Source organism: Paraburkholderia sp. GAS42 (assembly GCF_050436565.1).
Classification (GTDB): Bacteria; Pseudomonadota; Gammaproteobacteria; order Burkholderiales; family Burkholderiaceae; genus Paraburkholderia.
Genome location: NZ_JBNDML010000017.1, coordinates 1 through 57,671 on the forward strand (window position 1 = coordinate 1; position 57,671 = coordinate 57,671).

At 56.8% G+C, this 57,671-nt stretch carries 47 protein-coding genes and 4 pseudogenes; 32 read left to right on the top strand and 19 right to left on the bottom strand.

Going from position 1 to position 57,671, the window contains the following annotated elements; translation table 11 throughout:
- On the bottom strand, window positions 1–521 hold a 521-nt coding region (locus P3T16_RS23430; protein ID WP_429344062.1), incomplete at its 3' end, for an IS110 family transposase.
- Window positions 522–574: 53 nt separating this feature from the next.
- On the opposite strand from P3T16_RS23430, the pseudogene P3T16_RS23435 reads away from it, so the two are divergent.
- Window positions 575–853, top strand: a pseudogene (locus P3T16_RS23435) (HU family DNA-binding protein); the annotation flags it as partial.
- Between the two features lie 162 nt (window positions 854–1,015).
- Here P3T16_RS23435 and P3T16_RS23440 read toward each other — a convergent pair.
- From P3T16_RS23440 to P3T16_RS23450, 3 genes and pseudogenes are all read right to left on the bottom strand, one after another.
- Window positions 1,016–1,480: pseudogene (locus tag P3T16_RS23440) on the bottom strand (heterodisulfide reductase-related iron-sulfur binding cluster); the annotation flags it as partial.
- A 670-nt stretch (window positions 1,481–2,150) separates the two neighbouring features.
- A complete protein-coding gene (locus P3T16_RS23445) occupies window positions 2,151–3,758 on the bottom strand; it encodes a hypothetical protein (protein WP_429344063.1) in 1,608 nt (535 codons plus the stop codon).
- Between the two features lie 158 nt (window positions 3,759–3,916).
- The gene (locus tag P3T16_RS23450; RefSeq protein ID WP_429344064.1) at window positions 3,917–4,117 is read right to left on the bottom strand and encodes a hypothetical protein; all 201 of its coding nucleotides are present in this window, start codon (window positions 4,115–4,117) and stop codon (window positions 3,917–3,919) included.
- A gap of 49 nt (window positions 4,118–4,166) precedes the next feature.
- On the opposite strand from P3T16_RS23450, the gene P3T16_RS23455 reads away from it, so the two are divergent.
- Genes P3T16_RS23455 through P3T16_RS23465 form a run of 3 tightly spaced genes read left to right on the top strand, consistent with a single transcriptional unit; the run spans window position 4,167 to window position 7,346 of the window.
- Window positions 4,167–4,763, top strand: coding sequence for an IS607 family transposase (locus P3T16_RS23455; RefSeq protein ID WP_429344065.1), 597 nt, complete (start codon window positions 4,167–4,169; stop codon window positions 4,761–4,763).
- On the top strand, window positions 4,763–6,376 hold the full coding sequence (locus P3T16_RS23460) for an IS200/IS605 family accessory protein TnpB-related protein (protein ID WP_429344066.1): 1,614 nt from the start codon (window positions 4,763–4,765) through the stop codon (window positions 6,374–6,376). The genes P3T16_RS23455 and P3T16_RS23460 overlap by 1 nt, the downstream gene beginning before the upstream one ends.
- Window positions 6,354–7,346 (top strand): porin, encoded by a 993-nt coding sequence (locus P3T16_RS23465; protein ID WP_429344067.1) that lies wholly within the window; start codon window positions 6,354–6,356, stop codon window positions 7,344–7,346. Before P3T16_RS23460 ends, P3T16_RS23465 begins: the two co-directional genes overlap by 23 nt.
- A gap of 196 nt (window positions 7,347–7,542) precedes the next feature.
- Here the strand turns inward: P3T16_RS23465 and P3T16_RS23470 are convergent, their stop codons facing one another.
- Both P3T16_RS23470 and dcm read right to left on the bottom strand, forming a co-directional pair.
- Entirely contained in the window at window positions 7,543–8,109 is a 567-nt protein-coding gene (locus P3T16_RS23470) for a hypothetical protein (protein ID WP_429344068.1), read from the bottom strand.
- 25 nt (window positions 8,110–8,134) lie between these two features.
- Entirely contained in the window at window positions 8,135–9,499 is a 1,365-nt protein-coding gene (gene dcm / locus P3T16_RS23475) for a DNA (cytosine-5-)-methyltransferase (RefSeq protein ID WP_429344069.1), read from the bottom strand.
- A gap of 415 nt (window positions 9,500–9,914) precedes the next feature.
- Here dcm and P3T16_RS23480 point away from each other — a divergent pair, with 415 nt between their 5' ends.
- Window positions 9,915–10,484, top strand: a complete 570-nt coding sequence (locus P3T16_RS23480) for a hypothetical protein (protein WP_429344070.1) — start codon at window positions 9,915–9,917, stop codon at window positions 10,482–10,484.
- A gap of 122 nt (window positions 10,485–10,606) precedes the next feature.
- Window positions 10,607–11,254, top strand: a complete 648-nt coding sequence (locus P3T16_RS23485; RefSeq protein WP_429344071.1) for a hypothetical protein — start codon at window positions 10,607–10,609, stop codon at window positions 11,252–11,254.
- 199 nt (window positions 11,255–11,453) lie between these two features.
- Here the strand turns inward: P3T16_RS23485 and P3T16_RS23490 are convergent, their stop codons facing one another.
- Window positions 11,454–12,950, bottom strand: coding sequence for an IS5 family transposase (locus P3T16_RS23490; RefSeq protein ID WP_429344209.1), 1,497 nt, complete (start codon window positions 12,948–12,950; stop codon window positions 11,454–11,456).
- A 1,172-nt stretch (window positions 12,951–14,122) separates the two neighbouring features.
- Here P3T16_RS23490 and P3T16_RS23495 point away from each other — a divergent pair.
- Window positions 14,123–15,223 (top strand): RNA-guided endonuclease InsQ/TnpB family protein, encoded by a 1,101-nt coding sequence (locus P3T16_RS23495; protein WP_429344072.1) that lies wholly within the window; start codon window positions 14,123–14,125, stop codon window positions 15,221–15,223.
- Entirely contained in the window at window positions 15,105–15,515 is a 411-nt protein-coding gene (locus P3T16_RS23500) for a helix-turn-helix domain-containing protein (RefSeq protein WP_429344073.1), read from the top strand. Before P3T16_RS23495 ends, P3T16_RS23500 begins: the two co-directional genes overlap by 119 nt.
- Before the next feature lie 151 nt (window positions 15,516–15,666).
- On the opposite strand, the gene P3T16_RS23505 is transcribed toward P3T16_RS23500, so the two are convergent.
- Window positions 15,667–16,209 carry a hypothetical protein gene (locus P3T16_RS23505; protein ID WP_429344074.1) on the bottom strand — a complete coding sequence of 181 codons (543 nt, stop codon included), beginning with the start codon at window positions 16,207–16,209 and terminating at the stop codon, window positions 15,667–15,669.
- Window positions 16,210–16,758: 549 nt separating this feature from the next.
- Here P3T16_RS23505 and P3T16_RS23510 point away from each other — a divergent pair.
- The 3 genes from P3T16_RS23510 to P3T16_RS23520 all read left to right on the top strand — a co-directional run bounded on the left by P3T16_RS23510 (window position 16,759) and on the right by P3T16_RS23520 (window position 20,145).
- Entirely contained in the window at window positions 16,759–17,916 is a 1,158-nt protein-coding gene (locus P3T16_RS23510; RefSeq protein WP_429344075.1) for a hypothetical protein, read from the top strand.
- A gap of 365 nt (window positions 17,917–18,281) precedes the next feature.
- Complete coding sequence (locus tag P3T16_RS23515) at window positions 18,282–19,400, top strand: FAD-binding oxidoreductase (RefSeq protein ID WP_429344076.1); 1,119 nt, start codon at window positions 18,282–18,284, stop codon at window positions 19,398–19,400.
- A gap of 46 nt (window positions 19,401–19,446) precedes the next feature.
- Window positions 19,447–20,145: a M24 family metallopeptidase gene (locus P3T16_RS23520; protein ID WP_429344077.1), complete on the top strand. Its 699-nt coding sequence runs from the start codon at window positions 19,447–19,449 to the stop codon at window positions 20,143–20,145.
- Window positions 20,146–20,214: 69 nt separating this feature from the next.
- Here the strand turns inward: P3T16_RS23520 and P3T16_RS23525 are convergent, their stop codons facing one another.
- The gene (locus P3T16_RS23525) at window positions 20,215–21,699 is read right to left on the bottom strand and encodes a PLP-dependent aminotransferase family protein (protein ID WP_429344078.1); all 1,485 of its coding nucleotides are present in this window, start codon (window positions 21,697–21,699) and stop codon (window positions 20,215–20,217) included.
- 135 nt (window positions 21,700–21,834) lie between these two features.
- Between P3T16_RS23525 and P3T16_RS23530 the strand changes: the two genes are divergently transcribed.
- The 11 genes from P3T16_RS23530 to P3T16_RS23580 all read left to right on the top strand — a co-directional run bounded on the left by P3T16_RS23530 (window position 21,835) and on the right by P3T16_RS23580 (window position 33,143).
- The gene (locus P3T16_RS23530) at window positions 21,835–23,259 is read left to right on the top strand and encodes an APC family permease (RefSeq protein ID WP_429344079.1); all 1,425 of its coding nucleotides are present in this window, start codon (window positions 21,835–21,837) and stop codon (window positions 23,257–23,259) included.
- A gap of 3 nt (window positions 23,260–23,262) precedes the next feature.
- On the top strand, window positions 23,263–23,958 hold the full coding sequence (locus tag P3T16_RS23535) for a glutamine amidotransferase (protein ID WP_429344080.1): 696 nt from the start codon (window positions 23,263–23,265) through the stop codon (window positions 23,956–23,958).
- A 414-nt stretch (window positions 23,959–24,372) separates the two neighbouring features.
- Complete coding sequence (locus P3T16_RS23540; protein WP_429344081.1) at window positions 24,373–24,594, top strand: hypothetical protein; 222 nt, start codon at window positions 24,373–24,375, stop codon at window positions 24,592–24,594.
- Between the two features lie 34 nt (window positions 24,595–24,628).
- Window positions 24,629–25,462, top strand: coding sequence for an RNA-guided endonuclease InsQ/TnpB family protein (locus tag P3T16_RS23545; protein ID WP_429344082.1), 834 nt, complete (start codon window positions 24,629–24,631; stop codon window positions 25,460–25,462).
- 276 nt (window positions 25,463–25,738) lie between these two features.
- Complete coding sequence (locus P3T16_RS23550) at window positions 25,739–26,509, top strand: IclR family transcriptional regulator (RefSeq protein ID WP_429344083.1); 771 nt, start codon at window positions 25,739–25,741, stop codon at window positions 26,507–26,509.
- A 162-nt stretch (window positions 26,510–26,671) separates the two neighbouring features.
- Window positions 26,672–27,823 (top strand): CaiB/BaiF CoA transferase family protein, encoded by a 1,152-nt coding sequence (locus P3T16_RS23555; RefSeq protein WP_429344084.1) that lies wholly within the window; start codon window positions 26,672–26,674, stop codon window positions 27,821–27,823.
- Window positions 27,823–28,536 carry an enoyl-CoA hydratase/isomerase family protein gene (locus P3T16_RS23560; RefSeq protein ID WP_429344085.1) on the top strand — a complete coding sequence of 238 codons (714 nt, stop codon included), beginning with the start codon at window positions 27,823–27,825 and terminating at the stop codon, window positions 28,534–28,536. Before P3T16_RS23555 ends, P3T16_RS23560 begins: the two co-directional genes overlap by 1 nt.
- Before the next feature lie 60 nt (window positions 28,537–28,596).
- Window positions 28,597–29,421, top strand: a complete 825-nt coding sequence (locus P3T16_RS23565) for a CoA transferase subunit A (protein WP_429344086.1) — start codon at window positions 28,597–28,599, stop codon at window positions 29,419–29,421.
- A 1-nt stretch (window position 29,422) separates the two neighbouring features.
- Window positions 29,423–30,157, top strand: a complete 735-nt coding sequence (locus P3T16_RS23570; protein ID WP_429344087.1) for a CoA-transferase subunit beta — start codon at window positions 29,423–29,425, stop codon at window positions 30,155–30,157.
- 18 nt (window positions 30,158–30,175) lie between these two features.
- Window positions 30,176–31,675 (top strand): class I adenylate-forming enzyme family protein, encoded by a 1,500-nt coding sequence (locus tag P3T16_RS23575; protein WP_429344088.1) that lies wholly within the window; start codon window positions 30,176–30,178, stop codon window positions 31,673–31,675.
- A 148-nt stretch (window positions 31,676–31,823) separates the two neighbouring features.
- The gene (locus P3T16_RS23580) at window positions 31,824–33,143 is read left to right on the top strand and encodes an MFS transporter (protein WP_429344089.1); all 1,320 of its coding nucleotides are present in this window, start codon (window positions 31,824–31,826) and stop codon (window positions 33,141–33,143) included.
- 62 nt (window positions 33,144–33,205) lie between these two features.
- Here the strand turns inward: P3T16_RS23580 and P3T16_RS23585 are convergent, their stop codons facing one another.
- Complete coding sequence (locus P3T16_RS23585; protein ID WP_429344090.1) at window positions 33,206–34,096, bottom strand: LysR family transcriptional regulator; 891 nt, start codon at window positions 34,094–34,096, stop codon at window positions 33,206–33,208.
- Between the two features lie 149 nt (window positions 34,097–34,245).
- Here P3T16_RS23585 and P3T16_RS23590 point away from each other — a divergent pair, with 149 nt between their 5' ends.
- Window positions 34,246–35,253 (top strand): TauD/TfdA family dioxygenase, encoded by a 1,008-nt coding sequence (locus P3T16_RS23590; RefSeq protein ID WP_429344091.1) that lies wholly within the window; start codon window positions 34,246–34,248, stop codon window positions 35,251–35,253.
- 246 nt (window positions 35,254–35,499) lie between these two features.
- Complete coding sequence (locus P3T16_RS23595; RefSeq protein ID WP_429344092.1) at window positions 35,500–37,062, top strand: methyl-accepting chemotaxis protein; 1,563 nt, start codon at window positions 35,500–35,502, stop codon at window positions 37,060–37,062.
- Between the two features lie 6 nt (window positions 37,063–37,068).
- On the opposite strand, the gene P3T16_RS23600 is transcribed toward P3T16_RS23595, so the two are convergent.
- Together P3T16_RS23600 and P3T16_RS23605 are read right to left on the bottom strand one after the other, a co-directional pair.
- A complete protein-coding gene (locus tag P3T16_RS23600; protein ID WP_429344093.1) occupies window positions 37,069–37,665 on the bottom strand; it encodes an IS607 family transposase in 597 nt (198 codons plus the stop codon).
- A gap of 1,585 nt (window positions 37,666–39,250) precedes the next feature.
- Window positions 39,251–39,922, bottom strand: a complete 672-nt coding sequence (locus P3T16_RS23605) for a DUF3331 domain-containing protein (protein ID WP_429344094.1) — start codon at window positions 39,920–39,922, stop codon at window positions 39,251–39,253.
- 557 nt (window positions 39,923–40,479) lie between these two features.
- On the opposite strand from P3T16_RS23605, the gene P3T16_RS23610 reads away from it, so the two are divergent.
- The 5 genes and pseudogenes from P3T16_RS23610 to P3T16_RS23630 all read left to right on the top strand — a co-directional run.
- Window positions 40,480–40,926, top strand: coding sequence for an Rrf2 family transcriptional regulator (locus P3T16_RS23610; protein WP_429344095.1), 447 nt, complete (start codon window positions 40,480–40,482; stop codon window positions 40,924–40,926).
- Window positions 40,927–41,756: 830 nt separating this feature from the next.
- Entirely contained in the window at window positions 41,757–42,764 is a 1,008-nt protein-coding gene (locus tag P3T16_RS23615; protein WP_429344096.1) for a LysR family transcriptional regulator, read from the top strand.
- A 66-nt stretch (window positions 42,765–42,830) separates the two neighbouring features.
- Entirely contained in the window at window positions 42,831–43,109 is a 279-nt protein-coding gene (locus P3T16_RS23620) for an alpha-ketoglutarate-dependent dioxygenase AlkB (protein WP_429344097.1), read from the top strand.
- 804 nt (window positions 43,110–43,913) lie between these two features.
- Window positions 43,914–44,222, top strand: coding sequence for a superinfection immunity protein (locus P3T16_RS23625; protein WP_429344098.1), 309 nt, complete (start codon window positions 43,914–43,916; stop codon window positions 44,220–44,222).
- A gap of 147 nt (window positions 44,223–44,369) precedes the next feature.
- A pseudogene (locus P3T16_RS23630) lies at window positions 44,370–44,774 on the top strand (RNA-guided endonuclease InsQ/TnpB family protein); the annotation flags it as partial.
- Window positions 44,775–44,788: 14 nt separating this feature from the next.
- Here the strand turns inward: P3T16_RS23630 and P3T16_RS23635 are convergent.
- Both P3T16_RS23635 and P3T16_RS23640 read right to left on the bottom strand, forming a co-directional pair.
- Complete coding sequence (locus tag P3T16_RS23635) at window positions 44,789–45,112, bottom strand: 4Fe-4S dicluster domain-containing protein (protein ID WP_429344099.1); 324 nt, start codon at window positions 45,110–45,112, stop codon at window positions 44,789–44,791.
- 105 nt (window positions 45,113–45,217) lie between these two features.
- The gene (locus P3T16_RS23640) at window positions 45,218–46,555 is read right to left on the bottom strand and encodes an MFS transporter (RefSeq protein WP_429344100.1); all 1,338 of its coding nucleotides are present in this window, start codon (window positions 46,553–46,555) and stop codon (window positions 45,218–45,220) included.
- A 188-nt stretch (window positions 46,556–46,743) separates the two neighbouring features.
- On the opposite strand from P3T16_RS23640, the gene P3T16_RS23645 reads away from it, so the two are divergent.
- The 3 genes from P3T16_RS23645 to P3T16_RS23655 all read left to right on the top strand — a co-directional run bounded on the left by P3T16_RS23645 (window position 46,744) and on the right by P3T16_RS23655 (window position 48,764).
- Entirely contained in the window at window positions 46,744–47,163 is a 420-nt protein-coding gene (locus P3T16_RS23645; RefSeq protein WP_429344101.1) for a cupin domain-containing protein, read from the top strand.
- A gap of 139 nt (window positions 47,164–47,302) precedes the next feature.
- Window positions 47,303–47,980 (top strand): helix-turn-helix domain-containing protein, encoded by a 678-nt coding sequence (locus tag P3T16_RS23650; protein WP_429344102.1) that lies wholly within the window; start codon window positions 47,303–47,305, stop codon window positions 47,978–47,980.
- Between the two features lie 124 nt (window positions 47,981–48,104).
- Complete coding sequence (locus P3T16_RS23655) at window positions 48,105–48,764, top strand: DJ-1/PfpI family protein (protein WP_429344103.1); 660 nt, start codon at window positions 48,105–48,107, stop codon at window positions 48,762–48,764.
- A gap of 156 nt (window positions 48,765–48,920) precedes the next feature.
- Here P3T16_RS23655 and P3T16_RS23660 read toward each other — a convergent pair whose 3' ends face one another.
- The 5 genes and pseudogenes from P3T16_RS23660 to P3T16_RS23680 form a co-directional block, all read right to left on the bottom strand.
- Window positions 48,921–50,435, bottom strand: coding sequence for a sigma factor-like helix-turn-helix DNA-binding protein (locus tag P3T16_RS23660; RefSeq protein ID WP_429344215.1), 1,515 nt, complete (start codon window positions 50,433–50,435; stop codon window positions 48,921–48,923).
- Between the two features lie 75 nt (window positions 50,436–50,510).
- A pseudogene (locus tag P3T16_RS23665) lies at window positions 50,511–51,014 on the bottom strand (helix-turn-helix domain-containing protein); the annotation flags it as partial.
- A gap of 1,905 nt (window positions 51,015–52,919) precedes the next feature.
- Window positions 52,920–53,423, bottom strand: coding sequence for an SET domain-containing protein (locus P3T16_RS23670; RefSeq protein WP_429344104.1), 504 nt, complete (start codon window positions 53,421–53,423; stop codon window positions 52,920–52,922).
- Between the two features lie 224 nt (window positions 53,424–53,647).
- Window positions 53,648–55,078, bottom strand: a complete 1,431-nt coding sequence (gene lpdA / locus P3T16_RS23675; RefSeq protein ID WP_429344105.1) for a dihydrolipoyl dehydrogenase — start codon at window positions 55,076–55,078, stop codon at window positions 53,648–53,650.
- A gap of 950 nt (window positions 55,079–56,028) precedes the next feature.
- Entirely contained in the window at window positions 56,029–57,000 is a 972-nt protein-coding gene (locus P3T16_RS23680) for a LysR family transcriptional regulator (RefSeq protein WP_429344106.1), read from the bottom strand.
- Between the last annotated feature and the right edge of the window lie 671 nt (window positions 57,001–57,671).

A 57,671-nucleotide genomic window follows, 5' to 3' on the forward strand; every position in this document is an offset into this window, starting at 1 on the left:
AGACGCGGGGGTAGTGAGTGTTCCGCAAGCACGGTTGGCAGGCGCGCGATTACCGTTTTGCCGATTGGCAGACTGACGCCGAATTCGAGTAGGAAACCGTGTATCTGATTGATAGTCTTCGTGCGATCACGAATCAACGACTCGCGCACGCGATGCAGAGCTGACAGCGTTTGTTGCGATTCGCTTTTCGGCGTGACAAAGCGCATAGAAGGGCGCGACGCCGCCTCACAGATCGCCTCGGCGTCCAGAAAATCATTCTTGTTACCCTTCACGAATGGGCGCACGAAGTGGGGTGAAATAAGTTTGACCTGATGGCCAAAGGTAGTCAGCTTGCGCGCCATGTAGTGGGCGCCGGCGCAGGCTTCCATGACCACGGTACATGCATGAAACGTAGCGAAAAACTCGATAAGTTGCTTGCGATTGACCCTCTTGCGAAACACGGCCTTGCCGCGGCTGTCCGCGCCGTGAAGGTGAAACGAATGCTTGCCCAGATCGATTCCAACCAGCGTTACATCTTGCATGATGGCCTCCCAGGAAAAGAGAACACCCTACCGCACTACCCGCGCGCAGGGCGGGGGTGACCATCTCATTACTCATTGATGCAGTTGCAGCAGCAACGGGCGCAACAAAAACGTCAGCCGGTGAAACGGTCGATGCTTTCATCGCAACGGTGACGAAGGCCGTAGTTGCCGGGGACACAGTACAGCTCGTTGGTTTTGGCTCGTTCAGCCAGGGTGCGCGCGCGGCGCGGACCGGTCGTAATCCGGCAACGGGTCAAGAAATTCAGATTGCTGCAGCAAAAACGGTCAAGTTTACGGCTGGCAAGACCTTCAAGGCAGCTGTAAACGCCTGAAGGGATTATCTGGCCTCCCGCATCTCCAGCGAGTTAGCGCCATTCTTCGATGAAGTTCGTTGATTGAGGATATACGTTGACATTCCGCTGGAGGTGCTGACCTCTATGCTTGTTTTCGACCGCAGCACCGAGTTGCCAAGCATGACGAATTCTGTGACGCGTCTATCGCAACGACGCTTCTACAAGTTCTATCCAGTGGCGAACCGGCGTGCGCCCAGTGCTGTCCAGATGGGTCTGGCAACCAATGTTGGCCGTGACGATCACTTCGAGCTTGCAGCTTTCCAGCGCGTCTAACTTGTTGTCGCGAAGCTTTCGCGCAAGCTCGGGCTGTGTAATCGAATAAGTGCCGGCCGATCCGCAGCACAGGTGGGCGTCGGGTACGGCTGTTAGCTCGAAGCTGAGCCGTTGCAGGATCGATTCCACCGCGCCGCCCAGCTTCTGCGCATGCTGCAGTGTGCATGGGCGATGAAAGGCGATTTTCTGCCGGGCCTCTTCTGGCAATTTCGAGCGCAACTGGTCAAGGGGCTCGTTAGCCAGTACCTCCGCAAGGTCTCGCGCCAGTTCGCTCACACGCTGCGCTTTCGACGCATAGCGAGGGTCGTCGTGCAACAGATCCCCATAGCCTTTGGGAATGCAATATACGACGCTCAACTCACAACGGCGTCTCTGCGCGGACATCGTTGATTCGATGGGCTCGCCGATAACTAGAAGGCGCCATGACCCGGCTTGTGCTGCGCAGTTGGATTGGTGGGCTCATGCATTCAGCGTCAGGTGGCGACATTGTTGTGCTGATGTCAGCGTCGTGGTACGACGATATGCGTATATTGAAGCTAACAGTAGGGAGACCAAAATTCGGCAACCTACCGCGTTCTTCGCCGAGGAGCGTCAGTTTCAGGATGTACAAATCTGCATATGCAGACTGTCTTCGCGGGGCAAGCGGTTGTCCCTGCTGAGTGGGGCGCCGTAGTCGCCGCGACCAGAGGTACTTTTCGCACTCCGACCTGGCGAGCTAATGCTCGCGCGCAACACGTCCGTCCGCCGCAGGGACGCCGCGTCAGGCATGTGGACGAGTGCGAGCGTCTTGATCGATTTATTGCGAGCGACGAACACTCTCGGATTCGAGGTCCCGCCTCCGAGCGTTTCGGTGCGTCTGCGGACCGACTTTCCCCAGCGCGTTCAATTCTCGATGGCGAATGATGAGGTCGGGGCCAGGAGCAATTTCTAAATACGACCGAGCATCGAAACTTCAATGTACCGAAGCGCGCAGTGATGCGCGTGTCGATATATCGAATAACCTTTAAGCGATTGCGCTCGGCCAATCGGATAGCTGCGGATATGTTGTCAGGTCTTCCAGCCTCGTCATCATTGCCGGCTTGACCTGCCTCCCATCGGGCAGCGTGGAAACATAGTGTGCGGCAGCGTGCCGCCAGTCGTCTTCATTCAATGTCGCAGACGGGATGTGGCGACCCGGCACGTCGGCAATGCGTCGAAGGTCGACGAAATGATTGAATCGATACTGAACGAGGGCACAGCAGCTTTCAAAAATATATAACACAGGAATGGCCTTGCGAAATCTGAACATGAGCGGCCACAACTGCGGTTTGGGCGCCCAGAACGCATGATTGACTGTGAGGCTGACGCGACTCTGACTGCCATCACTCATTCTCGAAATAATATGGCTGAGCCCGGTATCACGAGTTAGCTCACTGAGCAGTCTCAGACGATCCTCCGGGAGCCGGACCACGATACATTGTCTTTCAGTGATGCGCGTGGCGAGCGGTTCCGGGAGCGCTGGCGCGTCAACCAGGTAGCATGTTTGCCATGACGTTACGTCACGTTTTATCCTGTCGATGACCGCATTGGTTGTCGCGGACAGGACGAGTTCGCAAGTGGTCGTTGTCCGCTCCGGGTTCAGCCTGCGACAGAACATCTCATAAACATATCGGGCTTTCAAATCCCTAGCAGTGCCATCGTGGCCGCCGGGATCAAGCATCGATGCGATGATATCGACCGCCTCATCGTCGTCTGCGGTGTGAGCTGATAAGAGGGCGCGCAACGGCTCGCTGAGTCTGCTCCATTGGCGCTCGACATTGCGCATAGTCGAAACGTAGGACGCCGCCGCTTCATAAAAGGCCGGGATAAGTCCATCCCGCTGGACGCACTCCGCGAAGTCTGGAGAGTCGGTCTGTAGCATTTCGCCAAGTATCGACGTATACACGGTTGACCAGAACCCCGGATGCCGACCGTCATCCATTGCTGCCAGCGTCTCCTCGAACCAAAGTATTGCCGAGTTGAGTGTGTCAGCACAATAGCCGCCCGCGTCTCCGCGCTCCACGACTATCCGGTATTCCTCGTAGTGGTCGAAAAGCGGTGCTCGGGTCGTGTCTTCATCGGAATGTGTGCCTTCTTTACGTAGGCTAACTGGCTCTTCATCGCCCCAGAGGATTTCATCGATGCCCTGAAGTGTCTCCTCGACTACTGGCAGAATCGCATTGAAGGCGTGGTGGAATGTCGCGCTAATTCTTGAGCCAGCTTCATTCTCCAAGGCATATAGCAGGTCGTCGAACGTGATGCGAGTTCGTAGCAGGGCCTGCTCGTCTGTGTCGCCGTTACAGTGAGTTCCGGGGACAAAGAGCGTTTGCTGCGCGCCTCTGCGGAGCGCGGCATAGTCCGTGAGTAGCGAAACAAGCTCGCGGCGCAATCCGTAGCATTCGACCTTGGCCATGACATCTGGCGATGTCTTACTCATCATCCAGAGAATCACATCAGGGACGACAAAAACCATCCCATCCGAGCTGAATAAGGACTTATCCATTTCGGCAATCAGTTCGACGGCCGTAGCGAAAGCGGTTTCCAGGAAGTCCTGGCGGCCGGAGTTGCAAGTTGTATTCAATTCGGTCGACATATTTGCGTTGAAGAGGTTGCTGTGCAAATCTGTAGACAGTTGTTTTAGCCAACGCTTTTTCGGAACACCGCCCTGGTTAAGATCCCCTGGACGGGGCGGCTGCCGCTACACCGGTTTCCTGCTGTGATAGGTTAAGCGCTTCGTCTGTCGGTCGATGTCTATTCGATTTCAGGCAAGCGAAGCGCGACCTCGTTCAGGAGCCAGTCATACTTCCGTTTAACACTCTCGTCGGTAGCGGAGGCGAGATTTTTTTGAGTTTTCTCTGGCGATTCCGCCAGGGACTTGCGAAACGGTACAAGCGCCTCGTTGCCGATCAGGGTTTGCAGCAGTAATCGTTGAGTCTGCGCAAACCTGTTCATGGCGTTTAAAAAGCCGGTCCTACACCCTGTATCTTAGTGGAGATGCAGGATGCGACTTCTATTAATTGGCGAGGCGGCAGCAGAGCTGGGCATAGCGGTGGGCACGCTGCGACGCTGGCATCGACAGGACTTGTTGACGCTCATCGGCCGCACACCCGGCGGCCATCGGCGATACCTGCGCGACACAGAGCGCGCGACCCCGGGCGCGGAGCCCACTGCTGCAGGCAAGACCGTCTGCTACGCCCGTGTCTCCTCGCACGACCAGGCCGAACAGCTGAAGACTCAGGCCGCCCGGCTTGAACACCATTGCATCGACCCAGGTTTCGCCGATATCGAGATCATCACTGATCTGGACAGCGGGCTGAACTATCGCAAGAAGGGACTCCAGCGCCTGCTGTCGGACATTCTTCGTGGGCGTGTGACGCGTCTCGTGCTGGGCACGAAGGACCAGTTACTGCGCTTCGGTAGCGAATTACTGCTCCGTATCTGCGAACTCTTCTACGTCGAAGTCGTCGTCCTCGACGCAATCCCCGATGTCGACCGTGAGCAGCAGCTCACCGAAGACCTGGTCGAAATCCTGACGGTCTTTTCCTCGCGAATGTGTGGCTTGCGTAGCCGAACGAACCTGTGGGCGCTGGCCGTCTGATGCAATCGACCACCCAGACCCGCCTGAACCTGCCATCGCAGGATGCGCAGACTCTCGATCGGATGGCTGAGCTGTACGGATCGATGAAGCGCAAACTGTACGCGCGTCTCGCCGTCCGGGGCGGCAAGGCGAAATCGCACAAGACGGCGTTCCGTCGCGAGCACGGTATCTCCGCACGCATGTTCAACGCCATGGCCATTGAGCTGCAGGGCCTAATCGACGGTACGCGCGAACTGCTCCAGGAAGAGCGCCGAAGCCTTGCGAAAGCCATCCGCCGTATCAAGGCGCAACTTGACGTCCGGCGTGAGCAGATTGCTGAAATCGATGCAGACCGGCTGCGGATGAAGCCGGCGCGTGAGGCGAAACTGCGCCGCACGGCCCATCAGAACGTTATCTCGCTGGCGCGTCGCACGTCAAAACTCGGCAGGATTGAATCGCGACTCGCGGCCAACGTGCCTGGTATCTGCTTTGGCACCCGCAAGCTCTTCGGCCATCAGCACCAGCTCGCGCTGGCAGGATTCAGAGACCGCGAAGCGTGGCTGCGGCAATGGCAGGCCAGCCGGTCACATCAGGTATTCTTGGTGGGCTCGAAGGACGAGACCGCCGGCAACCAGCTGTGTCAGTTGCAAAGAGCCGCTGACGGCACCTATGCCCTGAAGATCCGTGTGCCGGACCGGCTGGTTTCGCCGGGCGGCGACAAATATCTTGTCATCGCCGGCGTCAGCTTTGACTATGACGATGAGGCACTGAACGCGGCGTTGGACACGAATACTGCATTGACCTGGCGCCTGCATCGGGACAGTCGTGGCTGGCGGGCGTTTGTGTCGTTCAATCATTCACTAGCGGAAACGCTCACGCTGGACGCGACGCACGGGACTGTCGGACTCGACTTCAATGCTGACCACCTCGCTGTCACGGAGACCGATGCGTTCGGCAATCTGCTGTGCACGAAACGGTTTCCGTTGCTACGGGAGGACGCGAGTTCCGGCCAGCGCAACGCCGCACTCTCGGATGCCCTCACGGCGGCAGTCGAATGGGCGAAGGAGTCGCGTAAGCCTGTCGTCGCCGAGGACCTCGACTTTGCGGCGAAGAAAAAAGCGATATCACAGCTCAGCCCGAAGGGAGCACGCATGCTCTCGGGGCTGCTTTACGCAAAATACCGGCAACTGCTCGAGGCGAAGTGCTTCCGTGCGGGTGTCGAACTGATCAGAATTAACCCGGCCTATACGTCGACCATCGGTGCAGTGAAGTACGCATCGCGACGTGGCTGGAGTGTGCATGCTGCTGCGGCGGGCGTGATCGCCCGTCGCGGGCAGAAGTTGACTGAATGTCTGCCACGCCCGAACACGGTAGCCCGTGTTCCGGTGCAGGGTGATCATCACGCCCTCAAGCTACCTGTAAGGATAGCGGGAGATTCGCGTATGACCGCCTGGCGAGGCGTTCATGCAGCGTACAGAGGATTGGTGCGCGAGCGATGGCTCGCCACACGGCGCGGTTTGCCGCACCGGAGTGCGAACGGTACCATTGGTCACGGTGGTAACGCCGTGCCCCTCAGCAGGGACAACCGTTTGCCCTGCGATGACAATCTGCATGAGCAGATTTGTGCACGTTGAAATAAACGGCTTGCGCGGCACGGAAGATCTCGGCGGCGGACTGAAAGCGGTCTTCACGCTCGAAAATGGCTTCGACGCGTCGAACGGCAAGCTGCTGCAAGGCAACCGTGAGTTCGGCCGCCAAGCATTTGTCGGCCTATCGAGTGACAGGTGGGGGGCGCTCACGCTCGGCCGCCAGTATGATCCGATGACGGAGCTGATCGGCGACATCGCCGCGACGTCGATGTGGGCGTGGCTCGGCACTCACCCGGGCGACTTCGACAATCTGAACTCGACTTTTCGCGTGGATAACGCTGTGAAGTATCAGTCGCCGAAGTTCTACGGGCTGCAGGTGAACGGCATGTTCGCGCCCGGCGGCGTGGCGGGCGACTTCGCGTCGGGCCGGATTTACACGCTGGGGCTCAAATATGTGAATGGTCCGCTAACCGCCGCGCTGGCGTACGACAACATCAATAATCCGTCGGTGTCGGCACTCGACAGTACGGTTTCGCCGGGACAGGCCGGCTACGTGAGCCCGGGTCGAAGCCCGGTGTTTAACGGCTACGCGTCGGCGAACGTATGGCAGATTTTCGGTGCGGCGGTGTCGTACAAGATCGGCCAGGGCAGCATCGGCCTCGTCTATACGAACGCGCGTTTCCAGAACGTCTTGCGCACGGCGTCCACGCCGAATACGGGCAACGCCACGTTCAACAGTTACGAGATCAACGGCCGCTATTACATTACGCCGTCGCTGCTGATCGGCGCATCGTTTGACTACACGCAGGCGCGCGATGCGAAGTATCAGCAGATTGATTTCGGGCCGGACTATTCGCTCTCGAAGCGCACCGACCTGAATCTGGTCGGTGTGTGGCAGCATGCGTCAGGGGTCGACTCAACGGGGCATCCAGCGGTCGCTGCCATTAGCACACTCGGGCAATCGTCAACGCCGACGCAAGTGGCGGTCAAGCTTTCGTTGAGGCATCGTTTCTAAACAGCAGATTCGCGTGGATAGAGGCTTCAATCGTCAAGTTACGATTGAAGCCTCCAATACACCGTGGCCATTTGACATCGATTGTCTCATGCGGTGTGGTGTTGATTCAGTGGTCGCGATCCCGCTCAAAGTCCACTGTGTCGACACGGACACTGTGTACCCACTGAGCAAGTTCGGCTAGCTCTGGTGTGCGATTCTAACTCTCTGACTCGCGTCGGCTGATAGTCTGATTGTCCACGACGTGCACGATACGGTCCTTGGGGGCGCCAGTCCGTTTTTCCATCAATTCTGCATACGTTGGGTGATTCCGGGATTGCGCGGTGACATCACAAATACACAGGTCTTCGTAGAGCTCCGGCGTAACTGGAACAATCTCCAGAATTGTTGCGTCGACGAACTGGTAAATGACGAGTAGTCGGCCAAGTTTCAGGCGAGGCATTGCGTAGAAAGGATGGAAAGGTAGCGCAATGTGCTCATCACGAAGCATCAGATTGGCCTGACGTAAATCGTCAGGCCTAGTCATGACGACAGCACCATATCTGGCATCCGTCGCGGGAAATTCGGCTGCTTTTCTCCCTGGCACTGCGACAATGACGCAGCGCTCGTCCTGCAGCAGCTCTTCCGCCACCAAAGCGTGCTCCGCGAGGACGTCAAAAGAGCACGGATGTTTGACGTCCGAGACGTACTCGTTGATGAACTCCATCAATGCCTGGTCGAGTTCCGTGTCGGACAATTCTTTCTGGCTAACTTGCATTGTTTGCATTTTTTTGGCTCGGTTGGAGTATCGGCTAAGCGTTGTGAAGATTTTGTTGGTCGTTGAGGTGTGCTCTGTACAGAGCCTCGCCGATACGGCGAACGAGTGGCACGACCAGGGCGTTGCCCATAAGCATCGAGCGCGTTACATCCGTCACGCCAGGATGAGCCGTGAATCCGCGCGGAAATCCATTTAGCGCCTCGAGCTCCTCCGGTACGAGGCGTCGAAGTAGGCCCCCGGGCTCTCGGATGGCGTGTTTTGTCCGTGTCGCCGTGGTCCCGCCTTCAGACGTAATGATTGTTCTGGATGGTCGGTCTAGTGGGTCGGGGAAGGGCATCGCACCCTCCGAGTAGTTGTACTCGAACCCATTTTTCATCCGTGGAATCTTCTTTGCCGATTTGGCAGCACGCCACTTATCTTCGTCTTCCTTCTGAATATAGAAGGCTGTTGGAACGGGACCTGTTTTGCTGACAATGTCGCCGAGTGTGAGTGCTTCCCGGTGGCCGGTAAGCTCGTTGAAATCCTCAATGCGGGCGGTGTCAACGGTAAACGTCCGCACAGCTCCGCCAAGCATCAGTCCACAGTTGGCGAACCGCGACTTCCCGTTAGAGAGAGGCTGATAGTGCATCTGCTCGTCGAATGGGTCCGAGCGCAGACTCAGGGCAGTTGTCACGCCATCCAGCGGGTTTCGTGGGACACAAGGAAGCGCACTGTTGAGGACTGTGTGCGGGAACCATCCAGAGTCGTTGGCCGCAAGACCTTCGTTTTGCATTCGCTGATAAATGCCAGTGGACCTGTGATGGGCGACAATGAACGTGCGTTTGCGACGCTGGGCGTTTCCGTATTCTGCTGCGTTGATGACACGCCATTCGACTGCATAGCCGAAAGAGTGCAGGGTCGATAGAATGACCGCAAAGTCCCGGCCCCGGCATGAAGCCGGACTCGAAAGTAGCCGGTCGACGTTCTCTAGAATCAGATATTTGACAGGTTCTGCGTCCTCTATCCGCTGCTGAAGCAATTTCGCGATGGCCCACCACAGGACTCCCTTCCTGCCCGCGAGCCCCTGCGATTTTGATAGGGGCTTCGCAACAGAAAAATCCTGACACGGAAAGCCGCCGACGACGACATCCGGTAACGTTTTGCGTATCGCCTGAATCCCATCTTCCGATTCAAGGACCGAAAAAATGTCCGCATTGATGTGAGGGCCGCCGGGCCAGCGTGCTTGATAAATCTCGCTGGCGTGCTGCTTCTTTCTGGAAGGTTCGAACTGGTTGCTCAACACAATTTTAAATGGGCGGCCGTGTATTGCTTCGAGTCCCAGGCGGAATCCACCTACACCTGCAAATAGTTCTGCGACACGAAGCTCGCCCTTCGGATTGATATTGTTTTGCGCTGACATCCTGTTTCCCGTTGATGGTGGAAACAGGTAGAGCGAATAGGTTTTATCTTTTCGCGAGAAAAGTTCGAAGCGTTTAAATTGCAGGCTTCGGACTGCACCAGAACGAGAATCACATCGAACCGGCTACCAGAACGACCTGTCGCCTTTGCGGCCGCCGGAAGTTCTCCAGATGAGTATGTGGCCTGACGGCTAAAACAGATCGCCATACATATCGAGGAAGCAAGGTGGTTCCCCGAGGACGCCTCTGACGCCTGCCAGCGATATTTCTCTGTAATATAAATATATAACGCCGTTAAATGTTTATATTGTTTATGAATTTAAACTGGCTTAAATACTATGTTGCAAAAACATTCGAGCATTAATATCATTTGGGTATTGTCTGTTTGTTGTGGCTTTTTTTAAATCATTATTTAAAATGAAAATTCCAGAAACAATCTCTTTTGCCTATATCGCCGCGTGGCCGACCGAAGGGCTGGCGCCGGGCCTTGAGTCGTTCGTCGGAGAACCTTGTCTGGTGTCGTTTTCCGCGTCTTCAAAATGGGTGAATCCAGTTGAATTTATACTCAGTCATTCAACAACAATGATGAACACCCCAGAGGGTCCTGTTTTCATTTTTCTCAAGCGACAGGGCACAACCTTCCATTTCATCCTGGCTGATGCGTTGGACGAGAGGCTTTGGTCGCTCTTTGATGAGTGGAAAAAACATGGAAAGTACCTTTCCTACCTTGGAATGGGTGGCAAGTCCAATCTGCACGCATGCGAGTCGCCAGATGTAAGTAGGTTTCAAGAGTTTCGTGACAGGGCTGGACCTCAAAATTTAAATCAATTCAAAGAAGCAGTATGGGAAATATTGAACGAAGACCTGCTGGAGGGTCTTGCTGCCGGAATCCTGCGAAGCGAAGTCGATGCGTACGACATCTACAACATTTCGGTCGAGATGAATGTTCTTGACCTGGATATGGATGGTGCATCGCAAGTCCTCTAGCGGTGGCACGCCACATCGTCCTTGCACGGCAACCGTTGCGAGCCGCTAGTCGCCGCAGCAACAAAACCTCAAACACATATGTACGGCTCAGAAGCCAGAGTAGCTAAACACAGGAGAAGAAAATGGAAGATGTATTTAACAAGGAACTCGATTTTGGTCTGTGTCAAACAGGCGCGATTGGCACTGCCAGGGACTTCGCGCCGTTCGCGAGGTCGGCTGCGAAATTGCGGCCAACCACACCGGTGCTTACAGCGAACGTCGACCTCGGCATGCTGACGAATTACACGAGAATGGGCGAAGGAAGCTTCGGTCTTGGCTGCTTTCAGGCTGACGATTGCATCCTGCTTACCATGCGGCTTCAGGTTGGGGCGCTGCAGATTTACTGGTTGGCTGACGCGAGCGACCCGGAGGTCTGGAAGACAACTGATTCCTGGAAGAAGGGCGGCAAAGCGGGTTTTGCCCTTATTCAGGACAAGGGTGCGGCGTTCATCCCCTGGGATATTTCTGGTCCGCAAAATGGTGTCGAGCAATTCCGGGGCGAGTGCGGCAAGCAGAAGGCTAGCCAGTTTTTGCGGGCAGCCACGACATTAGCTGGAAGTGGGAGGGTTCACCACCAGGCAACCACCGATATACCGGGCGTTCCTCTTGAGCACGTTTTGGTTAATGTTCTCATGACTGACCGGCTCATGGAGGTCGTTAAGAAGAACTCAATCGAGCTGCTCGCGCACGTACCGACGCTTTCACGCAAGGCTCACATGAAGACCCACTAGGCTGAAGCGGGAGCGCCATGTGCTCGCGACTGCCAATGAGATGCGGGACATTATGGCTAGGAGCGCAGAGACGACGGCGCCGACGCACCACCTCCTTCCTTGCCCATAGCCGTCTCACAGGCACATAGCTGAGCAAGAATACCAGTAACAGCGACGATGTTTCGGGTGCGGTCGCCGTAGCTAGTCGGCGCTGCAAAATTCAGTTTGCTTGATGCACGACGCCGATGGGGCATTTTGTCGGAGCGGGAAGGTTAAGCGGCCGGAAGCGTTCCCGGTGCGCAAACAGCGGATGCGACGGCACATTGACGATCCAATGCAACCAGGCGAGGATAAAAAAGATGGGCCCCAGACCCAGGCGAACAATCGCACGCAACAGCCAGCGCAGGTTGTAGCCCGTGGCGCACAGCACGGCATGCAGCGCATCGCCGGTTTGCCCTTTGAGCCAGCAACGACGCATACCGTGGTCGTGCTTCACATGGCCGATGATCGGTTCAATCGCCTGTCGTCGCTTGAGCCAGCGGCGCTGCGTGCTGGTCAGTGTCTTGTGTTTTCCGCGATGAATCAGGTGTACAGATGATACCTCCGGGTCGACGCCGCGAAAGCCGAGATCGACCAATACGGTCTTCGGCTGCGGTGTACCGGGCAGGTCCTGCAACAGAATGGAGCTCTGTTCGAGTTGCTCGACCAGCGTATGGCCGTCATAGGGGTTGCCGGGGAACGCCCGCGCACCAATGATCAACCCTTGTTTCTCCGTGATCGCGAGGCTCACCTTGACGCCGAACTCGTAGGGCTGGCGCGCCTTTCCTTTCCCAATGCATTCAACTTCAGGCGCATGCAGTGCGTAGAGCTTGTTCTTGTCCTTTGGACGTTGGCGGCAAATGCGCCAGGCCCGCTCAAGCCAGACGCGCAGTTGTGCCTGCCGTTCGTCCGAAGCTCCAGGCAGCTTGCGTTCGATATCGCGCAGCAACCGTCCCAAGACTGTGCGCTGACGTTTGAGTACACGACGCAGGCGCTTGAACTGCTTCGCATGGGCATAGCCGCCTGCGCGGCGCCGCAGCCGCTTGCCTTCGCGCTCGTAGGTTTGCTTCAACGCCAACCCGGCGCGCTGCGCCAACTGCACGAGTCTGGCCCGTGACACCTCAAGCAGACGGCTGTCGGTCGGATACGCAATCGCCTTCTCTTGAACCGTGGTGTCGACAATCACGCGCTCGAATTCGACCGGCGTCACCGCCTTCATCTGCACCGCAGCCGCGATCGTCGCCGCAAGCAGCTCCTCGACACCGGCTTCGCCCAGCGCCTGCCGAAAGCGCACCAGGTTGGTCGGGTCGCACGGCAGGCGCGGCTGGAAATACTCCTCGCCGCAGAAGAACTGGAAGTACACGTCCTGCGCCCAGCGCTCGCACACCGTTTCGTCACTTTCGTTGTAGGCGTGCTTCAGGTACAGCAGACCCACCATCAGCCGCATAGGCAAGCGCGGACGTCCAGCCGCACTGACGCCACCGGCAAGTTCCAGCGAGTTCGAGCCAAACAGGTCATCCGCTTCGCTCACCCGCCCATCGCGTGAGCGCCGCCCGAACAGGGGAGCAAGCGTCGTTTCGATTGAAGCCCACGACATCTTCGTTGCCAACACGGCAAGCGGGTGACGCAGATCAATCATCGCGTCCAGACGGCTACGAAAGAAATCAGGCGTGCTCATTGGCGACCACTCCGAAACTCCCAGAATCTTTATCAGATCGATATTCGTTCTGGGAGTTCTCTTACCCGCCGACAAACTGCATCGCCAAGCCAGGCGGGGCCTCACGAACTTCTGCAAGGCCGACTAGCTATTGAGAGTGCCGAGATGTTCAATAATGAATCATTCTAGCGGGAGCCACAGCAGGACTCTGACAACGAGAAGTGGCGACGCCCAGCTAGCTGACCCAATGCGCCCAAGCGCGATCGTGCTTGTGAGAGTCCCGCAACGTTTGACCGCCGCATGCATTCGGATTTCGTACTCGTGGAGGCGGGGTTGACTCCCGCCCCAAAAAATCTGGCGGCGATGTACGTTATTCTTGATGACAGAGAGCAGCCGTATTACGAACATCAGCCTGCGGCGTGACCGCTCACCATTTTCGGCAAATGACCTGTGGAATTCTGGATCCAACCTTGCGCAGACTGCGCTGAACTATACGGAAAGCCGGCCGGCGAGCCGGGACACGAGCGTCTGATGCTCAATGGCGCGGCTGCGGTGAAATCAGCGCCGGTGGAGGAGCACTACACTTGCGGTCGCTGTGGAGCGGTGTTCGCACGAATTTTTGCCGGACCACCGACGCGGCAGATATGGATGCTCCTGAACGCTGGGCAGCATTAGAACAGCGATTGTGAGAGCCTGATCAAACTTTCTCGACGCAACACATTTTCACGCGATGGATAGTGTTTCCCGCTGACGCCTGGACGTAATGGTGTTGTTTCACATCGGCAAGCGCAAGACTCAAAACGGAGCGCGACCGTGAATGTCGAACTCGCGGCTAATGTTCAAACGTTGTGATTCGACCTCGGCCGCAGACCATCAGCCAATCGCTATCTTGTTATGATGTGAGTGAGGTGGACGCAGAATGACTAACGGAAAATCTCGAACCAGAGGATTGCCACCAGCTGCTTATCGATGCCACTCTTGCGTTGCAGCGCATAGCGCCGGCGAGCGGCCAGCAATGTTATTCGACCTGTTATTCGGTTGACGAAGGAGACTTGTTTATCCACGGCTTGGCCTGAAAACCTCGGCCTTCAGGCCGGGGATGAAAGGCGGGTGTAGACAGCGCAGCGCGGATGTCGTGAGTATTCAAATGGAATTCGAGGTGTGCCTATACGGAGAAACAACCGTATCGGCACATGCAGCAGACTACCCGCGTACTCCATCTCCGACTCAAAGACAGACACGCCCGTGCGCTGCAGGAGCAGGCACGCGCGGTGAACTTTCTCTGGAACTACTGCAACGAGTTGTCGGTCAAGGTGTGGGAGCGGGAGCGGCGATTCCTCTCGGGCTACGACTTCCATCCGTTCACGAAGGGCGCCGGCAAGGCCGGGCTTGGCCTTCTTTCGGGCACTGTCCAGGCCGTCGCCGAAGAATACGCCACGCGCAGGAAGCAGGCCCGGAAGGTGAAGCTGCGCTGGCGGGCGTCGCATGGTGCACGTCGCTCGCTGGGCTGGATTCCGTTTAAAGGGAACGCAATCCGCTACCGCAACGGACAGTTGTTCATCGGCCAGATGGTCCTGTCGCTGTGGGACAGCTACGGCCTCGCAGACTATGAACTGGGCGCGGGCAATATTAGCGAGGACTCGCGCGGCAGGTGGTATCTCAACCTCTGCGTGAAGCTGGGTGCGCAGCACGGCCCGCGTCGTAGCGAGGCAACGAAATCCGTCGGTATTGACCTCGGGTTGAAAGACTTCGCTTCACTGAGTGACGGGCATGTGGTCGGGCCAGCACGACACTATCGCAAGCTCGAGGCGGAGCTGGCGACGGCACAACGCGCACGGAAGAAGGCCCGCGTGCGCGCGCTTCATGCAAGGATAAAGAATTCCCGGAAAGACCAGTTGCACAAGCTTTCCACGGCGCTCGTCGAGGAGTACGGCGCCATCTTCATCGGCAACGTGAACGCTTCGGCGCTTGCGAGGACACGGATGGCAAAGTCCGTGCTCGACGCAGGCTGGAGCCTGTTCCGGACCATGCTGCAATACAAGTGCGATTACGCCGGCGTGTGGTTCGATGAGGTCGATGAAGCGTATTCAACCGTAACCTGTAGCTGCTGTAAAAGGCGCACAGGCCCCAGGGGCCTGGAAGGTTTGCGAATAAGAGAATGGGCCTGCCTTGAGTGTGGCGCGTATCATCATCGCGACATTAACTCGGCAGACAACATTCTCGCGGCGGGACGTCGCCGTCTGGCAGCAGGAATCCCCGTCCTTCCCGCGCCTGGCGCGGCAGCCGCAGGCTGAGGGCGGGGAGGACGTCAAGGATAGGGACGAATCACTCACGATTAAAGAGGCCGCCAAACTTCTCTTTGTCTCCCCAAAACATGTTCGTACGCTTGTTCAGCGAGGTGACCTCGCAACCATTGAAGAGGCGTCGGAGAGTGTCGTGCATGTTCTTCGTTCTGCGGTTCTTGAGTACAGGGAAAAGATGCGAGCCCGGCAGAAAGCAGGCCTTGAGGCAATGATGGACGCTTCTGAACGCCTCGGACTCTATGAGCAGGAGATGGAGAGCCTGTCAAATCACGGTAAAGACTAACGGGCGGAGCTATCGCAACCCTGTGCAGGCATGGCGGATAACAGCATCTCTCTCAAGGCACGAACACCGACCCGTCGGCACGACTTTGCGAAAAAAGGCGGACCAGCAGGTGGTCCGCCGGGAATCATCCGTCTGCTAACAGATGCGTTCGTTATGGCGACGGTTTAACTGACACCACTACGTGCTCGAATATCTCGATAACACTCTTCTTCGCGTCCTTGAATTTAGCGGTTTCCTCAAGGGCGACGTCAGCGTGGCTCTGGGCAATCTGCGAAGCGGCCTGCAGGTCCGCCATATCTTCAGGTGACAGCGCATATTCGGACAATTCGACTGCATTGTCAGCGAACAGCCAGGCAACAAGGAGCTGGCTATTCGTGCTGGCGCCTGCCACCTGAATAGTCCGTCCGGATATAGCTACCGACCCTGCAGCGAGCGTCAGACACTCAACGTCAGTTCCGTCAGGACACTTGCGAACTTCGACGCCAATCTGCCGGGCAACGTGGTCAATCTCTCCGGCAGGGATATCCGTTAGCGCAACCACGACGAAGCTTTCGTCCTGGCGTTCAGGCTGCCCGCGTAGTTCCGAGCGAGGCACGACGTAAGCCGTGCGGTCAGAGTTAGATGCGCAGTGCTCGAGAATCGCGGTAACCAGTTCAGGGTTGATTTCGGGTGCAGCGGCGAGGCTGTCATACATGCTTTCTTTGTCCTTTAAGTTCGAGCTGACGGCGGCCTGCTGTCAGCAGACTCAGGTCGTATAGCAACCCGCGCTCGCCTCACGTAGTGCGGCAAGCGATGCCAACGCAGCAGCGCATTGCTGCCAGTGGTCAGGTATTCAGGCTATTGATCTGGCCGCCGATTCGTTAAATAAAAGATTAACAAATGCGCTCCCGCAGTTCAATAGGCGGGCGGAAATTAATTTTATACGGAGCATATCTGTGGCTTTGATAACGGGAATTGAGGGGATAAAAATCTATACATCGCGATGTCTGGACTGATTTGATAACTGTTATCAATTTAAATAGAGCCGGCAGGCGGCGCAATTTCGCTGGTAGGCCCGATGGATAAGGGCTTTGGGTGGAGTTTTCTAGTGATTGTTGTTGTTGAGAAAACGAAAGCATCGTTGGTATAAAGATTTAAACGGGGTTAAATACTATGTTGCTCGTATCGAATAACCCGGTTATGATTTGCGCAACCTGATGACGGAAAGTCACGTCGAAACGATTAACACTGATTTTATACGGTAATGGAACTTTTAAACGCCACATTGGAAATTTTCGCTGACTACGTGAACCGCGAGCTGGCGCAGCATGGCTTCACTTTGATTTCGCCATATCTCGCAGAGAGGCGCGCGCCCGGTATGCGACAGGGCGTTCTGCTGGGAGTCGACGTTGTGGCAAACGTTGTTTGCACGGCAGTGAGAACCTATTCTGTGTTCACACACGAGCTGGACGACGGGCCGACGGCCGAGCAGCTTGCGACTTCCGGCGTTGTGGCAGGAGTCGTCTCGGGGAGCATGGGGTCGTGGGGAGGCGATTTGCGCTCGCCGCTCAGGATGGTGACCGAAGGTCTTCTGCCGGATTTGCTTCGTTACGGGACCGTCGACACGATAGTGGCAGAGGTTGAGCGGTACCCGGGTTCGACGGGGCGCCACATTGGCAGCAGTCCCATCGCCGCGATTTTCAATCTCGCGCACTGCCTGGAAACGATGGGGCGTTTGTCCGACGCGAAAGGGCTGTATCTGGAAACCGCAGAGCGCCAGGAGCGGAGCAATGACGTACTCGCACGGGCATACGCCGACGCAGCTCGACGACGCGTCGAGGCGCTTCATCGCGCTGACGTGAAAGGGGGCACTTCAGCAAAGTCTGGTGATGTGACGCACGACGCACCTGATGAGTTAGGGCTCTCTGACGAAGATGAGGCTCTTCGACCGTTTTATGCTGGATTGCTGCGATATCTCGAGAGTGCTGGCGAGAATCCGACCACCAGCTACCCCTCGCTACTGTTTCGTGCCATGGATGAGCTGTACGAGACCGAAGCGCGTCCTGGTTTCTGGAAGTCGGTGTCCTCGAGCACGGTCATGAGTGTCGTCAAAACGTATGCACGAGATTTCGAGCGACAAATGACCGCGCTATCACCCACTGAACTCGAAGAGTATGTCGAGGACCTCGAGCTTGGTTTGCAGATGAGGGTGTTCGACGAAACCTGCGCCGAGCGGCTTCTCGCGTTGACGCAGGGGGGCAGGCCGGAGACCCGGGAAGATGTTTACGAATGGCTTCTTACGGACTTCGACCGCCGGGGTGAGGAAGACAAATCGGACTATCTGGAACGGGACGGATTTAAAGGGGCCGATGCTGTCATTGCGGCGATGGCTCTTCTGTCTAACGGCACGCGAACGTCCTAAGGACAGCAGTGCTTCGCGCGGGTCTTCTGGAGACCGTTTATTTCAACGTGCACAAATCTGTTCATACAGATTGTCATCGCAGGGCAAACGGTTGTCCCTACTGGCGTTGAAAGGTTTTCCGTGGCGCGCTCCGGTTCTACGTCGCTGAGAGCACGTTCCGAATCACGATCGGAGCATCAAGGGCGAAATTTGGCGAAGTCGGCTGACTCAGCCAAGTGAGCGTCCTGACGACGCTCCGCCAGCAACCACGTATCGCGCGACAGATAGAAATTCAAGCTGGACCAGCTCATTTTAAAAAACTGGAGGTGTCGCAGGGTCCAGATGTTATCTACTCTGGCGCTGTGAATCCCAGCCACAGGCCGTAAATGAGTTCGCCGATTATCACTGAGTCTGTCCATCCGAGCACCGCAGATAGAGCGACGCTAGTCCGTGGTCATATCGAGCAGGTTGCGCAATACGGACCGGGCGTAACCGCGCTCAGGATTCGAGTTGCGCAAGGCACCGAGTTTGCATGGTTGCCAGGCCAGTATGTGAACGTGCTTGCAGACGATGGGCGGTTCAGGAGCTTTTCACTAGCGCGACCACGTCTCATCGACGGATGTATCGAACTTCATGTTCGCCGCATTCCGAATGGCGTATTTAGCGATCTGGCGATACGCAAGTTCAAGTATGGCGACAGCGTCGCGTGGCGAGGGCCGTTCGGCGACTTCGGATGGCGCCAGAACCAGGACGCAGCACACGCAGTTTTCATGTGTACTGGCACGGGCTTTGCACCAGTCCGGGCGATTGTCGAGAGCATGTTATCTGAAGCTCGGCGTCACCCGATTTCGTTGTATTGGGGCGGCCGCTCGGATGCCGATCTCTATCTTCAGGGTGTAGTTCGCGAATGGGCCCGGTTGCACAATAATTTCCGCTTCATTCCGGTTGTGTCGCGCAGCGGGAGGGGCACCGGAGATGCGCGCCTCGGACGCGTACAGCACGCCGTCATGGCGGACTTCAGTTGGCTGGCGGACGCTGTTGTGTATGCATGCGGCTCCCCTGGAATGATCGCGGATGCCCGCGAAGCGCTAACTGCGCAGCGCGGGTTGCGGCCCAACGCCTTCTTCGCGGATCCGTTCGGGAGTATCGAAGTCGGGTCCTCAATCAACTCGGACGACATCGTCCGGATCTGCGCGAATGGTATCGACCATCGGATGTCGAGCGGTCAGAGCCTTCTCGCTGGGCTCCGTGCCGAAGGCGTGACGATTACCAGTGTATGTGGCGGCCGAGGTGCATGTGGAACCTGTCTCATCGAGATCGACAACGCATCGCGCGCGACATTGGCGCCTCCAGGCGGCGATGAGCGGGATCTGCTCGAATGTCTTCCTGACGTCTCTTCCCGCGCACGACTCGCCTGCCAGATACGGCTCGACAAATCTGCGGACGGCCTCGCGTTGTCTGTTCCTCCAAGCATTGTCGCTTCCACATCAAGCCCTGATTCGTAGCTCCTATCCAACCCAAACCGCTGCATACAACACGGAGTATTTCCCCATGAGTACAGTCGCCTTGACAGACCTTGAACGTGTCGGTGCCTCATTCACTGCCGATACGATGCTAGTGGTACGGGATAAAACCCGCGCGGCTATCCATGAAATCGCGGCGCAATGCCATCCCGGCATGGTGGAGGAAGATGCGGTCGAAATCGCTAAGGGTATCCTCAAAGCAGCTGGCATGCGACGCGGCTGGCACGACGTTTACGTGCGGTTTGGGTCTAACACGACCAAGACCTTTGGTGCGCCGTCCGACCCAGGCATCGTACTGGGCACAGACGATATCTTCCTGATTGACATTGGTCCGGTATGGGAAAAATGGGAAGGCGATGGTGGCGATACTTTTGTTACCGGCACTGATCCCGAGATGGCTCGCTGTGCGCGCGATGCCAAGGCACTGTTCCACGAAGTGCGTGCGAAGTGGCGCGATGAAAAGCTAACGGGTGAAGCGCTTTACCTGTTTGCCGACCGGCGCGCAACCGAACTGGGGTGGAAGCTAAATCTGGATCTCTCAGGGCATAGGATTTCCGACTTCCCACACGCTGCAATTTACGAAGGCCCGCTTGCGGAGGTACCGTTCAACCCTTCGCCCTTGCTGTGGGTGCTCGAAATTCACATCCGACATCCTGATAAGGCCTATGGTGCATTCTTTGAAGACATGTTGCTCGACGATGTCTTCTTTGAAACCGCAGAGGCCTGATATCCGAACAGGTGTCAATGTAGAAGTCCGAACGCGCCGTGCGACGGGGATGGCGCGCCTCCGCGCTGTCTAGTCTTGCAGGCTTTTCCAGCTTGCGGTCAGCCGGCTGACGGCTTCCTCAAGCTCATGCGCGTCGAGGCTCGCAAAGCCTAATCGAAGTCCCGACGTCGGTTCTCCTGACATCGAATAAGTCGCACCGGGCAACATCTTCACGCCGTGTAAAGCCGCGCGCGCGACCAGCTTCTCGACGTTGACCGTATCATCGAAGCGCACCCAGAACGCGAGGCCGCCGTCGGGTACGTCAAACTCGATTGCTGAGCCAAAACTACGCTTTAACAGACTTGCAAATAGCATCCGGCGCTCGTCGTAGATGCGAAGTACCTTGCGCGCGTGGCGACGGATTTCACCTGCCTCCATCATCTCGGCCACTGCACATTCGGTCGCGGAGTCTCCCTGTCGGTCGATCAGCAGGATCTCCTCAGCTACCCGATCGACAAATCGCTTGGCGCCCACAATATAGCCGCTGCGCAGGCTCGGTGTTAGCAGTTTAGACAGTGAGCCGATATAGGCGACCTTCCCCCATTGGTCGGCACTAGCGAGTGGCAACATCGGCCGATGGGAGAAATGAAAGTCGTGATCGTAGTCGTCCTCGATGATCGCGAAACCGAACTGATCAGCAAGTGCCAACAACCTCAAGCGCCGTTCGGGTGGTAGCAGGACAGTCGTCGGGAATTGATGATGTGGCGTCAGATATACGCATCGAACCCGTTTGCGCCGGCAGATCTTTTCGAGTTCATCGAGTCGCATGCCCTTGTCGTCCACATGCGCGGTTTCGACGTCGACGCCGTTGGCGAGAAACGCTTCACGGGCGGGAGGATAGCTCAATGTCTCCAGCACAGCCGTGTCACCGGGTTGCGTCAGCACGCGTGCGGCAATGAAAATCGCCATCTGGCTGCCGCGCGTCAAACAGATAGTCTCAGCGGTCGTTTTAAGACCGCGTTCAGCGTTGAGCATTGCGGAGATGGAGCTTCGCAGTGCCCATGTGCCACGTGGGTCGCCGTAACCCAACCTGTTGCCCCGGCTCAGCATCAATAGGCTGCGGCGATATGCACGCGCCATTTCATTGACCGGAACGAGTCGTGTGTCCGGCGCGCCGTCATCGAACATTAACACGCCTGGCTCCGGCAACAGGAAGTCCACGCGGGTTTTCTGGCCTGGCAACCGAAAATCCGGTTCTTCGGGCAACCCCGACGCTTCAACGGGACGAAACGCGAACGCGGCCGGCTGCGCAGTTGGCAAATGCGGCGATACGAAAGTACCGCGCGCTCGCTCTGGTGTCAGCCATCCTTGGGAGGTGAGTTCGTCGTACGCGAGTATTACGGTCTTGCGATTGACCTCAAGCGCGTCGGCAAGGTCGCGAGTACCTGGAAGTGCGTCGCCTGGCTGCAGACGACCACGACGAATCTCCTCTATGACCGCGTGGACGATCTGAAGGTAGGGTGGGGTTTTCTGACTTCTGCTGATCGTGATGCCTAATTCTGACGGTCGCAACATGCTGGTCCACCCTTCTTTAATTTTCTGGAGGATTCATCTGGTCCTCCAGAATCGTAGCATCGGTTCACTGACAACGAAGTCCGAGTCTTTATTCGGGCACTCCCATACCTCGTCATTGACCTCAAGGTGCAAACCATGGAAAACAATCCTCTTCGCGCCAACTGCTTGAGTTTTTCCGAGTTGCTGGGCCAGGCCGTCGCACTGATTTCTCCAACCATGACGGCTGCGCTGATCATCCCTGTGATGTTTTCGAACACCGGCAACATGAGCTGGCTTGCATACGCACTTGGAACGGTAATGCTGTTGTTTGTCGCGCTGAACCTTAACCAGTTTGCGCGGCGCTCGGCCGGTGTCGGATCGATGTACGCTTACACCAGCCGTGGCTTGGGGCTGACCGCAGGCGGGATCGCCGGTTGGTCGTTGGTCTGGGCGTATCTGGGCATTGCTATGGCCGGGATGACAGGTTTCGCGGTGTTCGCAGGCAAGCTGACCGAGATGGCCGGAATCAGTCTCTCTCCGGTCGTGTTCTTCGTGATCTGCGCGGCGACGGCTTGGTACTGTGCATGGAGAAACGTACAGCTTTCGGCGGTCCTGATGCTGGTTCTGGAGGGTGCGTCGATGCTGTTAATTCTGGGTCTGTGCGCGATTGTGCTGACAACGCATCACTTCGCAATCGACAGCCGGCAACTCAGTCTGCGCGATACTCCGCTGTCGAGCATGGGACTTGGGGTAGTAGTTGCGATTTTCAGCCTGGTCGGGTTCGAGTGCGCGACGGCATTCGGCACCGAAGCGAAAAATCCGCTCAAATCTATTCCGCGCGCAGTGATCTGGAGCTTGATAGTGTCGGGCCTTTTCTTTGTGTTTGTAACGTACACAATGGTTGACGGATTTAACGGGTACTCGACGACGCTCGACAAGGTCGACGCACCGCTCAACGTACTTGCAGAACTGGCGCACGTGAAGTTCTTGCAGTTGCCACTCTCGCTGGGCGCGATGTTCACCTTTTTCTCATTGGCACTTTCGTGCATTAACGCAGGCGCCCGGGTCATCTTTGCCATGGGACGGCACGGCCTCTTTCATGCAGCGACGGCCGGATCACATTCTACCAACGCAACGCCCCACGTTGCCGTGACTGTGATGGCGGCGATCGCCTTTGGAGTGCCGACAATACTCGCTCTCGCGCACAATGCACCGCTCGACATTTTCAACTGGGTCGGCACTCTGGCAGCATTTGGTTTCCTTGTCCCTTACTTCCTGATCACGATTGCTGCACCGGCTTACCTTGCTCGAATTGGGCAGTTGCGTCATCGCGACATCGGATATTGCATCGCGGCCTTGCTGTTGCTGACGATTCCCACTGTGGGCAGCGTCTACCCGTTGCCGCCCGCGCCGGTCGTCTATTTCCCGTACCTGTTCCTCGCTTATCTGACAGTCGGCGCCGTCTGGATTGTGTCCTTTCATCGGCGTGTCCCAGCTGCACGCACGAAAATCCGCGAAGAGCTCGCTTCGACGCATGAATCTTACCCAGTGGCATCCGCCCAAGCTATAACTGAGATTTAGATCATGAAGCAGGTGCTCGCCATCCGTCACGTAGCGTTCGAAGATCTCGGCACATTTGAACCCGCGTTTATCGAAGCTGGCTACGCAATCGAATACATAGACGCTCCAACGGCCGACCTGCAAACAATCGATGTCGACGCGCCAGATGTCGTTGTGATTCTCGGTGGTCCAATAGGTGCCTATGAGGACGACAAGTATCCGTTTTTGCGTCACGAGGTCGCGCTGATTGAGCAGCGCCTGATGGCAGGCCGTGCGCTGCTCGGGATTTGTCTGGGCGCTCAACTAATCGCGCGGGCGAGCGGTGCGCGCGTATATCCTGGGGAGCGGAAGGAAATCGAGTGGGGTGGCGTATCCCTGACCGAAGCCGGAAAGCAATCGATGCTGGCGCCATTGTCTGCGGGGCTCCCGGTCCTGCATTGGCATGGCGACACGTTCGACTTGCCTCCCGGCGCGGAGCTTCTTGCGTCTACTGTGTCATACGCGAACCAGGCGTTCTCAGTCGGACCTCAAGTATTGGGGTTGCAGTTTCATATCGAGACTTGTGCGCGAACGCTGGAGCGCTGGCTGGTCGGACATGCGGTGGAACTTGCACATGCCGGCATCGACATCCAGTCGCTGCGAAAAGATGCTTCTGACCCATCAGCAGCCAGCAGCGTAGTTCTCAGGGGTTGGTTGAACTTGATCGAACTTTCAACATGACAGGAGGTGTGCCTCCATAGATGCGGGTTGCACATACCCGTTTGCAATCGTTAGACGAAGCACACATCGAACTTCATCGGTCGTTCATGCAGGCTGTTGGGTTGGGCCACAGGCTCGGCCCGACATCCTCCCCGCCGTTGTTAGCTGACCGATTGCTATCGCCAGGCGGTGGCAAATACTTCACCGTCTGGAACGTCGCATTCAGTTAGACCGCGAAGCACTTCAATGGACGCCGATATCGCATTGATATGACGGCCGCATCGAGTTCTCTTTGCTGAGAAGTCCAAGTCCCCCGGGGAGTTGCAATCACGGCGCTGTTCGCCAGGAAACATGCGTCGACGCTTATTAAGTGCCGGCACTGGTGCTTGAGATGCCAATGGGTATTCCATCTGCCTACTTCCCCTCTGAACGAGCATGGCAAGATTCCGCTCCGAAGTGGGCCCTGCCATACTGGCAGGCGTTGCACGCACAATTGAAAAAGTGGTTTTTCTCTGGAACTACTGCGACGAACTGTCGATAAAGGTGTGGGAGCGCGAGCGGCGGTTCCTCTCGGGTTACGATTTCCATCCGTTTACGAAAGGCGCCGGCAAGGCCGGACTCGACCTTCACTCGGGCACTATCCAGTGCTGTCGCTGAAGAATATGCGACGCGCAGAAAACAGGCCAGCAAGGTGAAACTGCGCTGGCGCGCCTCAGGCGGCTCGCGGCGCTCGCTGGGCTGGATCCCATTCAAGGCAACGGCGATCCGTTACCGCAACGGACAGCTGTTCATCGGCCAGATGCCTTTGTCGCTGTGGGACAGCTGCGGGCTCGCAGGCCATGAGCTCGGCTCCGGCAATATCAGTGAGGACTCGCGTGGCAGGTGGTACATCAACATCTGCGTGAAGCTCAGCGCGCAGCAGGGCTCGCGTCGCAGCGGGGCGACGGGGTCGGTTGGCATCGACTTGGGCCTGAAGGATTTCGCTTCACGGAGTGACGGGCATGTGGTCGGGCCAGCACGACACTATCTCAAGCTCGAGGCGGAGATGGCGAAAGCACAGCGCGCACGGAAGAAGGCCCGCGTGCGCGCGCTTCATGCAAAGATAAAAAATTCACAGAAAGACCAGTTGCACCAGCTTTCCACGGCGCTCGTCGAGGAGTACGGCGCCATCTTCATCGGCAACGTGAGCGCTTCGGCGCTTGCGAAGACACGGATGGCGAAGTCCGTGCTCGACGCGGGCTGGAGCGCGTTCCGGACCATGCTGCAGTACAAGTGCGATTACGCCGGCGTGTGGTTCAAAGAGGTCGATGAAAGATATTCAACCCAGACCTGTAGCTGCTGTAAAAGGCGCACAGGTCCGAGGGGCCTGCAAGGTCTTGGAATAAGGGAGTGGGCCTGCCTTGAGTGTGGCGCGTATCATCATCGCGACATCAACGCGGCACAGAACATTCTCGCGGCGGGACGTCGCCGTCTTGTAGAAGGAATTCCCGTCCTTCCCGCGCCCGGCGCGGCAGCCTTAGGCTGAGGGCGGGGAGGACGTCAATAGCGACTCTAAGCAGGCAATATGCATCAAGTATCCGGAATCCACATGCAGTGATATGAGGCAAAAATTGGCGCTTGGAGCGCGAATGCCGTAGAACCTCGGTGAGGCAATCCGATCGCGGCAGAATCCGACTATCGCCGTGGGCCGTAGCGCCCCCGGCAGCGCCCGGCGCATAGGCATCGCTTGCGCGCCAGCTCAATCAGAAACAAGCCACTCGCGCTTCGCTTCGAACGAACCACCGATAGTTCAAGGACATAGATGGACAAGACACTACTCAAAGGCCTTCTGGTGCTAGAGGCCATGGCGAACCAGACCGGCGAGTCCGTAAGTATCCAGGCACTGGCAAGCCAGCTCGGGCTGACCAAAAGTAATGCGCATCGCACGTTGCAGACGCTTGCGCATGCGGATTACGTCGTGCGCGACAAGGTGTCGGGAAATTACCGTACAACCCTGAAGTTGTTCGAGCTCGGTGCGATGCAACTCGCACGCCTCGACGTACGTCGAATGGCTCTTCCGGCCATGCGTCAACTGGCCGAGCGCACCGCTGAAACGGTCCATCTCTCCGTCATCGATGGCGACACGGTCATCTATATCGACAAGATCGACAGTCCGCAGCCGGTGCGGGCATATTCGACGATCGGCGGGCGGGCGCCAGCCTGGTGCGTGGCTACGGGCAAAGCGCTGCTCGCCTTCCAATCGAGCGAATATCTCGATGTCTACCTGCGCGAATTGAACGCGTACACGCCGATCACGATTACAGACCGCGCCGCATTAAAGACCGAGTTGGCAAAAGTCGCCCGTTTTGGTTATGCGATCAACCGAGGTGAGTGGCGCGAGACAGTAGGCGGGGTCGCCTCTCCAATCTTCAACGCCCTTGGTGCGGCGGTTGCCGCTATCGGCATTTCAGGGCCGCTCGAGCGGCTGAGCCAAAAGCGTATGAAGGCATTCACTCCAGATGTGCTGGCCGCTGGCGCCGACATTTCTCGCGCAATGGGTTACCGCCATCCCTATTTCGGGGTGCTCGCGTAAGCCTGCCTTCAGGCCGTCCTATAAAATAGGACGACCAATTTAAAATTTGCATTCTCGGCAGATCGAACGACACAATACCCATACAGAACGAAAGCACCGCGTCTCACAATGCGGCGTCGTTTCGTGCGCACGAATGCACATCGCCAATCATCGAGGAGTTAGATGGACACGCCGCTTCGGGGAATCAAGGTCATCGAGTTCTGCAACGTGGCGGCCGGTCCGTTTTGCGGCATGCTGCTCGGTGATATGGGTGCCGACGTCATCAAGGTTGAGCATCCTAAAGGTGGCGACACGCTGCGCTCGTGGCCGCCGATTACGGACGGATACAGCGAGAACTTCGCATCGCTGAACCGCAACAAACGCTCGGTCACGTTGGACCTGAAAGATCCGGCCGATCTTGAGCGGGCCCGCACGCTAATTCGTGACGTAGACGTGCTCATTGAAAATAACCGGCCCGGCGTAATGGATCGGCTGGGCCTTGGTTATGCGGCAATGGCGAAGTTGAACCCGCGCCTAGTCTATTGTTCGATTTCCGCTTATGGCCAGGAGGGTCCGCGTGCGCAGGAAGGCGGCTTCGATCTGACCATTCAGGCCATGAGCGGCATTATGAGCATCACCGGGGAAGCTGATGGCGCCCCGGTCAAATGCGGCGTGCCGCTTGCCGATTTTTCAGCGGGCCTGTACGCCGCTTTCTCTGTCGTATCGGCGCTGAGAGGTGTCGAAATGAGCGGGCACGGCACCCATGTGGACGTCCCCATGCTCGGCACGACGCTCGCCATCGCAGCGCTGCAAACCTCGGAATACTTTGGCACAGGCAAAGACCCGGTGAAACTCGGATCAGCCCATCCACGCAACGCGCCGTATCAGGCGTTCAAAGCGCGCGATGCATACTTTGGCATGGCTGCGGGCAACGATGCGCTGTGGCTCTCGGTCTGCCGGACGGTAGAACGCCCGGAGCTCGCGGCCGATCCGCGCTTCACCACCACCATGCTGCGCGCGCAGCATCAGGTCGAACTGTGCGCTCTCCTGGAAGCCAGCTTCGCGAACCACGACGTGGCTTACTGGATCGAACGGTTCCGCGAGGCCGGCGTGCCGTGCGCACCAATCAATACGTATTCGCAGGTGCTCGAGGACGAGCAGGTGCAATACATGCAATGGGTCCAGCCCGTCGAATTGTCCAACGGGGCCGTCATTCGCACATTCGTGTCGCCGGTTCGGTTCTCCGGCAGGAGTGCGACCATCGATCGCCGGCCCCCCGCTCTCGGCGAGCACAACGATGAAATCTTGAAGCGCATCGACGCGGAGGCGAACTGATGACGCTTCGCATCGAAAAGGGCGAGTCGCATTGGACGATCACGATGAACCGTCCAGACAAGTTGAACGCATTGTCTGCAGGGCTCGTCGACGCGCTGAGCGATGCCTTCGGCGAGGTGGCGGCGATGGGTGTCCCACTTGTTGCGCTACGCGGTGAAGGCCGGTGCTTGAGCGCGGGTTTTGACATGACCGGCGTGGAACAGCAAAGCGAAGGCGACCTGCTGCTGCGTTTCGTCAGGATCGAATTGCTATTGCAGCGTATTGCCGCGCTGCCATGCCTCACCGTTGCCTTTGCTCAGGGCCGCAATTTCGGTGCCGGTGTCGATCTCTTTGCTGCCTGCAAGATGCGGGTCGCCACGCCCGATGCGACGTTCAGGATGCCAGGGCTCAAGTTTGGTCTGGCGCTCGGCACACGCCGCTTTGCAGCGATTGTTGGCAAGGAGAACGCGCGCCGGCTGCTCGAAACATCGGCAACATTTGGCGCCGCCGAAGCCGCGCGCATAGGGTTCGTCGAGCAGGTCGCCGATATTGCGCAGTGGCCTGATGCGATGGCGACGGCGGGGACCCGCGCAACCGCGCTGCCGCCGAAAGCGCGAGGACTATTGCACGAGGCTCTCTCCGACGGCAAGCAGGATATCGACCTGGCCGTGCTAGTCAGGTCCGCTGCGGAGGCGGGCATCGGCAGACGTATCGCAGAGTATCTCGAGCGCTAGGCACTGTTGCCCCGAAACTTCTTGGCACACATGGTAGTTTCTCCGAATGGAGAGAATGGAATGGGTTCAGGATTCGCAAGCACGAACAAATGCGTCACGCTGCATGATCTCGCCGGGCTTGTCGTTGATGGCTCGTCAATCGCACTGGGCGGCAGCTTCCTTCATCGCGGCCCGTTCGCGTTCGTTCGTGAGTTGATTCGTCAAGGCAAGCGCCGGATGGAGGTCATCAAGCAGTCGCCAGGTTACGACATTGATATCCTCTGCAGGACCGGAGTGGCGACACGCGCACTGTGCGGCATCGTCGCGATGGAAGGCAACTTTGGGCTTGCGCCGTTCTATCGGCGCGCGGTGGAGCAGGGTGCATTGCAGCTCGAGGAGCATGCATGCGCAAGTCTTACGGCAGGCCTGCGAGCTGCAGCGTTCGGCGTTCCGTTTCAGCCGTGCGCGGGGCTGCACGGCAGCGAGCTCACGCGAGTCAACCAGTGGAAATGCATTGAAGACCCGTATGGGAGCGGTGCGACAACATGGCTGATTCCTGCAATCAAGCCCGATTTCGCCGTCATTCACGCAAGCAGTGTCGACCGGTTCGGCAATGTGCGGATCGCAGGTACGTCCCACTGGGACAGGATCATGAGCCGCGCGGCTGATAGCGTGCTTATCGTGACCGAGCAGATCAGCGACGAGGACTTCTCGCGGCAGCCGGAGCTGACCGTCATTCCCTACTTTATGGTCCAGGCGCTGGCAGTCGTGCCCTCCGGAGCGTGGCCCGGCTCATGCTGGCCCTATTATCCCATCGACTATCCCGCCGTCGAGGCATACCTGTCAGATGATGCGGACGCGCTCGAGGCGCATCTTGAGAGCGCGCCGGAAGCGGGGAGCGAATAGCATGAGCGAACACTGGTCGGGCTTCTCATACATCGTGACCAATCTCGCGCGCTTTATTCGGCCCGAGGAGATCACATTCAGTGGGGTCAATTCGACGCTGCCGATGCTGGCATGCTTACTGGCAAAACGCGCATACGACGGAGACTTCATCTATATCAACGTTGCGGGCGGCGTGAATCCGTCGCCATCGTCGATTCCGATTTCGAGTTCGGACCCGCTGCTTGCTGAGGGTTCTCAGTCCATCTTCGCAAACGAGGACTTCTACGATCTATGTGCACGAGGTCGCATGGATCTCTGTTTTCTTGGTGCGGCGCAAATCGACGGTGCGGGATGTGCGAACAACTCGTGCATCGGCGAGTGGTCGGATCCGAAAGTAAGATTACCTGGCGGAGGAGGTGGCGCGGTCATGCTGCCGACTGCACGTCGCGCCTGTACGTGGCGCACCGAACATTCGCGTCGCACGCTCGTCGAGAAGCTGGATTTCGTGACTTCGTGGGGTGGCTTTCACGGCGTTGTGACATCAATCGCCGTATTCGAGAAGCGCGAGGGTCGTCTGGCGCTGCGCTCGTGGCATCCTGAAAGCAGTCTCGAGGAAGTGCGTGAGCGCACAGGCTTCAAGTTCGATGCAAGTGGTGCGGAACCGACGGCGCTACCCACTGTTCGCGAACAAGAAGCATTGCGAGCGCTGGACCCCAAGGGCGATTTCGAGCGCGACGCGGCCGTCCGGCTTCGATGACAAGTCCGGCCACCGATCATGATCCTGATTGAGACCACTTCCCGGTTCGATTCGTTGGCTCGGGCATGGGCAACTGCATGGCGCTCCGACGCGATCAAGTCGCGGCCAGCATTGACCGATGGCAAGCAGACGTTATCGTACGGTGCGCTGGATCTGGTTACTATGCAGCTGGCCGACGGCTTTGGTACACGCAGGATTGCACCAGGTTCAGCTGTCGCTGTGATGATGGAGCGCTCACTCGACGCGTTGCTCGTAGTATTGGCAGCGGTGCGTGCGGGTCTTTGTCCCTGCGTGTTTGAGCCCGGACTCGCGACGGCCGAGGTGTCAGATCGGCTTTCGGCGATCGATGCGCGCTGGATCGTTCATGACACCGCTCAGGCACCGCTTGACTTGCAAGCGGAGGAGGTCACCGCTATCCCATTCGAGACGCTCAGCACGAGTGAGATGGGCACGCGAGAAGACACGATCGACCCGGCGACGCGTGCATTGCTATTGTTCACATCGGGCAGTACGGGCCGTCCAAAGGCCGTACAGTTGACCCAGCGCGCGCTCTTGCACAACGCGCTGGGCGTGATCGAGCACAGCAGTCTGTCGACCAACGACAGACTGCTGCACACCATGCCGATCTATCACACGAACGGGCTCAACAATCAGCTCTTCACTCCCTTGCTCGCGGGCGCGACAGTCGTGCTCGCCGGACGGTTTCGCGCGAACGAGATGCCGGAACTTCTCGCGCACCATCGGCCGACCATTATCACCGGCGTGCCGACCATGTATTCACGCATCCTGGATGAGTCATTCGACAAGGAGAGCCTTGCCAGTCTGCGCATGGCGCGCTGTGGGTCAGCGCCCATTACGACTGAGCTTCACAGACAAGTAGAGGCATTGCTCGGCTGCGAACTCGTCGTCTCCTATGGTCTTTCTGAAGCGACTTGCACTAGTGTGATGAATCCGCCCGGCGCACGGCGGATAGGATCGATCGGCACCGTATTGCGCGGCCAGTGCGTGCGATTGCGCGAAGCAGATGGCCGCATGACGGACGAAGCAGGACACGAAGGCGAAATCTGCATTGCGGGGCCAACGCTGATGATCGGCTACCTGGGCGCACAGGAGCAATCCGCTCTAGCCTTGCGTGACGGATGGCTGCGCACGGGCGACGTCGGGCGCTTCGACGCCGACGGCTATCTTTACATCACGGGCCGTATCAAGGACGTGATTATTCGCGGTGGCGAAAATCTCTCCCCCGCGCAGATTGAAAGCGCCGTGATGGCCGATCGTCGCGTCGCAGCGTGCTGCGTCGTCGGCCAAAAACACCACGATCTTGGCGAAGTCCCGGCTGCGTTCGTCGTGCTGAAGCCGGCCGCGCAGATGAGCGAAGACGATGCACGCGATGCGGTACTTCAACGCCTGTCACGAATTTACGTTCCCGAGCGGGTTATTTTTGTCGAGTCGCTTCCGGAAACTGCAGTTGGAAAAATCGACAGAAAGGCGCTCTCGGCGTCCCTTGGCGTGAGCTGAACGGAGCACATACCGGGGGCGAGAATCACCGGGACCACATGCGAGTTGTCCGCTACGAAGTTGTGCTCGGCGCAATTAGGGCCGTGACGCGTCGGGCGGTAATAGGATTCGATTTGCTCGCCAAAACGAAACAGGAAGGAGACCATATATGCACGGGCCGAAAAAAACCGAGTCACTGGCGAGGACCATTCTCCGCGTGACCAGTGGAAATTTCCTCGAGATGTATGACTTCTCGGTCTATGGTTTTTATGCAGTCTCGATCGCACACGCCTTGTTTCCTCGCGGCTCCGAGTTCGCCTCCTTGATGCTTTCGCTCGCTACGTTCGGCGTGGGTTTTTTGATGCGCCCGATCGGCGCGCTCGTGCTCGGCGCTTATATCGACAGAAAGGGGCGGCGAAAAGGGCTTTTGCTGACGCTCGGGCTGATGGCTGTGGGCATGCTGATGATCACGCTGACGCCGGGCTATCAGACAATTGGCATTGCCGCTCCCATTCTCGTCGTTACAGGCCGATTGCTGCAGGGATTCTCGGCGGGGGCGGAGCTCGGCGGTGTATCGGTGTATCTCGCGGAGATGGCGCCACCGGGACGCCGTGGCTTTTTCGTGAGCTGGCAATCGGCGAGTCAGCAGCTCGCCGTCGTTTTCGCGGCGGTACTCGGGGTGGCATTGCGATGGCAGCTTACACCGCAGCAAATGGATGCCTGGGGTTGGCGAATTCCGTTTGTTATCGGCTGCCTCATCATTCCCGTGCTCTTCAGTGTGCGGCGCCGACTGCGTGAAACCGAAGCGTTCGAAGCGCGAAAGATGACGCCGACGACCCGGCAGATCTTCCAGTCTTTGCGCGAGCACCGCCGCAAGATCGGCGGGGCCATCATGCTCGTCACGATGACCGCAGTGATGTTCAACCTCATCACTGCCTACACGCCAACGTATGGACAAAGCGCGTTGCACCTGCCCGCGATTGACACCTTCTTCGTGACAATGGCTGTAGGCCTGACGAACTTCACAATGCTGCCGATTGTCGGTGCCCTGTCCGACAGGATCGGGAGGCGGCCAGTGCTGACCGTATGCGCTGCGCTCGTCGTGTTGACTGCCTTTCCGACGATGTACTGGCTGGTCCAGGCACCGAGCTTTTCGCGTCTGCTTATTGTCGAGGTCTGGTACGCGATGATCTACGGTGCATACCAGGGCGGCATGGTGGTCGCATTGACCGAGATCATGCCCGCACATATTCGCGGCACGGGTTTTTCGCTCGTATGGAGCGGCGCGCAGGCGGCATTCGGCGGTTTCACACCCGCGATCTGCACGATGTTGATTCGTTTGACCGGCAACCGAGCCATGCCAGCGGTCTGGCTTAGCTGCGCGGCATTGATTGCACTGATCGCGACATTTCGAATGTTCCCAAAAAAGCCAGACGTAGAGGGTTCAGCATCGATGGGGCTCGGCGATGAACTGCAGCCTCACTCGTGAGCGCGTTTTGCATATCGGGGCGTCTGCAATTACAGATACGTGCCGGTCTGCATAGAATGAAGTCAGCGAGACACGGAGAACTCGCTCACGTCGGAGGCGAGCATGGCAATGGCGTTCGCCAAAGGGTTCATCGTATTGCCGCGATACAGGGCAACGAATTCAACCGGCTCGATACGCGGCGTGGTATTCAGGACGTCCAATACGTTGGCGGCGATTTCAGCGGCAAAAGAAGCTCGAGGCAACAGGCTGACACCGAGCCCGGCGAGTGTTAAATCGGCGAGCACGCGCACGTTGCCACAGGAGATGACAGGGTTGTAGCCCGCCCCGGCCTCGCGGAACCAGCGCTCGATGACCGGATAGTGATGCGATTGAGGGGAGAGGCCAAGAACCGGCCAGCGCGCCAGTTCTGCGGGTGTCATCGGTGTGGCAGGAACCTGCAGGCTACGCGCGGCCATCCAGACGAATTCGTCATAGCCAAGCGAGACCGACGCGAGCGACGTCTCATTGGAAGGCCCTGTTACCAACGCGAGATCTATGTCGCCATCGCGTACCTTATCTATCAACGAGCCGGTCAGCGCAACGTCGAGCATAACCGACACACCCGGGTAACCCGAGCGAATGGCGGCCATGAACTTCGGTAGCCAGGTCAGCGCGACGAGGCCGACCGCGCCGATGCGCACGATTCCAGTGATCGCCCGGGCGTCGCCGACCTGGTGACGTGCCTTGGCAGCGAGTGCGACGATCTCGCGCGCGGTTGGTAGCAGATCGAGACCCTTCGGCGTCAAGCGCGCGCGATGCTGGGTGCGGTCGAACAGCTCGACGCCGAGCGAACGTTCGAGCTCGCGAATACGCGCAGATACGGTCGATTGCGTGGCAGCCAGCGCTTGCGCGGCCGCCGCAAAGCTTCCTGTCTCGACGATGCGAAGCAAGGTCTCCAGTTGACGGATGTCCATGAATGTAATGAGAAGAATCGATGAGAATTCGGTAAGCCAATCGAAATCGTCGATATGGCTTCATCGAAATATATCGCTATTTGCGAGCTGCGGTTGTCTTTAGACTTGAAATGCAAAGATGGGCTAACTTGCTATCGAGGAGGTTGGAGATGACAGCTGGGATTCTGGAGGAAAAATCGGCGCATGGGGACCCTGAGGTTCGCCGCGTGCCGTTCACAGGGCCGATTGCCTGGGATAGCAAGAGCCTCGCTGATGACGACGGCGTGATTCACCTGAATGCCGCATGCCGGAAGGAACTCGATCAACTCGTCGAGACGCTGCGTGCGAACCCGTTGCAGACTGCGCTTCTCGATGCGGCCGAGTTTGCGCTGCCTGCGTGCCGGCAGATGATGGCAGAGGCGAAACGCTGGCTCGAGGATGGTCCCGGTTTTGTCATCGTCGACAAGCTGCCCGTAAGTGAGTATGGCGTCGGCGATTCGCAGGCCGTGTACTGGGTCTTGTCGCAACTGGTCGCGCGGCCCGTGGCACAGAGTTGGGACGGCAAGCTCGTCTACGACGTTCGCGATCTGGGCAAGCCGCCCGGCAACGGAGTGCGGCCCGACATCACGAATGCCGAGCAGAATTTTCATACGGACAACAGCTATAACCTGTATGCGCCGGACTACGTCTCGCTGTTGTGCCTGCAACCAGCGATGGAAGGCGGCATCAGCAGCATCGTCAGTTTCTATACGGTTTACAACAACATGCTCAAGCACAATCCCGAACTGCTGCCGAGGCTTTACCGCCCCTATCTGTTCGATCGGCAGCGCGAGCACGCGCCCGAGGATCCTGCTGTCATCAGTCATCCGCTGTTCCAGACGGTTGAGGACAAGCTCGTCTGCCGTCTTTCCCATCGACATGTGATCAACGGCTATGCAATGGCGGGTATCGAGATGGATCATGAGGCGCGAGAAGCGCTTGAAGTGCTGGAAGAGACGATGCGCGAACCGCAATGGTGCCGCGAGTTCTTCTTTGAGCCGGGTCAGATTCAGATCGTCGACAACAAGCGCTGCGGGCATCGGCGCACGGGCTTTACGGATTATCCCGAGCCAGAGCGCAAGCGACATCTCGTACGGCTATGGCTGCGTGATCAGGGTCGGCGTTTTTATAACGGCTGAAACGTCGCGCCGATGTTGGCAAATGAGATTGCACAATTTCAATGATCGACTGATGACAGATACGAAGATGCTGTTGCAAATCTCATGAGCTGCATCGGTGTCAGGATTTTACGCAACATCTAAAAATGCACAAATTCTAAGCGTTAACCCGGATTCAGCTTTAACGAATTTCAACCGTCAACTTCTTAGAAGAGTAGTGGCCGCTTGAAATCCATGGCGCCGATTGCGTAAATGAAGGAGCTAATATTGGGTCGTCTTAGCGTTAATGCGAAGTTGTGGTTAGCACTGGCCATAACGTGGCTGGGCCTCTTGATGTTGGGGTCCTGGGCAGCAGTTCAAACTCGCAACACTATGGAGGACGAGCGCAAAGGCTCTGTGCAGAACGTCGTTGAAGCCGCATACGGCGTTGCGGGAAACTACGCGAAGCTTGTCGAGGCGCATAAGCTGACGCTCGAAGATGCGCAGCAACAGGCAATGGAGCGCATTGGCGCGATGCGCTATCCACACGATGGCTACATGATAATTGTGGATAACCACCCGACGGTCATCATGCATCCCGTGTTGCCTGACATGCGCAACCGCGACGTCAGCAACTACAAGGATCCGACCGGCAAGCGGTTCTGGGTCGACATGATTAATATCGCGAAGGCCGACGGGCAAGGCTTTGTCGAATTCGACGGGCGGCTGGCAAGCGGCAAGATCGCAACGAAGATCGCGTTCATGAAGCGATTCCCTGCATGGGACTGGTATTTGATGTCAGGCGTCTATGTCAACGACATCAACGATGCGTTTTACGCGAACCTGCGCAATTATCTGATTGCGGTGATGCTGATCGGTGGTGTGCTTTCGGTCGTGATGGTGCTGATTATTCGCAACATCACACACAGTCTCGGCGGAGAACCCGCCTACGCGGTCAGGATCGCAGAGACCATCGCAGGCGGCGATCTCACGAGCAAGCTGAGCCTGCGCGCCGACGATCGCCGAAGCATGCTCTTCGCCATGCATAACATGCAGGCGCGGCTCGTCGACACGATCGCCAAGATTCGTTCGGGCACTGAAACCATCACGGTTGCCGCGCAGCAAATATCGGCGGGCAACCAGGACCTCTCTGTGCGCACTGAAGAGCAAGCCAGCTCGTTGAGCGAGACTGCGGCGAGCATGGAGCAGCTGACTGCAACGGTCAAACAGAATGCGGACAATGCACGGCAAGCCAATGGGTTGGCCGCTAATGCATCGCACATCGCCGGCGAAGGCGGCGAGGTCGTGCATCAGGTAGTCAATACGATGCAAAGTATTGCCGCAAGCTCGACTCGAATCGTCGACATTATCGGGGTGATCGAAGGCATTGCATTCCAGACAAACATTCTTGCGCTCAACGCCGCCGTGGAAGCGGCACGCGCCGGTGAAGAGGGTCGCGGCTTCGCGGTCGTCGCAGGCGAGGTGCGCACCCTTGCACAACGAAGCGCCAACGCCGCGAAGGAGATTAAAGGCCTGATCGAAGAGTCAACAAGCAAGATCGACAGCGGGCGCGTGCTTGTCGGGCGCGCGGGCACGACGATGGATTCGATCGTGCAGGCGGTCAAACGCGTGACGGACATTATTGGTGAGATCTCGTGCGCGTCGGAAGAGCAGACGCGGGGCATCGAGCAGGTCAATATCGCGATCACTCAGATGGACGAGACGACCCAGCAAAACGCCGCAATGGTCGAGGAGGCCGCCGCCGCTGCGCAGTCGATGGAGGAACAGGCGCGCATGCTAAGAGAAACCGTCAATGTGTTTCGGGTAGCCGCAACCGCGTCTGGGTCGTAGCCTACATCAGACGGCCAGCGCTCGCAGATTCTTGCGGCTGCGTGAGCCGTACAGACACGATGAGAAGACCGTCAGTATCCCGACCAGATCTTCGGTCAACGGGTGTTCACGCGATACGTCTGGTGCTGCGTCGAGAACCACGACTTCAATGTTGAAAAACTCGCAGATGCGAAACAGCAGTTCGCTGCCAAACCGCAACAGGCGGTCTTTCGATACCAGCACGAGTCGTGCGACGCGGCCATGCAGAATATCTGTCAGAAGGCGCTGTAATCCCTTCTTACGGAAATTAAGGCCGCTGCCCAGGTCAGTGACAACCTCAATGTCCGGGAAGCCGGCCGCGATGCAATGCTTCTCCAGCCGTGCCGCCTGCGTCTTCATCTGTTCAGCCTGGTCATGCGACGAGACGCGCGCGTAGCAAACTGTCTCGCCAACGGCCGCTGCTGACTCGTCGAGGCCCAGGCGCAGGGTGTTACGCAGATAACACCGATGACCGCCAACGGTCCGCCCGGCAGGAGCCAGCAGCCCCTGCCGATGCCAGCGTCGCAGTGTCCCCACCGCCACGCTCAGTTGGTCTGCCGCTTCGCCAATTGATAAGAGTCGCATCCGGTATCTCCATAAGATATACCGTGTAGGACCCGTTTTTAAACGCAATGATCAGGTTTGGTCAGTTTCAACGCATGGCAGTTGCAAACCCGTGCAGGAGCACGATTGTGGGCGCGTTTTGGGGACGGGCGGCTTCGTCCTGGCAGCTCAAATCGAGCATCCAATTTTCTTGGTGGCGTTACTTTCCCGGCAGTCCCGCATCACTTGCAGAATCAGACTTCGCAGCCACCGGCTCGAAGCCTCCCATCATTGTCCACATGTTCGGTGCGGTCGGTATCACTACGATATTGCTTTGTGGCGCAGCGTGGAGCACGCAAAGGTAACATCAGCGGATTTAGGGCGCTCGGGTCCGAGCGCCCACGCTCGAAAGCGATTTGAATTACGGTTGTCGACCCTATCGAAAATCCAGGATAACGACTACACGCCAGTGATACGGCAAGCTAAGCTGTAAGACCGCATACTGAGCAGTTGGCGCGTTGCCTAAGAGCGTCTTGGCGGCAGGGGGTGGCGTGCCTCGTGGTATGAACGTGCCAGTTCAATGTTTGTGCCGTCGCCAACTTTCGCCCAGCCGGTCAATTGCTCAAAGGGGTTTGCGCTCTCCACTACGTCGTATCCTGCGCTGGTCAGCCGATATTCAGCAGGTGTCGTGCACTCCGCGACCAAGCCCATGTCTTTCAGGAGGGCCAGATGAAGCCTGATTTCTGGCCAGGTATGCCCTGTTGTCTTACTGACCGCATGCTCAATCTCTTTGCAGCACTGCGTTGGTTCTTCATGCTCCTGCATAGACGTTAGGATGGTTTTTAGAAGTTGGCTGTCTCTTCGCATGTTGACCTCGCTGGTTGACCATCGAGTTATAACGATAGCAGCGTTAGCTCGAAGCTGCACAGATCTTTGGCAATTTCTCGCGTGCTAGCGGCAGCGGCAGCAAGGAACAGGAGCCTAAGTGAGGTTTGCGAGCGACTGAGAACTTCAAGTGTGATGATTTATTCGGAAATAAATAAATTAAAAACCGTATTTAATAGAATTTGTTTGGAAAGGCGTGAATAATGTCTTGATCGGTGGCGAATATCCGTTGGTATTGCCAGTTCGCATCGATTGCAAGCTTCGACGGAAGTGCCCGTCGCTCTGAGCCGGCGGTCAAAGATACGATCGAAGAGAAGTTTCATCGGAGGCGCTCAGCCTTGATCTGTGCGTTTTGCGTTGCAGCAATTGATTCAAGCGGAGGAGGCTGCCCCTGTCCCGGACACGGCGAGTGTGATTTCATCTCGGCCCCGATTGATTGCGGTCTTCCAGGGGGCGGGCGCCGGATGCCTTGCGCGGTGCAGATGCGCCGAGTGGCGGCCCATCTACATCTGACTAAACGGATCGTTGCGCGTGAACGCCATGGTTTCTCATGCTGTATCCCCGGATCCGCGCGCCACGAGGTCACTAGTTTTGTTCTGAGAAGCGCTTAGATGCTATTGCCTGCTGCATTCGCTTTGGTCTTTGCTAGGCTCACGCATCCGATCATCTGTCACAATAATCGCCAGTAAGTTGGCCTTCATCGGTCCAGCACGTGCTGCGACGAGCGTGCGTCACGCAGTAATCATAGCGATATCGAGTCTATAACCGAGGCGAGCGCCATATCTTCCTCCACGTAACCTCCTACGTCCCGTCGCATTGGACGATAGACGAGGTCGCCTCGCTGTATCTCCTTTCCGCTCATCACGCACCTACCTTTTTGCACTGCGCGTGCCAGTGTCCACCGCTGATCTGTCAGGCGTCCATTCGTTGCGCTGTACCATGAGAGCGAAACCGCATTTTCGGCGAGACGTTCCACGACGGAAAACCGTCTGGGGGCGCGAGTGCCATCCTCACCTTCCAGGGTAACCGGATAGAGACTGGCTTCATCTAGCATGTGGATGCTCTGCGGTCGGCGCGAGGTTCGACCGCCCCCTCGCGCCGCTCCGCCCTTGTTGCGCTCCTCGTCGCTAGTTGCAGATCTCAGATTCTCGATTACCTTCACCCACACCGAATTTGTTTGCTTGCCGGTGTGACGTCTGGTATTTGACGCCGCCGCCCGGGCACTGCGTCTATCGACAACAGCAAGCCGTGACGACTGCTGGAATCCGGGCTGTAACGTCCTATCGAATTTTGCGAGATCCACGATATTAATCAGCCACTGGAGCACGATGATAGGAACCCGCCAACTCCTTGCTTCGCTCTGTGGAGTCACCATTAACCGAACCATAGGCCGTTCCAGCGGTAGACACAGCATTCTTTTCCGCTGCCACGGTCTGTACGCTCTGACCTCGCTGCGAGGCCGGCGCACCTGCAGCCGGATTATAGTGAGGGGCAGGGCCGTACCCACTCGCAAACGCGCCCGTGGAGATTGTTGTGAGACCGAGTAGCGCCAGTGCGGTGAACGACTTAACTTTCATGATAGCTCCGTGATGAATGTCAGCAGATTTGCTGGTAGGAAATCGCGACTAGGGAAGGGAGCCGCGAGATGTGGCTTGAGTCTATACAGTCATCGCGATTAATTAAATTGTGTTAATTGAAAACACTATTTCACGGGCGAGAACAATCGATCGTTCGCACAAGGCCAGACACTTCGCCTGTGGCCGACTTGTTTGGGAAATCATGGAGACCAGCGGCATATCGCTGTCCAGGGCGCCGCCGGGGTCGTCTGGTGCCCGTTGCGTGATGCGAGTCACGCACAAGGCCTTTGCTCACGTGTACAGCAGCCGGCATCACGCATTGCGCAGAGGAAATTGCTCCTGATCTCCGCTGCCCTCGATTGACATTCCATATTGTGGTAGATACCATCTCAATATGAGCCTCTCAAACGTCCAGTTTTCGGTTGCTGCGCATATTCTCGCTGTGCTGGGTTGTCACAACGGTCGTGAAGTTACGTCTGCTGTACTTGCCCAAAGCGTAAATGCGGAGCCAACCTTTGTCCGTCGTGCCTTGGCAAAGTTGTCGAAGGCCGGGCTGGTGAGGGCAACGCGCGGTCGTAACGGCTCCTGCGTTCTTGCTCGTGCACCCAGCAAGATCACCCTCCTGGACATTTATTTTGCAAGCGAAGCTCCTCCAACGTTTATCGTTCATGAATATCCGGTCGACCGGGACTGCCCGGTGAGCTGCAACATCAAGAGAGCAATGGCAGGCGTGTTTGAGAAGGCTCAATCTGGATTCGAAAAGAGTCTTGCGCGACAGACGCTTGCTGATGTGATGGACAGCATCCTGACTAATGAACCTGCGAGCGCCAAAGCGCGGTGAGTGGCTACCTGATGTTTTCGTTGGCAATTCGACATTTGATGACTTTTGCGTTCCCGTCCGTAGTGCAGGAATATCCGGAGCATTCGGTCGATGCTTGTTTCTGAAAACTCCCTGCGCACCGACAGGATTGTTTTCAGACCGATTTCATATGGTGAACCGGCGTAGCAAGCTCCGTCCTGAAGAAATCAATCACGCCCTGAGATCCTGAACGCGCTGCGCAGCAAGTCTGATCGAGAAAACGGCCAACTGCAGCGCCTTCTGCGTATAACACCGCTGCTTTTTTTGGGAGCCCCTACGTGAACGATGTCACGCATGACGGCCACTTTGAATTCCACAGGTCGACTCACAGAAGGCGTGGCGGCAATTCACGCCATACGCGGGACACCCGTCAGCAAGCGTAGCCGGGAACGGGGAAGCAGTTAGCGTCGAATAACTCGCCAGGATGGCGTGACCTGGAGCGTCTCGGATAACAACCCTAATTTGTGACATGGACGTCGTTGACGGATGCCGTGAGCAAATCTCCGCCATAGAAACAAAGCACGACGGTAAGCCGGGTACAGGGAGCTTCAACCTTCGGCTCCCTAGAGAATGAAGCGCCTGGCGGCCGATTAAGGAAGGCTTCCTCCACGTGCCGAGCCCACTGTTAGTCTGTCTTTCCCTCTGTTTTCAGCCTCGGTATGAAGCCTTTTCGGCGCTCGATGCTCTAAGCGCTGGTAAATTGTTATGATTGAGAGCACAATTTAGATGTTGCAAACGGATGCGCGAGCGCTTCTAGTTGCGATTGGCAATGAGAGTTTCGAAAAATTTAGGCCCCGTAGGAGGCAGCAAGAATGGATCGGTTGCAAGCAATGGAAGTCTTTACGAAGGTCGTGGAGATGAACAGTTTTTCCCGGGCGGCTGAAGCTCTGGAGATGACTCCCGCGTCTGCGACTACCATCATCAAAAGGCTGGAGGCGCATCTGAGTGTGCGTCTCATGCACCGCACAACGCGGAGGCTAAAGCTTACGCCCGAGGGCGCCGACTACTATGAGCGATGTGCCCGAGTCCTTGCTGAGATAGAAGAGGGTGAAAACGCAATCGTTGGGTTTGGGAAGGGGCCTCGCGGAAAACTTCGAGTCGATATGCCAGCCTCGCTCGGCAAGTTGATTGTGGTGCCGCAAATAGCCGGTTTCCGAGCTTTGTATCCAGACATTGACTTGATGATCGGCTTTAGCGACAGACGAGTCGACCTTATCCAGGATGGTGTCGACTGCGCGATTCGGGTGGGGCCGCTGCAGGATTCAACGCTCATTGCAAGGAATCTGGGTTGGCTAGATGTAGTGACCGCTGCGAGCCCTGTATACCTGGAACGTCATGGTGTTCCCAGATCACTCGCTGATCTTGACGGGCACTCGGCGGTCCATTACTTTTCAGGCCGGACCGGGCGCACTCTCGACCTGAATTTTGTCGATGAGAAGGAGGCGACAGAGGTGAAAATGCGAGGAAACCTGGCATTCAACGACGCTGAGGCTTATGTTATGGCCGGCGTAGATGGCGCAGGGATCGTCCAACCTCCCAGGTACATGGCACACGCGCACCTTTTATCAGGAGCACTGGTGGAGATTCTCCCTGGCTTGAGGCCGCGCTCGAAAAGCGTTTCTGCTGTCTATCCGCACGCCAAGCATCTCGCGCCAAAGGTCCGTGTGTTTGTTGAGTGGGTAGCTGAACTATTCAAACAATGCCCGTTGCTCACAGGCCAGGGAGACATGACTCAGTGTTTGCGTGACAAGCCGACGACGACGGAAACGCCGACGCAAGGCAGTTTGAGGGTGGACCGTACGGTCGATCTGGTCTTGTAAGGTTGTCGGTGCGGCCTCAGGGCCTTGTGCGAGGGGGAAATTCGTCCGTTGATGTGAACGGACGCCATGTTGTTCGACTGCCTTGAATGTTTTCCAGGTGCTGTGGCTACGATCAGTCTCGGAGAATCCTGGAGTATGCTGTTTCGCAGCGACAAGGAAGATCGCAAAGCAGAATATTTGCTTCACCGGCAAAGCGCTGCAGTGTTGGCTGGTGAGGTGCGGGAAAGATGGGCGCATGAAATCCCAAAGCGGAAGAAGGAGGGGAATGTGCTGCGTGGCAGGCGTGTTTCTCTCACGTTCAGGAGAGCTCGACCGGTGACAGATCACTTCGAGGTTGAGATATAGACGTCCGATAGGTGCGTCTGTGTAGCTCTTTCGCGCCGATACGAAAGAACGTTCGACTTTCCGGCTCGAGCAAAAAAAGCCGACCAGTTAAGGTCGGCTAAAGATTCTGGCCATTCCGAGGGCTGCACCAGAATCTGAGAGGTTGCGCGGTGTCGAGAGGGTGTCACAAAATCAGCACAGTATTGACTGCGCGCGCCTAGCACTTACTCGCTTGCAGGCGGCGCCGCACAACTGTGTCGCATCCAGGAATGCAGTAGAGAAGATTGGAAGACCAGACGCCTCAAGGGCCGCTAGATATGACAATCAAAAGTACTCGCAAGGCGGCGCGACATTCCAATGAGGAGATGATCACTTACTGAAGGTATGCCTTGCGTCGGTGGGACCTTCAAGACGGATCTTATTTAGCTTCTGCGCAGCTAAATAACTCAGTCAAGGATTATACACGAAATCCTAGTATGTGGGCTGCAACCTGAGGGAGATCAACTTTTTTCAAAGCGAAGTTCGCAGTAGAGCTGCAGCGTAGTCAAGGCACACAAGCAAGGCTCTTCATTGCACAAATAGTCTCCGGCAACTGCAAAACCCAGGTACCTGTCCGGAGCGGCGTTTATCCTCGGGAGAAGTCGGCAATTTCATGGTTAGAGCGCGACTATGCACGGCTAGCAGCGAATTGTTGTAGTCGGAGCAATTGTGATTTCAGTCTATGCACATAGATTTCGAGCGCACGCATCCTAGACCTGACCACAGCTTTGCCGGCTGGCCGACCGCCCGGCGCCGTATTTAACGCAGCCTTATTGGAGTAATGCGATGAAGCAGATTGTCGAAATTGTCATTGTCCTTGGCGCCGTCGTCCTGTATTTGACACCGGCAATGGAAGCGGATGTCCAGAACCACCCTGATGCATTTGCCATAACAGTAGCAAACATCTTGCTCGGATGGACCATAGTCGGATGGGTAGCCACTTTCCTGTGGGCACGTCGCCCGAGAGCCGGCAGAGTCAAGCGATTGCCACATCTTGTGAGGCGATTCGGACGTTCGACTGCGCGAGCGACAATCGAAAAACTGGTCACCCACGCGGCGCTACGCGCATCGTCCCGCAGACAAGTCAGCGCGTGAAGACGGGCGGCCACGGCGCATCGTGCCTGTTGGGCAATCGGCTGTCCAGTAATCTGTTCGCGCTCGCCTACTACGCATCCCAAGAGGCGTTGCGAGCAGGCAATTGCCAAGCCATTCGTGTGGACAAGTCTCTAGAATTCCCGGAAAGACATGCTGCAGAAGCTTTCCACGGCGCTCGTCGAAGAGTACGGCGCCATCTTCACTGGCAACGTGAACGCCTCGGCGCTCGCGAAGACACGGATGGCAAAGTCTGTGCTCGATGCGGGCTGGAGTATGTTCCGGATCATGCTGCAATACAAATGCGATTTCGCCGGCGTGTGGTTCGATGAGGTTGATGAAGCGTATTCAACCCAGACCCGTAGCTGCTGTAGCAGGCGCACAGGCCCGAAGGGCCTGCAAGGTTTGCGAATAAGAGAATGGGCCTGTCCAGAGTGTGGCGCGTATCATCATCGCGACATCAACTCGGCAGAGAACATTCTTGCGGCGGGACGTCGCCGTCTGGCAGTAGGAATCCCCGTCCTTCCCGCGCCGGGCGCGGCGGCCACAGGCTGAGGGCGGGAAGGACGTCAATGTGAGAGGAGGTGGAGCTTGTGTTCTTCCATTGCGAGACTGTCCGCGTCTGGGAGGGGTGTTACGGGGCCGTTCGCCCGCTCGTAAATCCTTGCCAGGCGGGCGTTCTCTTCTGCCATGTGTTTCTGATTGTGGGGAAGCTCATAGGTCGGCACGATTGCACCTACTGGACAAACCAAGGTACAGGTTGTGCAGTTAACGCAAACTTGGGGATCAATCACCACAAAATTTTTCCCCACCCGGAATGCATCCACGGGACACGCAGCGATACATTCGCCATAGCGGCAGCCAATACACCTTTCAGTTACGACGCAGGTCATGGTGTCACCTTCTCAACGGTAATCATGTCAATCGGGGAAGCGCCACAGAGCGACTTGCAGGACGATCGTTCCGTGGCAGGTCATGCGTGAAAAAAGCTCGGAGTATCAGTTCTTTGACAGGTCGCTCCCGGACGTCTCGCCTGCGGCATAAGTCGCTATCAATGTGAAGATTCCGAGGAGCGCGATCAGGCATGAAACGGATTCGATATGCCCCGTAAAGGCCATTAGTGAAGTAGCAGCGATCGGAGTTAAACCGCCACCAATGGCGGCCGCTACCTGGACGCCTAGCGAACACCCACTGTAGCGCACCTTCGTACCAAAGAGTTCAGGTATGCATGCCGCCTGCGGACCGAAAAGCGTGGCGTGACCAAGGCTCATGCAAACTGCCATTGTGATGATCACAGTCATCGGGTCGCCTGACTGGACCAGCCAGAAGAGTGGGAACGCAGCAAGGACGGTCGACGCCGCACCGAAGTAGTAGAGCGGCTTGCGACCAAAGATGTCCGACAGATATCCAGCAAGCGGCACAGTAACGAATTCAAGTGTCGCGGCGAGTAACAGGCCGCTGAGCATGACTGTTTTGGGGATGCCGATTGTCTTGTTTCCGTACATCACGAGAAAAACAGAAAGCAGATAAACCCAGGCCACTTCAGAGATCTTCAGACCCACCGAAACGAAGAAGCTGCGCTTGTACGAGCGAAAGACTTCGAGAAGCGGCACTTTAACCGGCGCATCATGCTTCATCGCTTTAAGAAATTCTGGCGATTCAGAGACCCTGAGGCGAATGACCAGCCCGACCATTACGAGTGCGATACTGACCAGGAAGGGAAGGCGCCATCCCCAAGCGAGAAACTGCGCTTCGGGCAACCGACTGACAGCGGCGAAGGCAGCGGTAGAAAGTACGATCCCGAGCGGGAAGCCTACCTGGACAATTCCGCCAAAAAAACCACGTCGATTAGGCGGCGCATGCTCGACGACCATCAACGCTGCGCCGCCCCATTCGCCACCGAGGCCAATTCCCTGAAGGATTCGCAGCGTGATAAGAATCACCGGTGCCCACACTCCAATTTGTGAGTAGGTGGGCAAGAGGCCGATGAGAAATGTGGCTCCGCCCATCATGAACATTGTGATCATCAGCATGGTCTTTCGACCGATGCGATCGCCGAAGTGGCCGAAAATGGCGCCTCCGAGAGGACGTGCGATAAACCCGGCAGCGAACGAAGCTAGAGACGCGATAGTCCCAACAAACGGGTCGAACGCAGGGAAGAACAGTCTGTTAAAGAGCAGCGCAGCGGCAGTGCCGTACAGAAGAAAATCGTACCATTCGACGGTCGTTCCAATCACGCTGGAAACCATGATGACTCGCATCCGCGCTTTCTCACTGGTTTCGTCAGCTGTGCCAGCTGAAAGCACATCCAGCTGGTCACTTTGCAAAATTGCCATGTCAGATCTCCTAGCCGGGTCCGGCGTTGTCCACGTCCACAGGCGTCCGAATGTTTACCGAACGTGAGTTGAGAGTAGCCTGAAAAAAAACATTTGCAATAAAAAGTTGCGTAATGGGAAACACTGACCTATATTTGTCTACAACCGCCTCCCCGGTGGCTTCATTCACTGACGATCTAGGAGATGACATGGAAGCAACGTCTACGAAACCGCACTTCGCGCAGCGACTGCAGGGCAAGCTTGAACCGACCCCCGGCGGGTCTGTGTATGTAGACCCGAACCAGATTGAGTGGGAGAAATCCCAATTCGACAAAATCTGGATGAAGGTCCTGTACCGCAACGACGAGATTGGCGAGATGACGGTTCTGTTGAAGTGGGAACCGGGCGCGACGTTGCCCTTCCACCGTCACCCCGAAATCGAGCAGAGCTACGTGCTTGAGGGCTCCTTCTACGATCACGACGGGATCTGTCGAGCGGGTCAGTTCGTGTGGCGCCAGCCCGGATCACTCCACCAGACGCACACAGATGAGGGTTGCGTGCTGCTCGCGATTTACCGCAAGCCGAACGTATTCTTCAATGCTGCCGGGTTTGAGAAGAATCCCCACTAAGCACGTGCGGGGAAACTTCCTGTCGCACAGGTTTCCTCGCAGGCGCGCAGCAGCTAGAATCGGGTCACCGCGCACGGTGACCCGATTTTTCGTTTACAGGCAGGAGGGCCGGGCGCGCGTTGACTTCTGGGCGATTGCGATGACTAAACGACGACAAGATGCTGCCCAATCGGTGGGCGAGCCAATGCAGCTAGAGATGGATGAGGCAGACCGGGATGAGGAGATGGTCTGTCGACGGCTTCGGGAGCTTCGTCAGAAGCGTGAAATGACTCTGGAGACGCTGGCCGACTTATCTGGTTTCACGAAGGGCTATCTTTCCCGCATTGAGAACGGGAAAAAAGCCCCTCCAATTGCATCGCTGGCGCGGCTCGCGCGGGCCCTGGGCGAAGAGCTCGGTTACTTCTTCCTGGAAGACGCCGGTAGCGCAAGTTCTGACGAATCGAAAGTCTCTGTTGTGCATAAATGGGAGCGCAAGCCCGTGGCACGGGGTGGGACGGCTTTCGGTTATGACTACGTCAGTCTTGCGCATAAAAGGGCTCATAAGTTGATGGACCCCTTCATCTTCACATTTCCATCGGAGACGGACGCCGACCAATACTTCCAGCATAGTGGAGAAGAGTTTATCTACGTGATGTCCGGCCGCGTCAGATTTGAAATTGTGCTGAACGGCGAGCTTCGCGAATGGACGCTCGAAGCCGGTGACAGTATGTACTTTGACTCGAGTCTGCGTCACCGGGGGCACAGCATCGACGGCGCCGAAGCACAAGCGCTGGTCGTAGTGCAAGCTGGTGACGAGGAGGACCGAACGGCTGGCTGACGGTCGACGCCTGTTTTCTCATTGGAAAGCCATTTCGACAAAAAGTAAACAATTTGCCCTTATATGTTGTCTATTGGGAAACTTTGTCCTATGCTGTGAGAACAGCCAATTTCAGGAGACAGAAATGAGGGTAGCGGCTATTTTTTACGATGGCGTAGAACCTATCGATCTTGGTGTTGTTGGTGTTCTGTCGATGGCGAAACGTGTGACGTCCGATCTTGAATACTTCACCGTTTCTGAGGCCGGCGGCGCAGTTAATTTGCAAAACGGCTTGAAGGTTCTGATGGACTACAGTTTCGAAGACGCGCCATATGCAGACGTGTTCATCGTGACGGGTGGCCCGGGCTGGAAAGTTCAAGCTACAAATGAGCGGATGCTTGCTTTCCTGAGAAAGCGGGCAGCTGAGAGCGTCTGTGCTGCCAGCGTATGCACAGGATCGATGTTGCTAGGGGCCGCAGGGCTGTTAAAGGCGCGTCCCGCGACGACAAAGACGCAAGTTGTTCCCCCCGAAATCAATCCGCTCGAAGCGTTGACTGTGGAGTACGGCGCCAAGGGTTCGCGAGCACTTGTCGTCGACGACGGCGATATCGTCACTGGCGGTGGTGTTACTCTCGGAATCGACACGACGTTCTACCTTCTTGAGCGATTTCTGGGTAAGGACGTGGCGTCGGAAACGGCTCGCATCATGGAGTACTCGGCGGCGCTGGTGGCCAACAAGGCGAGGCTTTCAATCGTTCGAAGCAGCGATCTGTCTATCATCGACGATGTTTCATGCGCCGAATGAATCACGACCGCGTCTCTCCAGATGAGTACGATTGGATGGAGAAGACGCGGCAGACGTGTCGTTGGATCAGGCCGCTAGCCGAGCAGCTTCGATGAGGCAGGGTCCCTAGCTTACTGGCTTCGCAGCGGTGTGATGAACACACCAAGTTCGAAGCGGCTAAGCCGCCATCATTGCATCGTCCAGCGCGAGCTCGATGATTCTGCTCTCCGGATAAACGGTGATTCGCACGATATCACCACAGTCGTAGCCTTGCACAAGCATCTCATGCACCAGGCGGTTAAAGACCGTCGCCCCTGACGAACGATTGACACAGTCAACAGTCGACGAAGAATCTCGTATGCGATATTCGCCCGCTGGCACATGCGGTACAGCGCTTGCGGGGATGGTGCACGCCTTGCTCCTGGCGGCGAACTCCGTGATGATGTAAGGAAAGCTCACGCTTCCATCTGGATGACGACAAACTTCGATGCGGTTCAACATTCCTTCGCGCGGCGACATGGCACGCATAAACGCGATGGGATCGAGCGGTCTTCCCACAATGGTATAAATGCCGTGACTGACCAGACGGACAATCGGTGTCGTCATGAGTGCACTTGAAAAGGTGATGAGCTTGATGTCCGTAAGTGCGGATCTCAGCTCAGAACGGCTCGCCACGCCACCGTTCGCCTCGAGCGCAGCCACCAGTCGCAACTCCGTCTCTGACAGCTCTTCCATTGGATCGAGTGGTGTGTTCGCCCAATAGTCGTCGTATTGGACAACTTGAAGCCAGGCAAGCCGGTCAAGAACTGCGCGCGCAATATGGATCGGCGGAATCAGCATCAACGAGCGGTCGCGGTCAAATTCTGGGGTTGCCGTCCTGCTCCGATAACGCATGATCGCCGCCAGCAGGTCAGCGATGTCAACCCGTTCACGTGCGACCGTGAAGACTTTTCGGGCGACGGTAAGAATAATGTTGTGACCGGGGTTTTCTGGCCCAAACCAGAACCATGCCTTATCCACATCAAGCCATTCAAAGCCCTCTACTGACTGCAGCATACCGGCGAGGCTCGCACCTTGCTCTTCGTAAATGAGCGATGCGATGCCAGCAACAGCGGGAAGATGAGCGACGCCGCAAGAACGGATCATTGCGTACGCAAGGCTTCGGACTGCTTTGACGTCGTCGACTTCCACAATATCGTCATCGTCCGGAGCATATGCCCAGGAATCAATGCGCAGGCTACCCGGCTGCATGACCGACTCGCTCATGCGGGCAATGCGCCTTCCAAGCAGATCACTAGCAAAAAGACACGCATGCTCGAAGGTCAGAAGTTCACCCAGTAGCGTGCGCGCATGATTGTTCAGGACGGACACTGGGCAGGGAAGACATGAGGCACAGGCGAGCTCGAGGGCATCAAGTGCTGGGATATCAAACTCAAATTGAGCGGAACGCTCGATCAATTTCTCAACTATCTGGCGCACCCGCTCTCTGGTAATTCCCAAGGGCGTGCCGAGTGCTGCTAAGGTCGTGCCTTCCTCGCCGTCCACACCATAACGACGGGCAAGAAGATTTGCGTCGCGCAGTGCTGCCACATCAATGGATTGATCAGGAAAAGCCAGATTTCGCCCTCGTGTAGCCAGACAGGTTGCAACTTTCCAGATTGCATCCGTCACCGTATTAGCTACGATCGTCACGTGCTGTCGCCTAGGAGTTGGAGCTGCTGGCTCTTCGCTGTCTGGCGCAACAAGCCCGCCAGATGGTAGGCCGAGAGCCGTTTCCCATGCGAGCAGACGACTGCTGTGCATTGAGCGGGGAAGCTCTCCTTTTTCCCATTTGACTAAACTCGGCACGGATACTTCAATTCGTTCTGCGACCTGTGCTAATGAAAGCCCGAGACTACGTCGTCGGGCTCGCGCGCGAGAACCCAGTGCGCGACCAGCGGCCGCTGGAACGAACAAGGGGTCGTAAGCCATCGAGGCCGAAGAGAAGGGCGGTGACGACGAAATAACCGGCTTGGGCAAGATCTTGTCTTCTGGCGATAGTAGCCAACCGGCTGGCACTTGTAAGGCTGCCTCCCACGCGTCGATTCTCGTGCGGAGCATGCTACCGGGCAGATTACCCGACTCCCATCGGGCGACAGTCAACGGCGTGACATGAACGAGCGCTGCCATTTCCGGCACGGACTTCCGCAATGCCTCGCGGCGATTGCGAGCTCGAGCTGCGAAGTCGGGCGCAAGCGAGCGCGGAATGTAGATACGGGGTGCGGTCTTCATAGGCTAGACGAGGGCGAAAGAACTGCGAGGTACTTCCGTGTTTCCGGCGCCTGTTGGGTACAGTCCGGTTCCTCGGGTAACGTAGCGTGCTGCTAACGTCCAACATAGGCTCTTTTCGTCCATTTTTCGCCTCGATGGCTATTTTTACCAGAAATATTCTATCCAGGATTACGGGCAGTTCACCTATTTAACCGGATTGAGCGACGTTGTCGGCTGAGGCGGAAAAAAGTGTGCCATTTCGGCGTCACCGCCGTTGTGTCTACCACGCATTGACTCAGATCCAGATTAAAGCGTTTGATTGCTGTCATTTCTGACTGACGAAGGCGCATCGGTGCGAAGCTTCTTTCCACCGGTGATACTTCCAGGCGTTAGGCTGAGCGTGATTCCCCCGGAGGGGGCATGTTCGGTTTCTACCGCTCCAATCCCGTATCTGTACGTGCTACAGCGACGTTGTTACACGCGAAGCGCTCGTGTCTAGCTCGCATGTGCCACTAATGCTGCGCTGAGAGGGATGATCCACGACGTCCTGGTATCTGTGAAACGAAGCGGAAACTCACTTTATGGTCAAATCACCGCTGATTTTATATTCCCAGTTGAGCTGTTTAGATGTTGAGTTGTACCCTAATCTGTCAGTTCGGATTTTTTTGGCAACAATATCGCATCGCAGGTTTACATGCATTGCACTTGAGCCTCGAGGCGATGCTGGTTCTTACACCGGCAGGCAGATGCAGGGAAGGCGATGGCGTGCGAGTGAAGGTGTCATCCGCTAGATGAAATTGGATTGACCGGCTTTGAATTTTTCCCAACGCAACGCATAATTCGCCGTTGCGAATAAAATGAACAACGGGGGCGGCATGGCCAGAAGTACGTTGAGATCGCAGAACGAATGCCGTGCTTGCGGATATACCTGGTATCCGCGAGGCAAGACGATATCTATGCGGTGTCCTCAATGCTCAAGCCGAGACGTAGGGCAAATTCAACGTGCTGTCGCAGCGAGTTCTGGGTCTGGTTGCGGAGTCGTCGTGCTGGCGGCAATCGTCGCAGTAGTTGTGCTGTTTGTTGTTAATCACAAGTCGGACGATTCGCCGGCAGCAGGCCGCTCCACACCTTTACCCGTCATCGCTGGCGCCTCCGCAGTCACCGAACCGCTGACAGCGGACGGACTGAATCCGGTGGGAGGCGGGGGCGTAGCGTCAGCTCCGCAATTGAGCGACGTGCCAGCGTCAGCCGCTCAGAGCGCAAGCATCGCAGTCGATCAGGCAAGCCCATCTCAATCGGCGGCATCGGAATCCGCTGAAGCGTCACCCATCCAGCTGCGTATCACGTACAACACCAGCTTCGATTGCGCAAAGGCCGCGCGAGAAGACGAACAGGCAATCTGTAGTGATCCCGGGCTTGCAGCGATGGATCTGGAGATGGCACAAGTCTATGCAGCGGCTTTCCGGGCAGCGTCCGATCCTGCAGCCCTGACCGAAGCACAGCGCGACTGGCTCAGCGTAAGAGCTATGTGCAATAGCGATGTGGGATGTTTGCGTCACGCATACGGAGTTCGACTAGGTCAATACCACGGATCACTGGGATCTAAACCTCCTACCGTGCTAGACGATGCATTGTCCAAACCATGACCACGTGACGGTATGTCTCACGAAGATGATCTGCGGTGACGGAACCGACTAGCCACTAATAGATGCGCCTGCGACAGCACGATTTGAGGAACGATGCGGTTTACATGGGCGAGGCTGGTATCGTCGAACACACTGGTTCTCGCACAGCATCTGAGATCTTCACAGCCGACGGATGCGCGTTGCCGGCTGAACCGAAATGGACGCCGTTTTGCATCCCTCATGGCTAGCCAGCAGTCATCGGAGGAGCGAAAGACAACACCTGTTATTGATCGCGTTCGGCTCACCGAGCTTCGCCATGACCACACAATTGCGTTTTCCGTCGCCGCTCCTCCAGCATCGTTCCTTTGCAATCAGGCGAGGTGCAACGACAACGGAACTGTTCCTTGACTTTGCGGCTACAGCGTCGGTCCAAAATCAGCCCGTAGTCAAGCGTAAGTTCTTCGCCTGGTGATATGTCACACAGCGCATAAATGAAGATTCGACCATTCGAAAGCTCCGCCTCACAGTTGGGCGAACATGCGTGATTCAACCAGCGTGCGCTGTTTCCGCCCTTGCTCCCATCTATGACGACTCCTGCCTCGACGTCAAAGAAGAAAGTGTGTCCTGGTTGAGAGTGATTATTTGGGAGCTGGTCCAAAACTTCCGTCCAGTTGACTCGAGCGCCTTTGTATTCGCAGAGGAATTCGGCCGCAGCAATGATGCGATTCGCAAAGAGACCTCGCCCGTGGACCGGAGAACGGCGCACGACAAATCTGGGACGTCCTGCGCGTGGAGTCTCGCTCATGACAGCATCGCTTTTTTAAAACAGAGGATAAGTATGAAATGCATCAGAAGTGCTGGCTAACCGGTATTTCATCACGTCGATGCTGACGAGGAAAAATTTTGCTGTCAACTGTATTGCAACAGATGCGGCCGTGGCGTCATTGCCTGGCCTCTCAAGAGGCAACGATACGAGATCGAGCGCTCGCGGCGCCCGATCCTGTAAGCCGTTCTGTACGGAAAGGGAATCTACATATTCAGTGCACGTTTGTCGACGGCGAGAGCCGCTTCACGCATCACCTCCGACAACGATGGATGCGGATGTGAAATTCGCGCGATGTCTTCCGATGCGGCTCCGAACTCCATTGCCACTACTGCTTCGGCGATAAGATCGGACGCATTCGTCGAAATGATATGGCAACCGAGCAACTCGTCGGTCTTCACATCAGCGATCATCTTCACGAAGCCGTCGGGCTTGCCGATTCCGAGCGCGCGGCCGTTGGCCAACATCGGGAACTGGCCGGTCTTGATTTCGCGGCCTTCAGCCTTCAGTTGGTGTTCTGTCTTGCCCACCCATGCAATTTCTGGCTCGGTGTAAATCACCCACGGAATACAGTTGTAATCGATGAGCGGCTTCTGACCGTCGATCACCTCAGCAACCATCGCCCCTTCGTCTTCGGCTTTGTGAGCGAGCATCGGACCGCGCACGACGTCGCCGATCGCGTAGATGTTTGGCGCAGACGTGGCACACTGCTCGTCTACGGGGATAAAGCCGCGCGCATCTACGGCCAGTCCGACTGCGTCCAGACCAAGATTGTCCGTGTTGGGCACGCGCCCGATTGACACGATCAGGCGATCGGCGTCGAGCGTCGCCGCGTTTCCGTCCCTGTCGGTATAGGCAATGGAGACGCTGTTGTCAGTCGTTCTTACCTCATTGACCTTCACGCCCACGTGAATATCCAAGCCTTGCTTTTTGAACTGCTTTGCGGCTTCCTTGGCGATTGATTCATCGCACGCGCCGAGAAAAGCAGGGAGCGCTTCAAGCAACGTCACGTCGGCGCCAAGTCGCCGCCAGACCGAACCCAGTTCCAGTCCAATCACGCCCGCGCCTATCACCGCAAGCTTTTTCGGCACAGAATCGAACGAGAGAGCGCCTTCGTTATCTGACACAATCTTGTTGTCTACCGGAATATTCGGTAGATGGCGCGCCTTTGAGCCTGTGGCAATGATGACGTTCTTCGCGATCACAGTTTCGGTGCCGGTGTCACCTGACACGTCGATCTGAACACCTGCGTCACTCCTTCCGCTGAACTTGCCCTGACCTTTGAGCCAGACGATCTTGTTCTTGCGGAACAGAAACTCGACGCCCTTTGTCATCTTTTCGACGACAGCCTCCTTGCGGGCAAGCATCCTTGTGATATCGAGTTTCACATCACTCACGGTAATACCGTGATCACCGAGATGGTGTGAGACATTCTCGAACTCTTCTGACGAAGCGAGCAGCGCCTTCGACGGAATGCAGCCCACGTTCAGACACGTGCCACCCAGCTTCGGATTGCCTGCCGGGTTCTTCCAGTTTTCGATGCAGGCTACTGACTTGCCGAGTTGCGCTGCGCGAATCGCTGCGATGTAGCCGCCAGGCCCTGCGCCGATCACGACAACGTCAAATTCCTTAGACATGACTATCCTTTTTAGAGACGCACGGCGCGTCAGAGTATCTCGCTCCGGCAGTCAAGTTATCTATCGCGGTGAGACAGGGATATAGGTTGTCTGCAATCCGGCTTTCAGTTCGGATTCTCGCTTGGGCCGTCATGCTCCCTCACAGACGTGAATGTCCGCCGGGCAAAAAAATATAGCATCTACCGTATTTCTTAGCTCACAAGCATGCATTTTTCAGTGCAGATCTCAGCCAGAAAATAGGCATAGTCGCTTTGGCTGCCTGTAGTCAGCCTCGATGATTGTGAGTTCAGCGACGGGACGGTTGCACTGACGATGGCGGCTAGGACGCGACCAGATGCAAGCAGTTATGCCTGGACACAGCACGGAGTAGTCGTGGGCGCCAGCGCGGGCACGCGTCAGGCGGTGCAGATGCTAGCTGCAGCATACTTTCAATGGACGCAGCAGTGGCCAATCGTCAAGCTTTGTGAGAGCGGCAGCCGTGTCGGCAACGACCCACGCTGCGATCTGGATCTGGCGATCTGAATTCTTAGGGCTGGTCACAGGATCTCGTCGGCGATGTCCTTGAAACTCTCATATTGCACCGTTAGAGTATGGTTATCATCTTTATAAAGCGCGCATGACTATCCGTTGGGCGCACGAAACAGCAGTCTAACAAGGGGCTGCCAATACGCGCACAATACTGCTGGCAGACCACTTAGTTCACAATATCTCTGTTTTTCAACGACTTAGTGTGCTCGCAGCCGGGATATTCACAGCTTTGCTAGCAAAAATTAGCGATAAGTCGTGAAGCCGTCGCTGAAGCGGTTGCTCGGTAAATCACGCCGTGACCGCGTCGAACTCCCTACAACGTTGGACCATCTTTTTAGCGCGTTGAGGCAGTCATTCATGTCGTCAAGCCAATTTGCGCACCATCCAGCGAGGAGAACTCTTGTACCTTGAGTGTGAGGAGATCACAAAGACGATGCGACATCATTGAATGTCGAGATGTCAAAGCTTGATGACGCGGTGACTTCAGCTGCACGCATGGCCGGGCAGCTCTCGAAAACGGCCGCAATCCATTCCACAAAGACGCGCACCTTTGCGGTCAGATGTCGATTGGGTGGGTATAGCGCAGATATTGAAATGGGAAGAGGCTTCCATTGAGGAAGGACTTCAACAAGCCGTCCGGAGTCCAGGTGGGCTTGGATCAGAAAGCGTGGGGCCTGGATGATCCCAGCACCTGTGACGCCGCATGTCACGTACGCTTCAATGTCACTTAGCATCAGCACTCGTCTCATTTCGACTTCTCGCGGGACTTGCTCGACTACAAAATTCAAGGCAGCAGCCCGGCCGGTTACATCTGAGAAGTAATGGACAGTGAAATGATTCTGTAAATCACTGAGGTTGGTTGGCTTGCCGTGACGCTCGAGATACCTGGGACTTGCAGCTGTGAGCATCGGAGCTTCACTCAGGGGGCGTCGAATGAGGCTTGAGTCGTGTAAATCGCCTGAACGGATGGCGCAATCTACGCCTTCTTGGGCGGTACAGACTGATTTGTCGGCAAATCCGATGATCAGATCGATGTCAGGATAGCGCTCGCGGAACTCCATGATCTTCGGAGCTATGATTAGCCGGCCGATGGAGCCTGGCATATCGACACGTAACTGACCGCGCGGACCGTTACCCGTATTAGCGATAGCGTCTTCACATTCCTGAATTTCGGAAAGAATGCGGACGCATAGTTCGTAATATTGTGCACCCTCCGGTGTTAGGTTCAGTCGCCTGGTCGTGCGCCGCATCAGGCTAACCTTCAAGTGCGCCTCAAGGTTCTTGATGATCGTCGTAGCCGACGCTCGCGGCAGTTGCAGGGCATCTGCAGCTCGCGAAAAACTGTTCATCTCGACGACCTTGATAAACGTCTGCATTGCCTGAAGCCGGTCCATGCCACTCCCTGTGCGGCAGCTGTAGGGCCACCGCAGCGATGTTGAAGGGTTAGGGAAAACGCGGATTATTTAAATCCATGCGAATTGTATTCTGGATTATAACCACTTATCTCAATTAAGTCAGGAGACTAGCTGGTTTTGATCATATGATTGGAATCGAGTTATCAGGGACATGTCCTCAATCTGACGAAGATCGTGGCACCGCAGGAGAGCATTGAGGAGGCTCTGATGTCCAGCGATAGCCTGGATTTCGGCCGCGACGAGAAGCCGACTATTTCGCAGCGAACGTGACCAATCCATTCAGCAACCTGCTGCGGATTTAGCGGTTTCCACTGCTGCGCGAGAAGATTCGGGCCATGGGCAGGGCGACGCAGTGCCCTCAGATGTCTCGACTGCGGAAGGGCCGAGGCTAAGGCGGCATTTAACCGGTAAGCGTCGAAGACCTAGGTTTCGCCGGAAAGAAAAGAAGACAGTTGAAGCGAAGTCCCTCCACACGACCGGTCGAGTCGATCGGGATTGTTCCGCCCACGCGTCGACCATCGATGCAGTGAAATGCGCATCACGACACAGCTAGAGTGTGCATGCTACAACGGAGGGAGTTGTTGCCTGTCGTCGTCACGGGCAGAAGTTGACTGAGCGTATGTCACGCGTCAACACTGCCGCCCGCGTTC

Excerpts from the sequence above, each read along its gene's own strand:
- P3T16_RS23445 (WP_429344063.1), bottom strand. The coding sequence starts at position 3,758 with ATGTCGACCGAATTGAATACAACTTGCAACTCCGGCCGCCAGGACTTC.
- P3T16_RS23450 (WP_429344064.1), bottom strand. The coding sequence starts at position 4,117 with ATGAACAGGTTTGCGCAGACTCAACGATTACTGCTGCAAACCCTGATC.
- P3T16_RS23455 (WP_429344065.1), top strand. The coding sequence starts at position 4,167 with ATGCGACTTCTATTAATTGGCGAGGCGGCAGCAGAGCTGGGCATAGCG.
- P3T16_RS23460 (WP_429344066.1), top strand. The coding sequence starts at position 4,763 with ATGCAATCGACCACCCAGACCCGCCTGAACCTGCCATCGCAGGATGCG.
- P3T16_RS23465 (WP_429344067.1), top strand. The coding sequence starts at position 6,354 with ATGAGCAGATTTGTGCACGTTGAAATAAACGGCTTGCGCGGCACGGAA.
- P3T16_RS23470 (WP_429344068.1), bottom strand. The coding sequence starts at position 8,109 with ATGCAAACAATGCAAGTTAGCCAGAAAGAATTGTCCGACACGGAACTC.
- dcm (WP_429344069.1), bottom strand. The coding sequence starts at position 9,499 with ATGTCAGCGCAAAACAATATCAATCCGAAGGGCGAGCTTCGTGTCGCA.
- P3T16_RS23480 (WP_429344070.1), top strand. The coding sequence starts at position 9,915 with ATGAAAATTCCAGAAACAATCTCTTTTGCCTATATCGCCGCGTGGCCG.
- P3T16_RS23485 (WP_429344071.1), top strand. The coding sequence starts at position 10,607 with ATGGAAGATGTATTTAACAAGGAACTCGATTTTGGTCTGTGTCAAACA.
- P3T16_RS23490 (WP_429344209.1), bottom strand. The coding sequence starts at position 12,950 with ATGAGCACGCCTGATTTCTTTCGTAGCCGTCTGGACGCGATGATTGAT.
- P3T16_RS23495 (WP_429344072.1), top strand. The coding sequence starts at position 14,123 with ATGCAGCAGACTACCCGCGTACTCCATCTCCGACTCAAAGACAGACAC.
- P3T16_RS23505 (WP_429344074.1), bottom strand. The coding sequence starts at position 16,209 with ATGTATGACAGCCTCGCCGCTGCACCCGAAATCAACCCTGAACTGGTT.
- P3T16_RS23510 (WP_429344075.1), top strand. The coding sequence starts at position 16,759 with ATGGAACTTTTAAACGCCACATTGGAAATTTTCGCTGACTACGTGAAC.
- P3T16_RS23515 (WP_429344076.1), top strand. The coding sequence starts at position 18,282 with ATGAGTTCGCCGATTATCACTGAGTCTGTCCATCCGAGCACCGCAGAT.
- P3T16_RS23520 (WP_429344077.1), top strand. The coding sequence starts at position 19,447 with ATGAGTACAGTCGCCTTGACAGACCTTGAACGTGTCGGTGCCTCATTC.
- P3T16_RS23525 (WP_429344078.1), bottom strand. The coding sequence starts at position 21,699 with ATGTTGCGACCGTCAGAATTAGGCATCACGATCAGCAGAAGTCAGAAA.
- P3T16_RS23530 (WP_429344079.1), top strand. The coding sequence starts at position 21,835 with ATGGAAAACAATCCTCTTCGCGCCAACTGCTTGAGTTTTTCCGAGTTG.
- P3T16_RS23535 (WP_429344080.1), top strand. The coding sequence starts at position 23,263 with ATGAAGCAGGTGCTCGCCATCCGTCACGTAGCGTTCGAAGATCTCGGC.
- P3T16_RS23540 (WP_429344081.1), top strand. The coding sequence starts at position 24,373 with ATGGCAAGATTCCGCTCCGAAGTGGGCCCTGCCATACTGGCAGGCGTT.
- P3T16_RS23550 (WP_429344083.1), top strand. The coding sequence starts at position 25,739 with ATGGACAAGACACTACTCAAAGGCCTTCTGGTGCTAGAGGCCATGGCG.
- P3T16_RS23555 (WP_429344084.1), top strand. The coding sequence starts at position 26,672 with ATGGACACGCCGCTTCGGGGAATCAAGGTCATCGAGTTCTGCAACGTG.
- P3T16_RS23560 (WP_429344085.1), top strand. The coding sequence starts at position 27,823 with ATGACGCTTCGCATCGAAAAGGGCGAGTCGCATTGGACGATCACGATG.
- P3T16_RS23565 (WP_429344086.1), top strand. The coding sequence starts at position 28,597 with ATGGGTTCAGGATTCGCAAGCACGAACAAATGCGTCACGCTGCATGAT.
- P3T16_RS23570 (WP_429344087.1), top strand. The coding sequence starts at position 29,423 with ATGAGCGAACACTGGTCGGGCTTCTCATACATCGTGACCAATCTCGCG.
- P3T16_RS23575 (WP_429344088.1), top strand. The coding sequence starts at position 30,176 with ATGATCCTGATTGAGACCACTTCCCGGTTCGATTCGTTGGCTCGGGCA.
- P3T16_RS23580 (WP_429344089.1), top strand. The coding sequence starts at position 31,824 with ATGCACGGGCCGAAAAAAACCGAGTCACTGGCGAGGACCATTCTCCGC.
- P3T16_RS23585 (WP_429344090.1), bottom strand. The coding sequence starts at position 34,096 with ATGGACATCCGTCAACTGGAGACCTTGCTTCGCATCGTCGAGACAGGA.
- P3T16_RS23590 (WP_429344091.1), top strand. The coding sequence starts at position 34,246 with ATGACAGCTGGGATTCTGGAGGAAAAATCGGCGCATGGGGACCCTGAG.
- P3T16_RS23600 (WP_429344093.1), bottom strand. The coding sequence starts at position 37,665 with ATGCGACTCTTATCAATTGGCGAAGCGGCAGACCAACTGAGCGTGGCG.
- P3T16_RS23605 (WP_429344094.1), bottom strand. The coding sequence starts at position 39,922 with ATGCTGTGTCTACCGCTGGAACGGCCTATGGTTCGGTTAATGGTGACT.
- P3T16_RS23610 (WP_429344095.1), top strand. The coding sequence starts at position 40,480 with ATGAGCCTCTCAAACGTCCAGTTTTCGGTTGCTGCGCATATTCTCGCT.
- P3T16_RS23615 (WP_429344096.1), top strand. The coding sequence starts at position 41,757 with ATGGATCGGTTGCAAGCAATGGAAGTCTTTACGAAGGTCGTGGAGATG.
- P3T16_RS23620 (WP_429344097.1), top strand. The coding sequence starts at position 42,831 with ATGTTGTTCGACTGCCTTGAATGTTTTCCAGGTGCTGTGGCTACGATC.
- P3T16_RS23625 (WP_429344098.1), top strand. The coding sequence starts at position 43,914 with ATGAAGCAGATTGTCGAAATTGTCATTGTCCTTGGCGCCGTCGTCCTG.
- P3T16_RS23635 (WP_429344099.1), bottom strand. The coding sequence starts at position 45,112 with ATGACCTGCGTCGTAACTGAAAGGTGTATTGGCTGCCGCTATGGCGAA.
- P3T16_RS23640 (WP_429344100.1), bottom strand. The coding sequence starts at position 46,555 with ATGGCAATTTTGCAAAGTGACCAGCTGGATGTGCTTTCAGCTGGCACA.
- P3T16_RS23645 (WP_429344101.1), top strand. The coding sequence starts at position 46,744 with ATGGAAGCAACGTCTACGAAACCGCACTTCGCGCAGCGACTGCAGGGC.
- P3T16_RS23650 (WP_429344102.1), top strand. The coding sequence starts at position 47,303 with ATGACTAAACGACGACAAGATGCTGCCCAATCGGTGGGCGAGCCAATG.
- P3T16_RS23655 (WP_429344103.1), top strand. The coding sequence starts at position 48,105 with ATGAGGGTAGCGGCTATTTTTTACGATGGCGTAGAACCTATCGATCTT.
- P3T16_RS23670 (WP_429344104.1), bottom strand. The coding sequence starts at position 53,423 with ATGAGCGAGACTCCACGCGCAGGACGTCCCAGATTTGTCGTGCGCCGT.
- lpdA (WP_429344105.1), bottom strand. The coding sequence starts at position 55,078 with ATGTCTAAGGAATTTGACGTTGTCGTGATCGGCGCAGGGCCTGGCGGC.
- P3T16_RS23680 (WP_429344106.1), bottom strand. The coding sequence starts at position 57,000 with ATGGACCGGCTTCAGGCAATGCAGACGTTTATCAAGGTCGTCGAGATG.